This window comes from Celeribacter baekdonensis, from assembly GCF_003047105.1.
Lineage (GTDB): Bacteria > Pseudomonadota > Alphaproteobacteria > Rhodobacterales > Rhodobacteraceae > Celeribacter > Celeribacter baekdonensis_B.
In genome coordinates, this window is record NZ_CP028474.1 from 1 (window position 1) to 55741 (window position 55741).

Annotated in this window: 55 protein-coding genes and 5 pseudogenes (1 of these 60 cut by a window edge); 18 read left to right on the forward strand and 42 right to left on the reverse strand. The window is 61.6% G+C overall.

The features are described 5' to 3' along the window. The 3 genes and pseudogenes from DA792_RS02550 to mobC all read right to left on the reverse strand — a co-directional run. Window positions 1-1220: pseudogene (locus tag DA792_RS02550) on the reverse strand (type IV secretory system conjugative DNA transfer family protein); the annotation flags it as partial. A 51-nt stretch (window positions 1221-1271) separates the two neighbouring features. Then, window positions 1272-3560 (reverse strand): relaxase/mobilization nuclease domain-containing protein, encoded by a 2289-nt coding sequence (locus DA792_RS02555; RefSeq protein WP_254679239.1) that lies wholly within the window; start codon window positions 3558-3560, stop codon window positions 1272-1274. After that, window positions 3547-4134, reverse strand: a complete 588-nt coding sequence (gene mobC / locus DA792_RS02560; protein WP_074646435.1) for a plasmid mobilization relaxosome protein MobC — start codon at window positions 4132-4134, stop codon at window positions 3547-3549. Before mobC ends, DA792_RS02555 begins: the two co-directional genes overlap by 14 nt. Window positions 4135-4686: 552 nt before the next feature. Here mobC and DA792_RS02565 point away from each other — a divergent pair. The 5 genes from DA792_RS02565 to DA792_RS02585 all read left to right on the forward strand — a co-directional run bounded on the left by DA792_RS02565 (window position 4687) and on the right by DA792_RS02585 (window position 8354). Further along, window positions 4687-5406 (forward strand): ParA family protein, encoded by a 720-nt coding sequence (locus DA792_RS02565; protein WP_038073754.1) that lies wholly within the window; start codon window positions 4687-4689, stop codon window positions 5404-5406. 10 nt (window positions 5407-5416) lie between these two features. Beyond that, the gene (locus DA792_RS02570) at window positions 5417-6058 is read left to right on the forward strand and encodes a hypothetical protein (protein WP_074646434.1); all 642 of its coding nucleotides are present in this window, start codon (window positions 5417-5419) and stop codon (window positions 6056-6058) included. Window positions 6059-6220: 162 nt separating this feature from the next. Then, window positions 6221-6460 carry a hypothetical protein gene (locus tag DA792_RS02575; protein WP_074646433.1) on the forward strand — a complete coding sequence of 80 codons (240 nt, stop codon included), beginning with the start codon at window positions 6221-6223 and terminating at the stop codon, window positions 6458-6460. A gap of 120 nt (window positions 6461-6580) precedes the next feature. Continuing rightward, a complete protein-coding gene (locus DA792_RS02580) occupies window positions 6581-7693 on the forward strand; it encodes a Fic family protein (protein WP_074646432.1) in 1113 nt (370 codons plus the stop codon). 205 nt (window positions 7694-7898) lie between these two features. After that, complete coding sequence (locus DA792_RS02585; RefSeq protein WP_009574178.1) at window positions 7899-8354, forward strand: hypothetical protein; 456 nt, start codon at window positions 7899-7901, stop codon at window positions 8352-8354. An 81-nt stretch (window positions 8355-8435) separates the two neighbouring features. Here DA792_RS02585 and DA792_RS02590 read toward each other — a convergent pair whose 3' ends face one another. The 5 genes from DA792_RS02590 to DA792_RS02610 form a co-directional block, all read right to left on the reverse strand. Beyond that, window positions 8436-9122 (reverse strand): helix-turn-helix domain-containing protein, encoded by a 687-nt coding sequence (locus DA792_RS02590; RefSeq protein ID WP_074646431.1) that lies wholly within the window; start codon window positions 9120-9122, stop codon window positions 8436-8438. Between the two features lie 82 nt (window positions 9123-9204). Then, a complete protein-coding gene (locus tag DA792_RS22670; RefSeq protein ID WP_274843028.1) occupies window positions 9205-9564 on the reverse strand; it encodes a DUF6527 family protein in 360 nt (119 codons plus the stop codon). Window positions 9565-9569: 5 nt separating this feature from the next. Further along, window positions 9570-10979: a ThiF family adenylyltransferase gene (locus tag DA792_RS02600; protein WP_074646430.1), complete on the reverse strand. Its 1410-nt coding sequence runs from the start codon at window positions 10977-10979 to the stop codon at window positions 9570-9572. Next, on the reverse strand, window positions 10976-11356 hold the full coding sequence (locus tag DA792_RS02605; RefSeq protein ID WP_074646429.1) for an E2/UBC family protein: 381 nt from the start codon (window positions 11354-11356) through the stop codon (window positions 10976-10978). The genes DA792_RS02600 and DA792_RS02605 overlap by 4 nt, the downstream gene beginning before the upstream one ends. After that, window positions 11353-11892: a multiubiquitin domain-containing protein gene (locus DA792_RS02610; protein WP_051130673.1), complete on the reverse strand. Its 540-nt coding sequence runs from the start codon at window positions 11890-11892 to the stop codon at window positions 11353-11355. Before DA792_RS02610 ends, DA792_RS02605 begins: the two co-directional genes overlap by 4 nt. A gap of 174 nt (window positions 11893-12066) precedes the next feature. Here DA792_RS02610 and DA792_RS02615 point away from each other — a divergent pair, with 174 nt between their 5' ends. The 3 genes from DA792_RS02615 to DA792_RS02625 are packed head-to-tail and all read left to right on the forward strand — an operon-like array spanning window position 12067 to window position 13830. Beyond that, complete coding sequence (locus DA792_RS02615) at window positions 12067-12645, forward strand: hypothetical protein (protein WP_157789848.1); 579 nt, start codon at window positions 12067-12069, stop codon at window positions 12643-12645. After that, entirely contained in the window at window positions 12632-13045 is a 414-nt protein-coding gene (locus DA792_RS02620) for a hypothetical protein (protein WP_107718005.1), read from the forward strand. Before DA792_RS02615 ends, DA792_RS02620 begins: the two co-directional genes overlap by 14 nt. After that, window positions 13042-13830, forward strand: coding sequence for an ImmA/IrrE family metallo-endopeptidase (locus DA792_RS02625; protein ID WP_105236779.1), 789 nt, complete (start codon window positions 13042-13044; stop codon window positions 13828-13830). The genes DA792_RS02620 and DA792_RS02625 overlap by 4 nt, the downstream gene beginning before the upstream one ends. Before the next feature lie 261 nt (window positions 13831-14091). On the opposite strand, the gene DA792_RS02635 is transcribed toward DA792_RS02625, so the two are convergent. The 4 genes from DA792_RS02635 to DA792_RS02650 form a co-directional block, all read right to left on the reverse strand. After that, entirely contained in the window at window positions 14092-14364 is a 273-nt protein-coding gene (locus tag DA792_RS02635; RefSeq protein ID WP_009574187.1) for a WGR domain-containing protein, read from the reverse strand. 84 nt (window positions 14365-14448) lie between these two features. After that, a complete protein-coding gene (locus DA792_RS02640; protein ID WP_105236778.1) occupies window positions 14449-15381 on the reverse strand; it encodes a DUF2493 domain-containing protein in 933 nt (310 codons plus the stop codon). Window positions 15382-15746: 365 nt separating this feature from the next. Further along, a complete protein-coding gene (locus tag DA792_RS02645; RefSeq protein WP_105236777.1) occupies window positions 15747-16778 on the reverse strand; it encodes a DUF7146 domain-containing protein in 1032 nt (343 codons plus the stop codon). Between the two features lie 3 nt (window positions 16779-16781). After that, window positions 16782-21158, reverse strand: coding sequence for a strawberry notch family protein (locus DA792_RS02650; protein WP_074646425.1), 4377 nt, complete (start codon window positions 21156-21158; stop codon window positions 16782-16784). A gap of 176 nt (window positions 21159-21334) precedes the next feature. Here DA792_RS02650 and DA792_RS02655 point away from each other — a divergent pair, with 176 nt between their 5' ends. After that, window positions 21335-21631, forward strand: coding sequence for a hypothetical protein (locus DA792_RS02655; protein WP_074646424.1), 297 nt, complete (start codon window positions 21335-21337; stop codon window positions 21629-21631). 361 nt (window positions 21632-21992) lie between these two features. After that, the gene (locus tag DA792_RS02660) at window positions 21993-22607 is read left to right on the forward strand and encodes an Abi family protein (RefSeq protein WP_245708041.1); all 615 of its coding nucleotides are present in this window, start codon (window positions 21993-21995) and stop codon (window positions 22605-22607) included. A gap of 55 nt (window positions 22608-22662) precedes the next feature. Here DA792_RS02660 and DA792_RS02665 read toward each other — a convergent pair whose 3' ends face one another. The 8 genes from DA792_RS02665 to DA792_RS02700 all read right to left on the reverse strand — a co-directional run bounded on the left by DA792_RS02665 (window position 22663) and on the right by DA792_RS02700 (window position 27365). Further along, on the reverse strand, window positions 22663-23307 hold the full coding sequence (locus DA792_RS02665) for an antitoxin of toxin-antitoxin stability system (protein WP_074646422.1): 645 nt from the start codon (window positions 23305-23307) through the stop codon (window positions 22663-22665). Then, the gene (locus tag DA792_RS02670) at window positions 23300-23719 is read right to left on the reverse strand and encodes a hypothetical protein (protein ID WP_074646421.1); all 420 of its coding nucleotides are present in this window, start codon (window positions 23717-23719) and stop codon (window positions 23300-23302) included. The genes DA792_RS02665 and DA792_RS02670 overlap by 8 nt, the downstream gene beginning before the upstream one ends. Before the next feature lie 75 nt (window positions 23720-23794). Next, entirely contained in the window at window positions 23795-23992 is a 198-nt protein-coding gene (locus DA792_RS02675) for a hypothetical protein (RefSeq protein WP_074646420.1), read from the reverse strand. 1 nt (window position 23993) lies between these two features. Then, a complete protein-coding gene (locus tag DA792_RS02680) occupies window positions 23994-24371 on the reverse strand; it encodes a DUF6915 family protein (RefSeq protein ID WP_074646419.1) in 378 nt (125 codons plus the stop codon). A 10-nt stretch (window positions 24372-24381) separates the two neighbouring features. Further along, entirely contained in the window at window positions 24382-24873 is a 492-nt protein-coding gene (locus DA792_RS02685; RefSeq protein ID WP_074646418.1) for a DUF6878 family protein, read from the reverse strand. Between the two features lie 101 nt (window positions 24874-24974). Continuing rightward, window positions 24975-25493: a DNA repair protein RadC gene (locus tag DA792_RS02690; protein WP_074646417.1), complete on the reverse strand. Its 519-nt coding sequence runs from the start codon at window positions 25491-25493 to the stop codon at window positions 24975-24977. A gap of 108 nt (window positions 25494-25601) precedes the next feature. Further along, window positions 25602-26042 carry a JAB domain-containing protein gene (locus tag DA792_RS02695; protein ID WP_074646416.1) on the reverse strand — a complete coding sequence of 147 codons (441 nt, stop codon included), beginning with the start codon at window positions 26040-26042 and terminating at the stop codon, window positions 25602-25604. A 123-nt stretch (window positions 26043-26165) separates the two neighbouring features. Next, entirely contained in the window at window positions 26166-27365 is a 1200-nt protein-coding gene (locus tag DA792_RS02700; RefSeq protein ID WP_074646415.1) for a DUF932 domain-containing protein, read from the reverse strand. 236 nt (window positions 27366-27601) lie between these two features. On the opposite strand from DA792_RS02700, the gene DA792_RS02705 reads away from it, so the two are divergent. Further along, window positions 27602-28675 carry a hypothetical protein gene (locus tag DA792_RS02705; RefSeq protein ID WP_107718007.1) on the forward strand — a complete coding sequence of 358 codons (1074 nt, stop codon included), beginning with the start codon at window positions 27602-27604 and terminating at the stop codon, window positions 28673-28675. 103 nt (window positions 28676-28778) lie between these two features. On the opposite strand, the gene DA792_RS02710 is transcribed toward DA792_RS02705, so the two are convergent. The 9 genes from DA792_RS02710 to DA792_RS02750 form a co-directional block, all read right to left on the reverse strand. Further along, window positions 28779-29183, reverse strand: coding sequence for a single-stranded DNA-binding protein (locus DA792_RS02710; RefSeq protein WP_074646413.1), 405 nt, complete (start codon window positions 29181-29183; stop codon window positions 28779-28781). Between the two features lie 753 nt (window positions 29184-29936). Continuing rightward, window positions 29937-30989 (reverse strand): hypothetical protein, encoded by a 1053-nt coding sequence (locus DA792_RS02720; RefSeq protein ID WP_074646411.1) that lies wholly within the window; start codon window positions 30987-30989, stop codon window positions 29937-29939. Between the two features lie 254 nt (window positions 30990-31243). After that, complete coding sequence (locus DA792_RS22390; RefSeq protein WP_008335988.1) at window positions 31244-31408, reverse strand: hypothetical protein; 165 nt, start codon at window positions 31406-31408, stop codon at window positions 31244-31246. Window positions 31409-31795: 387 nt separating this feature from the next. Further along, window positions 31796-32269 (reverse strand): hypothetical protein, encoded by a 474-nt coding sequence (locus tag DA792_RS02725; RefSeq protein ID WP_074646410.1) that lies wholly within the window; start codon window positions 32267-32269, stop codon window positions 31796-31798. 99 nt (window positions 32270-32368) lie between these two features. Further along, window positions 32369-34537, reverse strand: coding sequence for a ParB/RepB/Spo0J family partition protein (locus DA792_RS02730; protein WP_074646409.1), 2169 nt, complete (start codon window positions 34535-34537; stop codon window positions 32369-32371). Between the two features lie 180 nt (window positions 34538-34717). After that, window positions 34718-35929: a plasmid replication protein RepC gene (gene repC / locus DA792_RS02735; protein WP_074646408.1), complete on the reverse strand. Its 1212-nt coding sequence runs from the start codon at window positions 35927-35929 to the stop codon at window positions 34718-34720. A gap of 213 nt (window positions 35930-36142) precedes the next feature. Continuing rightward, window positions 36143-37072, reverse strand: coding sequence for a plasmid partitioning protein RepB (repB, locus tag DA792_RS02740; RefSeq protein ID WP_074646407.1), 930 nt, complete (start codon window positions 37070-37072; stop codon window positions 36143-36145). Beyond that, window positions 37056-38249: a plasmid partitioning protein RepA gene (gene repA, locus DA792_RS02745; RefSeq protein WP_074646406.1), complete on the reverse strand. Its 1194-nt coding sequence runs from the start codon at window positions 38247-38249 to the stop codon at window positions 37056-37058. Before repA ends, repB begins: the two co-directional genes overlap by 17 nt. 134 nt (window positions 38250-38383) lie before the next feature. Beyond that, entirely contained in the window at window positions 38384-39265 is an 882-nt protein-coding gene (locus DA792_RS02750; RefSeq protein ID WP_074646405.1) for a recombinase family protein, read from the reverse strand. Between the two features lie 226 nt (window positions 39266-39491). Here DA792_RS02750 and DA792_RS02755 point away from each other — a divergent pair, with 226 nt between their 5' ends. Beyond that, window positions 39492-40559, forward strand: coding sequence for a hypothetical protein (locus DA792_RS02755; protein ID WP_107718009.1), 1068 nt, complete (start codon window positions 39492-39494; stop codon window positions 40557-40559). 173 nt (window positions 40560-40732) lie between these two features. Here the strand turns inward: DA792_RS02755 and DA792_RS02760 are convergent, their stop codons facing one another. Both DA792_RS02760 and DA792_RS02765 read right to left on the reverse strand, forming a co-directional pair. Beyond that, window positions 40733-42052 carry an MFS transporter gene (locus DA792_RS02760; RefSeq protein WP_107718010.1) on the reverse strand — a complete coding sequence of 440 codons (1320 nt, stop codon included), beginning with the start codon at window positions 42050-42052 and terminating at the stop codon, window positions 40733-40735. An 8-nt stretch (window positions 42053-42060) separates the two neighbouring features. Further along, on the reverse strand, window positions 42061-42321 hold the full coding sequence (locus tag DA792_RS02765; protein ID WP_096807345.1) for a metal-sensing transcriptional repressor: 261 nt from the start codon (window positions 42319-42321) through the stop codon (window positions 42061-42063). 84 nt (window positions 42322-42405) lie between these two features. Between DA792_RS02765 and DA792_RS02770 the strand changes: the two genes are divergently transcribed. From DA792_RS02770 to DA792_RS02785, 4 genes and pseudogenes are all read left to right on the forward strand, one after another. Beyond that, on the forward strand, window positions 42406-42762 hold the full coding sequence (locus DA792_RS02770) for a hypothetical protein (RefSeq protein WP_096807349.1): 357 nt from the start codon (window positions 42406-42408) through the stop codon (window positions 42760-42762). A gap of 44 nt (window positions 42763-42806) precedes the next feature. Then, a pseudogene (locus DA792_RS02775) lies at window positions 42807-43548 on the forward strand (HupE/UreJ family protein). A 16-nt stretch (window positions 43549-43564) separates the two neighbouring features. Then, window positions 43565-44188 (forward strand): transmembrane anchor protein, encoded by a 624-nt coding sequence (locus DA792_RS02780; RefSeq protein ID WP_107718012.1) that lies wholly within the window; start codon window positions 43565-43567, stop codon window positions 44186-44188. A gap of 328 nt (window positions 44189-44516) precedes the next feature. After that, on the forward strand, window positions 44517-45182 hold the full coding sequence (locus DA792_RS02785) for a L,D-transpeptidase (RefSeq protein WP_107718014.1): 666 nt from the start codon (window positions 44517-44519) through the stop codon (window positions 45180-45182). 25 nt (window positions 45183-45207) lie between these two features. Here DA792_RS02785 and DA792_RS02790 read toward each other — a convergent pair whose 3' ends face one another. Next, window positions 45208-45492 carry a hypothetical protein gene (locus DA792_RS02790; RefSeq protein WP_107718016.1) on the reverse strand — a complete coding sequence of 95 codons (285 nt, stop codon included), beginning with the start codon at window positions 45490-45492 and terminating at the stop codon, window positions 45208-45210. A gap of 182 nt (window positions 45493-45674) precedes the next feature. Here DA792_RS02790 and DA792_RS02795 point away from each other — a divergent pair, with 182 nt between their 5' ends. Both DA792_RS02795 and DA792_RS02800 read left to right on the forward strand, forming a co-directional pair. Further along, a complete protein-coding gene (locus DA792_RS02795; RefSeq protein ID WP_009573588.1) occupies window positions 45675-48029 on the forward strand; it encodes a heavy metal translocating P-type ATPase in 2355 nt (784 codons plus the stop codon). A 63-nt stretch (window positions 48030-48092) separates the two neighbouring features. Next, window positions 48093-48605: pseudogene (locus tag DA792_RS02800) on the forward strand (L,D-transpeptidase family protein). A gap of 9 nt (window positions 48606-48614) precedes the next feature. On the opposite strand, the gene lnt reads toward DA792_RS02800, so the two are convergent. The 10 genes and pseudogenes from lnt to DA792_RS02850 all read right to left on the reverse strand — a co-directional run. Then, a complete protein-coding gene (lnt, locus tag DA792_RS02805; RefSeq protein WP_009573590.1) occupies window positions 48615-50192 on the reverse strand; it encodes an apolipoprotein N-acyltransferase in 1578 nt (525 codons plus the stop codon). Then, a complete protein-coding gene (gene lspA / locus DA792_RS02810) occupies window positions 50159-50617 on the reverse strand; it encodes a signal peptidase II (RefSeq protein ID WP_009573591.1) in 459 nt (152 codons plus the stop codon). The genes lnt and lspA overlap by 34 nt, the downstream gene beginning before the upstream one ends. A 28-nt stretch (window positions 50618-50645) precedes the next feature. Continuing rightward, complete coding sequence (locus DA792_RS02815; protein WP_009573592.1) at window positions 50646-51428, reverse strand: ZIP family metal transporter; 783 nt, start codon at window positions 51426-51428, stop codon at window positions 50646-50648. 12 nt (window positions 51429-51440) lie between these two features. After that, entirely contained in the window at window positions 51441-51896 is a 456-nt protein-coding gene (locus DA792_RS02820) for a DUF411 domain-containing protein (RefSeq protein WP_009573593.1), read from the reverse strand. Window positions 51897-51899: 3 nt separating this feature from the next. Then, a pseudogene (locus DA792_RS02825) lies at window positions 51900-53272 on the reverse strand (M23 family metallopeptidase). Continuing rightward, window positions 53269-53895 carry an SCO family protein gene (locus DA792_RS02830; protein ID WP_009573595.1) on the reverse strand — a complete coding sequence of 209 codons (627 nt, stop codon included), beginning with the start codon at window positions 53893-53895 and terminating at the stop codon, window positions 53269-53271. The pseudogene DA792_RS02825 and the gene DA792_RS02830 overlap by 4 nt, the downstream one beginning before the upstream one ends. Continuing rightward, a pseudogene (locus DA792_RS02835) lies at window positions 53895-54361 on the reverse strand (copper chaperone PCu(A)C). The gene DA792_RS02830 and the pseudogene DA792_RS02835 overlap by 1 nt, the downstream one beginning before the upstream one ends. Before the next feature lie 23 nt (window positions 54362-54384). After that, window positions 54385-55044: a DsbA family protein gene (locus DA792_RS02840; protein ID WP_107718019.1), complete on the reverse strand. Its 660-nt coding sequence runs from the start codon at window positions 55042-55044 to the stop codon at window positions 54385-54387. Continuing rightward, window positions 55041-55463 (reverse strand): disulfide bond formation protein B, encoded by a 423-nt coding sequence (locus DA792_RS02845; RefSeq protein WP_107718021.1) that lies wholly within the window; start codon window positions 55461-55463, stop codon window positions 55041-55043. The genes DA792_RS02840 and DA792_RS02845 overlap by 4 nt, the downstream gene beginning before the upstream one ends. A gap of 5 nt (window positions 55464-55468) precedes the next feature. After that, a protein-coding gene (locus tag DA792_RS02850) for an SCO family protein (protein ID WP_107718042.1) crosses the window boundary here: on the reverse strand, window positions 55469-55741 show its 3' portion. The gene runs 294 nt beyond the window's last position; only the last 273 of its 567 coding nucleotides appear in the window; the start codon falls outside the window, past its right edge — the gene reads right to left on this strand; it ends in the stop codon at window positions 55469-55471.

Consider the following 55741-nt stretch of genomic DNA (forward strand, 5'->3'; position numbering starts at 1 on the left):
GCGTCTTTATGCTTTCGGCGACGATTGGCATTTTCCCGAGCCGGTCAAACTCGTCGAGCATGATCATCACCGGCCAGGGCTCGTCATCGCCGGGTTCCTGTGCTTGCAGCGAGGCGATCAGGTCCGAGAAGAAGAGGCGGATCAGCGGGGCAAGCGGCGGATCATCTCGGATTCGACCGCAAGATAGATCGCATGTGGGCGGCGGCGGATATCCCGGAAGGAAAAGTCAGAGGTCGCGGTGGCCGCGTCGATCGCGCGGTTGTCCCAGGTGTCGAGACCCGATGTCATGAGAAGCGAGAGGTAGGAGTGAGGGTGTCGTTGTTGGTCGAGGCCATACGCTCGAAGATCAGTTTGGCCGAGGTGTTCTTCACCTCCTGCGAACGCTTCAGATATTCCTTCTGCTTGTCGCCCCCCGAGGCGGTGATGCGGTAGATCTCGCCGATGGTCGGCACGCCGCGCTCGAAAGCCAGAAGACCGGCCGCCACGAACAAGTCGATACCGCCTGCGAGAAGGCCGCTCAGCTTTTCGTTGTCGGTCTGCAGGAAGAGCTTCGCGGTGAGTTTAAGCTCCATCTGCTGCCGGTCGGGTTGGTCATGGCAGCAATGCGCGCCAGCGGATTATAGCGATGTGTTGGTCGGTCCCAGTCGGTCGGCGCGAAGCGGAAAACCTTGTCCCCCATGCTGGCGCGGAAGCGCGAGGTCTCGCGGAAGTTCTCGCCTTTCACGTCGAGCACCACGGCGGAGCCCTTGTAGGTCAGCAGGTTCGGGATCACGAACCCCACGCCCTTGCCCCGGCCCGTGGGCGCCACGATCAGCGCGTGGGGAAGGTTTTTGAGACTAGGAACGGGCGCTTGGATTTCGGGGAGCCGAGCTTGCCCAGAAGGAAGCCGCCGCCGGGCTTGGCAAAGAAACCGTTCCTCTTCATCTCGCTGCGAGTCTGCCAATGCGTCGTCCCGAAGCGGGTCAATGCATCCCCCAGAAGCGTGACGCTCAGCATCAGCGATGCCAGACCGAAGCCGCCAAGTATGAGGTTCACCCAGAGGAAGTCTTTTGGTGCGGACTGAGACAGACCCCGATATTCGCGGGCAAGCAGGGTGACGTCGAAACGCGTGGGAGAAAGCCCATAGCGGAACATGACAAAGCCGGTCGCCACGACATAGCCATGGCGAGACCGACCAGCACGAGGCTCAACACTCCTAGGGCAATCTTGCCTTTATCCATGGGTGATCCCCTTCTCACCATGTGCCGCGGCGTGGCGTGCGCGCTGCGCCTCTATCTGTTCTTCCGCCAATGCATCGAGAACGCGCTCCATGGCCGGCCATGCGCAGTGACCTCGCTGCTCTGGAGATAGGTTCTAGCGAGTTCCAGCTGGCGGAGCGGATCCTCAGTGAACTTATCGAGGACTTCTGCGTTTTCCGGCCCGCAGCGCGTCGATTGCGTCGGGCTTAGCCGTTCGTTGACCTGCCGGACGATGTCATGTCGCTCTGCCTCGGAGAGCGGGCCCTCGACGTCTGCGTTTCGCACAAAGGCCATGACGGTTGGCGCTGTCTCTTCCAGATACCGGCGCTCGGCGTAGTCTTGTCGCGCCTGGTCCTCGATCTCGAAACTGCGCTCGCTGATATAGGCACGCGACGCGCCGAGCGAACGAAGGTGGTTGATTTCGTCCTGGACGGCCTGCCCAAACTCGTCATCCGGCATCTCCGTGCGATAGCGGGCGAGGGTACGGAGCTCTTCGGTAATCGGACCGAGATGATCCGAAGGATCCCGCAAGGCGAGGTCCATGTCGCCAGCATGAAGTGTGCGGTCCTGTTCCGATACCGCATATTGCGGCGGCATTCGACTGTCAGTCATCTGTTCCCAAGCCATCGAGGCCAATTCGGCATGCTGCGGAGATCTCTGCGCATAGGCGTCGAACGCAACGCGGGCCTCCTCCACCTCCACGGCGCCCGCCCGCCGCACCGAGGGGTCGTCGGAGAACGGATGATCGAAATCCGTCCGACGGAACTGCGCCACCAGCGCCCTGAACGCCTGCCGCTCCGATGGGGCAAAGATGTCGGACCCGTCTTGCGCGAGATCACTCCTAGGTGTCGTCAACCGCTCACCAAGCGCTGCCTCAGCGTCATCCACCTCGTCGACCTCGGTTGGCGCGCGCAGGACGCGCACGTCAGTCAGAACATCGCCCAACCGAACATGCACGGCTTCCAGCCGGTCGAGCGCGTCTTCCCGGTCCGCAGATTTCTCCAGATCGAGGTCGCTTGCTTTGGCAATCCCCTGCAGATCCTGTGCCAGCCACTGGCGCTCCAATGCGGCATTGCCTGCCCCCTCCCGCAGGCGCGCGGCCACAGCCTCGGCATCGATGCCCGTGCCTTGCAACGCCTCGGCCAGCTTTGATGCCACCTCTCCATCGTCAATACGCGCGAGGTGTTCTTCACTTAAGTTCGGCCTTGCATAGATGCCGTCCCGGGATGGGGCATCGACCAGGGCGGCGGAGCGATCCCCGAGCGGGTTCAAATGCGCGACCGAGGCCAGAACGTCGGTCAGCTTGCGCTCGATCACCGGCCTCTCGGCCGCTGGCGCCCTGTCGATCGCCGCCTCGATCTGGCGAATGTTCTGAGAAAACTCGGTGATCAGCGTGTCGAACGCTGCTTCGTCTTGGGACATGTAGATGGCTCCGTCAGATTGAATCTGACCGCCACTGGCAAGGATGGTGCTGGCCCTCTCGAGCGCCTCGGACACGTCTTCGAAATTCGAACGGGACGCCTCCGCCGCGAGCCCGCGATAGATCAAAGCGTTGTGCCGGACGGTTTCCAGAGCGGCCGCCAGGTCAGCACCGGTTCTCTGGCGCTCGACTGGGGGACGACCTTCGTCGCGGGCCTTGTAGATTTCATCGATCTCGGCGCGGTAGGTCGTGACGCCGCGATCCAGACGACGCGTTGCCTCGAGCCGGATCCCGTGTCCTCTGGCCGCTTCGACCATCGCCTCGCGAAAGGCGTCGTAGTTGAAGTGATGATCCTTCCCGAGAAAGAACATTTCGCCATCCTTGCTGCGGCGGTTCAGAACGATATGCGCATGTGGATGCGCGCGATCTTGGTGTATTGCAGCAATATAGTCGAATTGCGAGCCCTCACCTTGAAAGAACTTCTCGCAGACGGCCTGGGTGATATCGCGCACCTCTTCACCACTGGTCCCAACCGGGAATGCCATCAGCAGATGCGACGTATGGCCAAGCTTGGGGCTGTAGCGCTCGTTCCACTGGTTCTCGAACCGCCGCGCCACTCGGTTGATCTCGGCTTCCGAGAGCTGCTTCTTCCCGTCATGGGTGCCGCGGCTGTCGAGGATATGGGTCGACTTCGTCGTGAGATATGTGAGCTGCGCCCGTAGCTGCGCCCCGGTGTGGCAGCCCCCTTTCGAGATAGCCTTGAAGATCGCTGGCGAATAGCCGCGCGCGGCCCGGACCATCTGCGCGCCCTTGGAAAGCCCCTGCCAGGATCCCGAAACCCGGCTCCAGCCGCGGTCGAAAAGCGCCGGATCGATGCCACGGACCCGGTCACTCCGCGCCATTCTCATCCCTCTCGGCGAGGCCCGCCAGGGCAGAGCTGATCTCAAGGTCCAGCAGGCTGCGCCGCGCACGCGACATCTCCTGGACCTGGTCGGCCAGATCGAAGACCAGACCCGCAAGGGCGCGGACGTCACGGTGACTTGAGGCCGGGTAGGACAGTCTCTCGCCCCGCACCTTGGCCTCGTTCAGACGTCGCGCGATCTGGTTCACGTTGTTGCCGACCCGGTTGAGCGCGGCGCCGAGGCTGCGCAACTCGTCACACATCTCGTCGTCGGGCAAGAAGACACCTTCGGCCGCCAGCATCAGGCGGCGCATGGCATCAGAGCGGTGCGCAATCCCGCGCCGCGACAGTGCCGCGTCGAACCGGCGCAGGTCGTCGTCCGAGACCCGGATCCCCACAACCCGCGATCGGCTGCCGTTCGCTGTCTGACGCTCATCCCGGTGGTTCACCACGTTGTAGATCGTCTTCAGGCTGACATCGTAGCGCGCGGCCAATGACGCCGCGGAGACGCCGTTCCGGCGCTCCTGGGCGATGGTCGATCGCTCGATCTCTGACAGTCTGCGGCGGCGGGACATTTTGAAGTTAACGTTCCTATTTCTTGCCAACTTCGTACAAGCCCGCCGACTCCCAACGCAAGTGGAGTCGGCCATAAGGGATTGTACTCAATGTAGAAAATCGCCCTGCAGGGGCGATTTCCCGTCCTTTGTCAAATGGATCGCGCGCCGCGCTCATTGCACCACGCGATGCGGTCTCCGCATCGCGCATCGCGTCTTTTGCGCCCCGTCTCTTGCACCCCGCAAGACGGGTTCTGCCGCGCGCTGACCGTCTCGCGTCACCCGCAGAACGCCATACGCGAGACTGCCTCCCGTCGTCTGGAGCGCGCTATCCGTCACCTGCATTCCGTCCGCAGCACATCGCCGAGCGCATCCCGACATTTGGAGGGTGTGCGGTGCCCCGCGACGAATGCTGACGGCGCCACGGCAGACGTCGCACGGTCATCGCATTACGCCACCCGCTGCATGCCAAACGCAGTTCGCATCCCGACTTCTGCTTGACCCCTCCGCCTCATGCGTTTAGCGACGCTTTTGCATTATCGTTGCGATTCACTATTTTTGCGGAGGATCAGAATGCCGAACGAAAATCTTGTGGTGATCGCAGCGATGGCCCGGAAAGGGGGCAGTGGAAAAACGACGCTTTCGCGCGCCTTGATCAGTGCCGCGATCGCCGCCGGACGCAGAGTGATGTTGATCGACACGGACAGCACGAGAGTACTCGGGGCATGGCATGCTCGGGCGGAAGCCGGTGGGCTGAGTTCGCCGCTTCTCTGCTCGGCCACCGTCGAAAGCGTGGCGGGTGTCGAGGGTCAGATCGATCAGGTCTACATGGCAGGCACGGCAGACTTCATCTTCATCGATACCGCGGGGGTCGGTGCCGAATGGTCAGACGGCATCGCGGTGCTTGCGGACCACATTGTGACGCCCGTCATGCTGTCGACATCTGATTTCGATGTCGGAGCGCAGACGGCTGATTGGTTTGAGAAACTGAAATCCCGTGTTGACGACCCCTCCAGCCTTCCGCGCCACCACGTCGTCCTGAACATGGTCGACCCGAAAACGACCCGTGCTGACGCCGCCCTGATTGAAGAAGCGCTCACCCGTTTCCCGGTGATTGAGACCGTCATGATGCGGCGGAACACTTACAAGGAGATGGACCAGAAGGGGCTTCTCCACGCCTTGGCACTGGAAAAGCAATCTGATCCAAACCCTCTGATGCGTCCACATGTACGTCATGTCGTCGAGGCGCTCGAGGAGGCGACGGACATCCTCAACAACATTCTTGCTGCGTGAGGACAGTCGATTGCGCAAGAAGATCCCGACCATCACCAGGCCCGACCCAGCCTACGCCGCCACCCTGCAACAGGGTGACCGCGAGATTCCCGGGACGGAAGATGAGGCACAGGTCACAGCAACAAAGACAGGCACCCCAGCCACTGACGTTGACGCTGATCGGCACGAGTCAGAGCTTATGCCGGGAGGTACCGTGGCGCCGCACCAAGTCACCGCGGAAAGCTCTGACCCGCATACCAGCCTGAGAGCTCCCGTATCGGCGCGCGCATTGAGCCCGACCCGGAAGATCGACATCAGGGTCAACGCACTCGAACGACAGGAAGCAGCGCTGGAGACTTGTGGTGTTGAGCCAGCACATGTGGTGCGTGCCGCCCTGCGCCGTGCAGTCAAAGGCTGGCAACTGTCGCCGGTCTTCGCCCCAGTCGCTGAGGAGCGACGCACTCGAAACACGCAGTGGCAGGCCCGGACATCTCTGGCAGTAGATGCAGCCAGCCTGGGTGTCCTCCTCCGGGACCACGACCCCCTCGACGTCTTGAGTAAATGGGCTCTGATCCGCGGTCAGGTGGAACCACGCATATGGGGCGAGATCGACAGAATCTTGGAAGAAATTGCTGTTCCCGCTGCATCGCCGCATGAGCAGCCCGGACCTTAAGGAACCTATCTGAAAGGACAACTTTCACTTCGCCGGTGGATTTTTGCCCATACGCGGCCATTCGCCTTGAAGTTGCATAATGCCGCCATTAACACCGCCGAACAGATTTTTTTATGACCTCATTGTTAAAGAGTTACGAGGTCCATTTTGGAGGAACGCATTATGAACACGAAGCCCCGCCTGACTGGCGAACCGATCATGCGCATCCTCTGCAAGACATCTGAAAATCTGGTTGGCTACCTGTACCAATGGAACAATGGTGACGTGCAGCCTGCCTGGTTCGACGGCGCCATGGCGGACGTTCGCTATGAACCATTCTTTCAAGCGCCGGAACAAAACCCCGCCGATCCGAAGGCCCCCAGACCGCGTCAGCAAGGTCTGACGCACCTTGAAAAGGCATAGCTCAAGGCCTCGCGTCGTTTTGTGGGTCACCCCATCGCGCAGGTCCTTTGAGCGATAGAGTTGACTTCTATGCCTCAGAAGTGGTCTAGATGTGAGTTATAGAAAGGATGTCTATAACTCATGGCTTGGAACTGGACGCTGCCTGATTGGCCGGATTTCCGGTATGACGCCTCCGCTCTGGAGCCGTTTGAGCAGACGTTCCTGCTGTCGTCCGGAGAAATCCTCGGCGCGGTCCATCATGTCAGCCAGCCGGAACGCGAGCAACTCCGCATCGAACTGCTCAGCGAGGAAGCGATGCAGACGAGCGCCATCGAGGGTGAAATCCTCGATCGGCTCAGTGTGCAATCTTCGCTGCGCCGCCATCTGGGCCTCGATCCGGACAGCTACCCTGCCAAACCGCGCGAACAGGGCGTCGCGGAAATGATGGTCGACGTCTATTCCAGTTTTGCAGAGCTGCTAACCCATGAGACACTGTACCGCTGGCATCGGATGCTCCTGTCCCATGACCGTCGGTTGGAAACCATTGGGGCCTACCGACAACACGCCGAGGCGATGCAAATCGTTTCCGGCCGCCTTGACCGGCCCACGATCCATTTCGAAGCGCCGCCCTCGGAGCGGGTCATGCCTGAGATGGAGCGATACGCGGATTGGTTCAACAAGACCGGTCCGGGGGGAGCAGAGCCGCTTCCAGCACTGACGCGCGCAGGGCTAAGCCACCTCTATTTCGAGAGTATCCACCCATTCGAAGACGGCAACGGCCGCTTGGGTCGCGCCCTCGCTGAAAAGTCGCTGGCGCAGAACATTGGCCAGCCCACCCTCATCTCGCTCGCCTTCACCATCGAGAAGGAGCGCAAGGGATACTACGATCAGCTTGAGCAGCATCAAAAAACGCTCGACGTGACCGATTGGCTCGTCTGGTTCGCAGAAGTTGTCTTGAAGGCCCAACAGGCAACACTCGACCGCGTAGGCTTCTTCATCAGCAAGGCACACTTCTACGATCGTCACAGAGACCACTTGAACGAACGCCAGGCCAAGGCCATCGCTCGAATGTTTCAGGAAGGCCCTGGCGGTTTCAAAGGCGGCCTCAGCGCCGACAACTATCTCAAGATCACCGGAACTTCACGCGCAACCGCAACCCGCGATCTGCAGGATCTGGTCGAGAAAGGTGCGCTCAGCCGGACCGGTGAGCGACGGCATACGAGGTACTGGTTGAACCTAGACCATATGGAGTAGCGCAAGCGACGATGACTTCATATTGGTATTTATTATCAATATGTTACCAAAATACGCATAATTCGTTTTATGTAATTTTTTTGCCCTATTGATATTTGAATCGGGCTAGCTAAGAATCTGAAAAAACCAGCGCGATAAAATAGCTCCAAGTAGCGCTTTATTGAGAATGCTTCCCCGGATTCAGCCTGATTGAGCTGCAACGAGCATGACGATACAGGACGAAGGCCGCCTGAAGGCGGCATGGAACCAGAAGACAATCCCTGTCGCGCTTCGCCGTGACGGCAAGGGCGAACGGGTCAGGGTCCGCCTTCCTTATGCGGACGACAACTATGCCTGGCTCAGGAATGGCCGGCGCATCCGGCCAAGCTGGAACTCGGCACTGGGATGCTGGGAGAGTCCCAAGGCATGGTTCAATGACCTCGTGAACCGCTGTCTTCGCCGCTGGGGCCTGATCTATGTCATCCAACCCTACCGGGAGCAGGAGATCTGCGCTCCGGCCTGCATGAACGCCATCGGCCATGAGTGCCAGTGTTCCTGTATGGGGGCCAACCACGGCCAGGGCGACGATGGCGGCTGGTTCTCGACAAGCGAGGCCTTCGCGGCCCGATGGGGCGACCGTGAACTCGCCTGTCGTCTCATGACGGTCAGCTCTGAAAAGTAGAGGCCCGGCCGATATGGCCAGGCCTGCGACAGACGTGCAGATGATGGTCATGACCAGACAGAGAGGCCCGTCGAGAACAAATCACAGCTTGGGGCGATCCTGTTCTGGAACCTCCCACGGGTCCTCCAGGGTGACGATGCCGTAGCGGACGCCATCGCGGCCGGCCTTCGGAAGAAAGGTGATCATCCCGATATCCAGGATCATCCCCTTGTCGTGCATGTGCTGCTGTCGGAAGTGACCGAAGTGCGTGAGATATCCGAGGCCCTCCAACTCGAGACACAGCGCGGAGATCGCGGCCGAATACTCAAGCCGCTGGCCGGCGCTGCTCATATCCCAGATCCCGTCCAGATCGGTCATCCAGTCCGAAATCGCGGCAGTCAGTTCGAGGGCATTGCCGGCCTCCACCGCGCCGGCGTTGAACAGGAGCCCGTGCCATTCGCGGTTACGGGAATAGAAGTCGTTGGGCTTCCTGATGGGGGACGTGGGCACGAGCACCGTCTTTTTCAGCGCGCGCTCCATTTCTTCCTGCTGGCGCTTCTCCTCCTCGGGGGTGAGCTTGGAGAAGACCGTGATGTCGAACCCGAGGCCGCGCGCGAGGCTTCGCAAGGTCTGCACCTCGGGCACGTGCCGTCCGCTTTCCACCTTCTGGATCGTGCGGACCGTCAACCCGGAGGTGTCCGCAAGGTTCTCCTGGGTTAGAGAGAACATCTTGCGGATATACTTGCACTGGTTGGCGATATACTCGGCGTCTCGTTCCATCGTTTCCATCAGATCACTCCATGTTGCTGACAGGAATAGCATGGCACGCCGGCTCTGGGGGGTCCCCGAACGCAACCCGAACGCTCGACTGCTATCCCGCCCCGGGGCCGCTGTCCTTGCACCAGTCAATCCGCCCCTGCCGGATCCAGAAGTGACACCGGCATTCGTTCGTCTGGCGGACCGACGGCGAGATGGTCGGGCGCCTCAGCCAGTCTGACATGGCCGTCCACCTGGGCCTCCGGTTCTTGCTGAGGGACAGTTTGATGGTCTCGCCGCACCCACCAGGGCAGTGGAAGCAGGCCCATTTGTCGACGCCATCGCGCACGATGGTCATCTCCCCCGGCACGATCTGATCCGGCGTCGGGTGTCTGGGTGTTACCCTGGCAAGCAGGTCACTTCGTGGAATGAGGCGGAAGAGCTCGAGGCTCTTCCGCAGAATGTCGATCATCATCCCGCTCACCCGATGCGATCCAGGAACGGATCGATGTCGCCGAGACCCCAGTATTCCTCGCTGCCGCAGACCGGGCAGTCGGACCGAGGCTGCGCCGCCTGCGAACGCTCTAAACCCTTGTCGAGCTTGCGATAGCGTTGCCATGTCCATCCACCGCCGCCGCGGAAGTCAACGAGACCGGCAAGAAGTTCGTTCACTGCCATGGTGGCGGCCTCGGAGGTGAAGGTCACGACGGCCGGCGCGGGATTACCTCCGCCGCGGACGTAGGCTTCGGTCTTCTGCCGTTCATATTCGACGGGGTCCGATCGCTGGAGGTCCTCCTCGCGAGCCCTGACGCGATCGACTGTGCCGCGGCAGCCGTGGCACGCCGACGTGGGAAACAGCACGCTGACCCGCGCGGCCATCTCGAGGAGGCCGGGCTCACCATCATCACGGGGCATGAGGACCAGCCCGACATCGATGACCGGGATCAGGTAGAAGTGCGCCACGCGGTTCAGGTAGAGGCGCCCGGCGTGATCGTCCGTGCATCCGAAGATGACGTCGCAGGATTTCAGCGCGTCACGGATATGCGGCGCATCCACCCAGCCGTTCATCGACCGGATCTCGACGTCGAGGCCCATCATCGTCACCTCGCGCGCCATGACGTCGACCTTGGGCACCGCGTTTTCAGCATCCTTTCGGGTCGCGCCATACAGGCGGTTCAGGTTGGAATGCTCGACCACGTCATCGTCGATGACCAAGATGCGCCCCACGCCGAGGCGAGCGAGGAGATGGACCACCGGGCTGCCGGTGCCGCCGCAGCCGACCACGGCAACGGAGAGCTGTTTGAGGAGTCCGTTGACCTCCGGCCCGAAGGCCAGTGCCTGCCGGGCCAAGGCTTCCGACGGGGTCGGCACGTCGGTCGACTGGATCTCGAGCCGAGTGCCGATGACGGTCACGCGGCGACAGGGCAAGGGTGTCATGTCGTCTTCCCAGACCCGTGCCCGGTAGAGGCCGTCACCGACTTGCACGACGCTCACCAAGCGTGTCCCCTCGCCGTTACGGTTCCGAGCCATGGTGAAGAGGTCGCGCTCGTTGCGATCGTCCTGGTCCGAGAAACCGTCGAAGCCTCCCGGGTGACTATGAACGATCGCCGGCACCAGGCCTTCCTCCTTGGCCCGGCGACAGAGCTGGGCGAAGGAGTTGGTATTCCAGGTGACGTGCTTGTCGCTGGCATCGACGCGGTCCTCCTGCGGGATCGCGATGACCTCGTAGGAGGTGTAACGGGTCCGCGGCTCGAGGTCCCAGGGGTCCTGCGCGATCTCGCTTTTGCCGAGCAGCATGTAGGCGGCGCCCTCGTGCCCACGGGGGTGCGCGAGCAGCGCCTGCAGCTTGTCGCGGTGACGGGCGTGGAGGGTGATGTCGCTGCGCTTCATGCCGCCACCTCCAGGGCCTCTTCGACCCGCTTCAGCATGGTCCAGATGCCGTCGGTGCCGGGACGCCACTGGTTGTTATGGCGAGACCAGCGCTGCCAGTTCTGGCCATCAAAGGCCTGGCGTGCCTGCGTGCAGCGGGGCTCACGCTGGCCGACAAGGAGCTTCAGATGCGGCACGGCGTAGAACATGTCGGGGGCGACCTCGGGATACGAGGGCGGCAGCAGGATCAGGATATCCACCTGGGCGACCTGATACTTGCCTTCCGGCAGCGTGATCCCGGTGAGGATCACGCCCTTCTTTCCGCCTTCGATGACCTCGCGAACGGTGATGCCGCGACCCTCGAGGTAGCGGCGATCCTGACGGGGGAGGAGGCTCATGCCGCACCCCCTTCCGTGGTCTGGGGCACGCCGGTGAAGAAGTGCTCCAGGCCAGCATCCGCGAGGCAGATCAGATCGGTGTCGCCGACCAGGATGTCATCCTTGCCGGGGATCACCTGCCAGACGGCGAACTTCGCGGGATCGACCCCGGCCAGCTTCTTGAGCACGCGCCCGCTGATGACCTTGTGGCCCCACTCGAGGCGTTTGCCATCGATGTCGAAGCGGAAGGATTCCGCGCTCGGGAAGACCAGGAAGCGCTCGACCTGGCCAGGGCGCAGATCCGTGGTTTCCTCGAGGCGCAGTTCTTCAAGTTCACCGTTGCGCAGCACCTGGAACACGAGGTGTTCCTCGGCCTTACGGAAGTCGGCCCCCTCGATGATCTGGCGGCCGGTGGGCGTCGGATCGTCGATGACGGCGTCGGTGAACTTCAGGTCGTGGTCGCCGACTTTGACCTTGTAGGGTCCGTGGTCGCGGGGCTTGCGGCCGGCCTTCAGGGCGGCCTGGAGATCTTCGATTTCCATCTGTTCGGTAGTCATGGCAGCAAATCCTTTTCTTGTCTGCTCGACGCCCGCAGCAGGCGCCATCAATGGTGTATGCGCGGCACAAGAGGGTTCGCGTTCTTAGCCTTGATATTTTTTTGAATTTTCTTGACTGCGATAGGTCGCTGCGTGCGCATATGTATATTAAGAGCAGCGAAGATGGCGATTGGCATGGCGAAAGACACACCCCAAGAGTTCAATACCCTCAAGGAATTCACTGACGAACTGGACCTTCTCTTCCGCGATGATGTCGCACTCAGAAAGCTCCTTCAGAAGGCGCGCAACTGGTGCATTCGGAACAACCGAGTCGGCGACGAGGAGGAGGTCCTTCAAGAGGCCGTCATGAGGGTGATGAAAAGTGAGATCACCGGGACACGCCAATGGCCCAAAGGTGTTGCGCTTATGGACTTTCTCTCCGGCGTGATGCGGAGCATTGCATCGGAGCGGCCTAAGATCGGGTTTCGCAAGAACGCCGACAAAGACATGGAGGCCGCGAAGGACATTGCCTCGTCGTGCAACCAAGAAGGGCAGCTCTTCGAGAAAGAATTTATGGCCCGCTTCATGGCGCTCTTCGAGGGTGATGACGATTCACAGCTATACCTCCTGGCTCTGGAGGAAGGGCAATCGAAGTCCGAGATCATGACGGGCCTCGACTGGAATGAAAGGGAATACAACACGGTGGTGCAGCGGGTCAAAAGGACACGCAACGCCCACCCGGAAATGAAAGAGATGCTCAATGGCGAAGGATAAGAAAACCTTTCAAGATCGCCTGGCGGAGGAAATCGACGAAGCTATCACGAACGCTTCAGACGAGGATATTCGAAAAGAGGCTGAAGAGGCCGGGGAGGACATTGCTGCTTTCGGTGATCGCATGAGAGTTTGGCTGGAGACCGCGAAAGACGAGGTCGCCGAAATGGCAATGAAGGAAGCCAAGGCCGCAGCTGAGCAAGGTCGTGCAACGCGCGACCAGAATGTCGTCTCCATGGCTCAACGCAGGCCTGCGAACAGGCCTGGCAACTTCATGCCCGATACGGTGGCCGCTCGTCATGGAAAGAAGCTGTCGGAGAGAGACAGAAAAGGGATCGAGAAGGACTTGGAAGACCTGTTCGACGATGACGCTTGGCCTGACAAAAACGGCGATGAAGAATGACTCATTCTCCGCGTCGTGCTGAGGAGATCCTCCAGGCTTTGCGCCTGAAGCGACCGGAAGACATCAACCTTGAAGCCATTGCCTGGCTTCAAGGTGCCAAGGTTGACTACCGGGAAATGGACGGATGTGAGGCTTGCATCCATGGTCGAGCTGACGTCGGCCGCGCGATAATCGCCGTGAATGACGCGCATGGAAATCTACGGCGCCAGAGGTTCTCCCTCGCACACGAACTGGGGCACTGGGAATGGCACAGGGGAGAACATCTGTTTTGTGCAAAAGAGGATATCGGGGGTAGCAAGGGGCGGGAACGAGGAATGTCCCGAGAGAAGGGCGCCAACCGGTTCGCCTCAGAGCTGTTGATGCCGGAGTTCATGCTCAAGAGCGCACTGAATGACTTCAGGAAATTCGATATGCGCACCGTCCGTCTTCTTTCGGACGCCTTTTCTGTCAGCAAGACGGCCATGGCGTATCGCTTGGTGGATCTGGATTTCGAGCCGAGCCTCCTGGCCTCTTACAGCCGCGGCGGCCTCAACTGGTTCAAGAGATCGAAGAGCGTCGGGGAGCGATGGTTCCTGCGTCGAACACTTGACCCGCAGAGCAACGCTCACGATATCCTGCACAAGGGAGCCCGGGACGACATCTCGCTGTCTCTTATGGACGCGGACACCTGGTTCGATACAGAGGGCGCCGATCGGTATGAGCTTGCTGAGCAGTCGTTCCGTGTGGGTGACGACGAGGTCATGACCTTGCTGGTCCTGAAGAGCGAATACATGATGGCGCGATAAAAATTCACAACCTCAATAGCTTCTTCACCCAGCAAGTGCTCAAGCTGACTTAAATTTACCCACGCTGTATTGACGAGATGCCTCAGACTGTCTCTCAAGCATGCGTTCGTACACCTGCCGCTCCTGCTCTAGATCACGTGCTTGGTCGGCTTGCGCTTCACGTTCACAGCCTTTCGCATATCGCTTCAAAGCAATACATCTCTTGGGAAATGACAGTGCAGCGTTTGAGTTCAAGGTCAGTGGCTGCATCGGGCCGCTTCTTTAAATTTCGCCCAATAATTTGTAGCCCCGCCGCTGCTTCGTCGCCGACAGCTTCATCAGAGCGTTGACCGCCCTGCCCTCGTCATCATGCTGTTCGATTAGCATCTGCCCTCTATACCCGATACGGCCCCATTCCCGCACAAGGCATGCGCCGCCAAACAGGTCCGGCTGAACGCTCATTCGATAGAAGCGCCGCATGTTGAGAGACGGGTCGATCCGCTTGAGATCGACCGTTGTCGGGAACACTTCCATTTGCTGCGATATGTCGAACATGTTGTTGGCGCCTCTCTCCGGACCACAATATCAAGCGCTCTTCGACGTTTCCACAATGTTCTGTGCCGGATTGAAGTCGGGGGCTCACGCCCCCTTCTCGAACTTCATGACCGGGATGCCGAGCTTCTTGGCCTTGTCGGCGAGGTTTTCCTGGATACCGGTGCCGGGGAAGACAAGGACCCCGACCGGGAGCACATCCAGCATCGCATCGTTTCGTTTGAAGGGCGCGGCCTTGGCGTGCTTGGTCCAGTCAGGCTTGAAGGCGACCTGCGTCACGCCCCGAGACTCTGCCCATTTGGCGGCGATGAGTTCTGCGCCTTTGGGGCTTCCACCGTGCAGGAGGACCATGTCTGGATACTTGGTCCGGACCTGGTCGAGCTTACCCCAGATCAGGCGGTGATCATTGAAGTCGGTCCCGCCGGTGAGGGCGACCTTGGGACCAGCGGGAAGCATTACCTCGGTCTCGGCGCGGCGCTTGGCGGCCAGGAAGTCGCGGCTGTCGATGAGCGATGCGGTCATGTGCTGGCGGTTCACCATCGAGCCGGTGCGGGGGCGCCAGGTCGATCCCGTGTGATGGACGAACTCGGTGGCGGCGTGATCGCGCATCATGTCCATGCAGTTGCGCCGTTCAACGAGAGTCAGGCCTTCGGCCGTCAGGCGCTCGAGTTCGACGGACTTCACTTCGGAGCCGTCCTGCTCGCGCTGGAGGCGGCGCTGCGCCTGCTCGTTCTCATCGAGCGTCCGCTCGATCCGGGCCGTGGCGCGGTGGAAGAGGTTGACCTGGCCCCAGAGCACCTCTTCGAGGTCGGGTTCCATACGGGTGTCTTCCAGGGTCGCGACGAGGGCGTCGAAGATGTCGGCGACGGCGACGGCGAGGCGCTGCCCATCGGGCATCGGGCGCGGATCGGGCTCGTCAAAGGGGCGATAGCCATAGAGCTGAAGCTCGTCGAGCGCATGGGCGGTCTGGGATGCGCTATGGGCGGGTTCATACGCGTCGTCGTGGGTCTGGATCGTCATCGGTTTCTTGCCTCCGGGCCTGTCTCGTCCGCGCGTCATCCCGCGCGGCCTTCATGGGCAGACCCGAGCCGTCGGAGCGGTTGCCCCTTCACCCCGGCTTCACCGGGGCCGGAACAGCGTGGAGGAGGTCGGCAGGGAAGCTATTTGTCTCGCGATGCAAAGGCGGCTTTGCCGCCGGCGGAAATAGGTTCCCTGCCGACCTTGCAGGGGCAAACGCTTTGACGGCCTGCCCATCTCTTGAAGGCCGCGCAGGGCTGACGGGTGGATGCGCAAGGACCGGGATGGGGTGAGGACGACGATCCAGTGCCACGACTGGGATGCTGCCTCCTGCCCCGCACTCCCAGCCCCCCCCTGCGCGATGCAGCTCAGCCCAATAGGCGATGCCGATCCTCTGGCCCGATCTGACCTGCCAGATGCTGGCGCAGCGCGTCCTTGCCGTTCGCCCGAAGATCATCGTTGAAATCCCCGAGCCGCGGTTCCAGCACCCGCACGCGCACCCCGACCTCGGAGGCTCTGGCGCTCAACTTCTCTGCCGCGCGATGCCCGGCCGGATCGCGATCGATCGCGATGTAGAGGCGCTTCAGCCCCGCTGGCAGCAGGACCGCCCCGAGGTGACCCGAAGAGAGTGCCGCCCAGACGGGCAGACCTGGGAACGCCTCGGACAGGGACAGCATGGTCTCGATGCCTTCGCCGATGACGAGGATGTCATCCTGCGGGGTCAGCCTGACAGCATTGCCGAGGAGGTGACCCATAGCCCGACGCTCTGGCTTCACTGCCGCCTTCCCCTGCCCGTCAGCGGCCAACCAGGTGCGATGCACGCCCTGAACGGCCCCTGCCCCATCGGTGACCGCCGCGATTATCGCAGGTCTGGGGATACTCCGGGTCTGCCCCTCTTCCCGATGCCAGCACTTCGGGTGGAAGCGTAAGGCGCCGTTCGCCCCGAATTGGGTGATGCCTCGGGAACGGAGGTAGGTCTCAGCAAGCGTGCCTGTGATCGGGTTCGAGGCCGCGAACAAACGCGCCGCCGCCGCAGGAGTGCCACCGGGCGCCTTAGCCTTCCTCGGCTCTTGCCTATCCGGGACGACCGGCTGCGGACGGCCAAGATGCGCTCGGGCCTCGGCGAGAAGGTCGGGGAAGCGCGTGATCCCCGTCCGGGCGCGGATGATGTCCAGGAGATCGCCATGCTCGCCTGTGGCCCCATCCATAAACTTGCCCGCTGCCCCTCGTCCCGACGCAGGGCCCGTCAACCGCACGAAGAGCGACCGGCCGGGGTTGTTCTGCAGATCGCCGACGATCCAGTAGGATCCTTCCCGCCGTCCGGCGGGAAGGTAGGCACGACAGACGCCTTCGGCATTTTCTGCCAGATCGCGCACGAGGTCTTCGGTCTCGGAATACATGGGTCAACAACCTCCGCGATCATGTAGCCTTGCAACAGGACAACGTGCAAGCAGACGATCCAGTATCGCGATGCCATCGGCGTCGGTCGGGCAAAACAGCCGAAGCTTCCAACTGATAATCTCCGAGAAGAAGCCATCGGCCTTGAGCCGATCCTTGGCTGCCTCCGAGAAGCCCGACAGTTCGATCCGGTTCGCGCCCATGACGCGCGAGCGGTACAATTCCATCCCTTCGGACAGGCACACCACGGTCTTGCCCTCCAGAACGAGGGCATGGATCTGAGCGGCCGAGAGCTTGGGCGCATCGGTGGCCAGCGTGGTCGCGACCCAGGCAGGCGAGACGCGGCGGCCGATGATGCGCTGCCCGTCATCGGTCTGCAGGCGATAGACCCGGGTTTCATCCTGGGGAAGCTGCTTCCAGATCGGCAGCAGCAGACCTGCCACGATGTGCAGCGTGGAGCCCGAAAACTCCGGCACCTCGGCCAGTTCCGCAGTCCACGCCGCAGTGAAGGCCGCGCGGTCGGCCTCGAGCCAGTGGGTGTCCTCCATGACCTTGGCCGGGACCGTGCTGGCATCAAGCGGGCGGATCAGGCGCAGGCGCGGCTCGATGGTCCCATCGTCCAGCATGTGACTAGTGGCGGGAACCTGCACGGCAGCCCGGCCCGAGCGGCTGTTGATGAGACACCGCGCCTTCGGGTCATCCAGCCAGTCGAACGCATCCGCGAGCGAGGTCGGCGTGTTGCGGCGTTTCTCCGCGATGGTGAGAAGCTGGGTTTCTGCGCCGGAGCCGGGATGGGCGTAGATGACACGTGCGTCGGTCACTCGAAAGCTCTCGGCACGGAGTGTCTCGAGCCCGAGATCGTAGACCCCGGCGGCGATAGCACCCGCAATTCGCTGATCGAGCAGCTCCTCGAAGGCCGCGAACAGCACGGCCTGCATGTCGATCGTCAGCGCCAGCAGGCGATTGAGGAAAGTCGTGATCGGCGGCAAGTCGTCTTTTAGCCCGTTGTCGTCGGTCAGGCTGAGACCTGTCGCGTCCTCAAACGCCCCGAGCGAGCAGCCAACGACATCGCCACGATAGATGCGGCGGTAGAGTTGGCGCAAAGCATCACGGGCGTAAGGCGACTCGAGGTTGTCCTCGGGTCGGAACAACCCTTGCCCGCCAGTCTGGCGCTGGCCGCGGGTGATCGCGCCAAGCGTGTCGAGACGACGCGCGATGGTCGAGAGGAACCGCTTTTCCGCCTTCACATCGGTGGCGACCGGCCGGAACAGCGGCGGCTGCGCCTGATTGGTGCGGTTGGTGCGCCCGAGGCCCTGGATCGCCGCATCTGCCTTCCAGCCGGGTTCCAGGAGGTAGTGGACCCGCAAGCGCTGGTTCTTCGCCCCGAGATCGGCGTGGTAGCTGCGCCCGGTGCCCCCGGCATCCGAGAAGATCAGGATAGGCTTTTCGTCATCCATGAAGGCGGCGGTTTCCGCGAGGTTGGCCGAGACCGCCCGATTTTCCACGACGAGGCGCGCAGCACTTCCTTCGCCCTTGCGCACGATACGGCGCGACCGGCCCGTGACCTCGGCGACGAGGTCGGTGCCGAAGCGCTGGACGATCTGGTCGAGTGCGCCCGGCACGGGCGGAAGCGAAGCCAGTTTCTCGATCAGCGCATCGCGCCGTCGGACGGCCTCGCGGCATTCGACCGGTTGGCCGTCTCGCGTGACGGGGCGCGACGAAAGATTACCTTCGCTGTCGGTGAAAGGCTCGTAGAGCTGCACCGGGAAGGAATGGGCAAGGTAGTCCAGGACGTATTCCCTGGGGGTGATGTCACAACGGATATCGTTCCATTCGTCAGTCGGGATATCCGTCAGGCGGCGTTCCATCAGTGCCTCGCCCGTCGAGACGATCTGGATGACCGCCGCATGACCCGCAGCCAGATCGGCATCGATGGATGCAATCAGCGTGGGGGTCTTCATCGAGGTGAGCAAATGGCCGAAGAAGCGCTGTTTGGCGCTCTCGAAGGCTGACCGCGCGGCGGATTTCGCCTGACGGTTCAACGTGCCGCTCTCGCCAGAAATGTTCGCCGCATCTAACGCCGCGATCAGGTTGTTGTGAATGATGGCGAAGGCCCCGGCATAGGCATCGTAAATGCCGCGCTGCTCGGGGCTGAGCGCATGTTCGAGCATCTCGTATTCGACACCGTCATAGGACAGCGACCGCGCCGTGTAGAGACCGAGCGCCCGGAGGTCGCGGGCAAGAACCTCCATCGCCGCGACACCGCCAGCCTCAATGGCTTCCACAAATTCCGACCGGGTCTGAAAGGGGAAATCCTCCCCGCCCCAGAGCCCGAGACGCTGCGCGTAGGCGAGGTTGTGGACCGTCGTCGCGCCCGTGGCCGAGACATAGACCACGCGGGCATTCGGAAGTTTGTGCTGCAGGCGCAGACCCGCCCTGCCCTGCTGCGATGCCATGGTATCGCCCCGCTCGCCTTTGCCCCCGGCGGCATTCGCCATAGCATGGCTTTCGTCGAAGAGGATCACCCCGTCGAAATCCGCCCCGAGCCAGTCGACGATCTGGTCGACGCGGGATTTCTTGGCCGCCCGCTCTTCGGAGCGCAGCGTCGCATAGGTGGTGAAGAGGATGCCCTCGGTCAGAGGGATGTCGCGCCCTTGTGCGAAACGCGACAGCGGCGTCACCAGAAGCCGCTCCTGGCCAAGCGCCGACCAGTCGCGCTGCGCATCCTCCAGAAGCTTGTCGCTCTTCGAGATCCAGAGCGCCTTGCGGCGGCCTTGGCACCAGTTGTCGAGCAGGATCCCAGCCGACTGGCGGCCCTTGCCCGCTCCGGTGCCATCGCCGAGGAAGAAGCCGCGGCGGAAGCGGACGGCGTCAGCGGCATCGTCCGGTGCAGCGGAGACCACGTCACCGGTCTCATCGACGGTCCAAGACCCAGTGAGATGCGCGCCATGCGCCTCCCCCGCGTAGATGACGGTCTCGAGCTGCGCGTCTGACAGCAGGCCGTCACGCAGGATGGCCGGGGGCAGCTTGGGGCGGTACGTGGGTTTCGGCGGTGCGACAGAGGCCATGGCCGCCGATTGCACAAGCTTGGTCGGGTGCGATGCGGCGTCTGGGATGTCGATAGCCTGCAAACGGAATGTCTCGTAGATCGCGTCGGACAGCCGTGCGGCATCTTCGTCCCCGGCGACGTCGCGAAGCGCGTAGTTTAGGTCTTCGACCTCGATCGGTATGTCTGATTTCGCCGGTTGAGCTGCGGAGGTCGCGCGGGATCGGCTGACGGGTTTGCGGGGGGTCGGGGCAGGACTTCCCGGGAAGAGGGAAGTGTGGCCCAGACTCACGGTAGCTGCCGGATCAAGCTCCAGGCGCGGCGGGACCTCGGCAGTGACCCGAGACATCAGATGTGCCACGTCCGGGGACGTGGGCTGGCGCAGGTCTGCGGTGGTGCCGCCCGGCTCACCGCCGCGGCATTTGTCAAAGACAGAAATCCGCGTCTCGAAGCTGGTGCCGTGCTTGGCGAAAGCTGCGCCCGACACCGCGCCGGAGAACACCAGATGCGCGGTCTCGGTCAGACGGCCGAAGGTCTCGGCCCAGGCAGGCGCATCCGGCGCGAAACCAGCTCCGGTAATGGCGACGAGCCGTCCGCCGGGGGCCAGACGCGCGAGGGCCGAGCGCAGATGCCGGGCCGTCGCCTCGGTCGACCGACCATCGACATTGGCTTGGGCCGAGAAGGGCGGGTTCATCAGGATGACGCTCGGGCGGGTCTCTTCGCCGAGATGATCATCGATCTGCGCGGCATCGAACCGGGTGACGGGGCGACCCGGGAAAAGCAGCCGAAGAAGGTCGGCGCGGGTGTCCGCCAACTCGTTCAGAGCCAGAGTGCCGCCGGCGATCTCGGCGAGGATCGCCAGAAGCCCGGTCCCGGCCGACGGCTCGAGGACGAGATCTCGGGGCGTGAGCTGTGCTGCCGCCACAGCCGTGAGCCCCATAGGCAGCGGCGTCGAGAATTGCTGAAAGCGCTCCATCTCTTCCGACCGCCGGGTGTGCGTGGGTAAGAGGCCTGCCACCTTGGCGAGGATCGGCAAGAGCGCCGCAGGCGAGCCGGCACGCGCAAGCAGCGCCCGACCGAACTTTTGCAGAAAGAGGATCTGCGCCACCTCACCCGCCTCATAGGCGAGCTTCCAGTCCCAGGCACCGGTCGCATCGGAACCGCCAAAGGCATGTTCCATCTCGCGGCGCAGGTGCAGCGCGTCGATCTGAAGTCCTTGCGCCAGATCGGGCTGCAGCGCTTCGGCAACAGCAACGATCGCAGGGGCAGGATTTGCTGCCAACGGAACAACGGGCGCAGGCAAGGACGCCTGCGCAACAGGGGCAAGATGGGTCATCGGGAAACTCCGGAATGAAGGACAGGATCAGGCCCGGACACCCTATCTCGGGCAGCCTCGGACCTGATCTTTCCCGGCCCCTCTCTCCCTCTCGCACCAAGGTGTTCCCGACGCTTGGCTTGATTTTGTTCTTGTTATGTTCTATTTTAGAACCAAGCCAGAAAGGGGGTTCCACAATGGAAAGCACCAAGCACGCCCTGCCCGTAACGCCCAAGCAGATTGCCTATGCGCGGTCGCTCGCCCTGCGCAACCGAACGCTCCTGCCCTGGGAGGTTCAGCAAGACCGGCGATCTTTGAGCGCTTGGATCGAGGCTCAGGCCCAGATGAAACCGGTATCGGACATGGACCGGCTGCCCACGTCCAAGCAGGTGGCCTTCGCTGAGAAACTCGCCCGGATCAAAAGGCGCGCCGTTCCGGACGAATGCTTCCGCGACAAGGGGCTCATGTCGAAGTGGATCGACGGGAACAAGTGACAGGAACGGGGCGCTCGTCCCCCGACGAACGGGGTCACAGGCCTGCGGTATCTTCACACGTCATAACTCTGAGCTTGGAAAAGCCATTCCTGGTGAAGGTCGACTAGAAGCAGAATAGTGGGATGACCAAGCGCCACCGCACCATATTGGGCTGAGAGTTTGCCTCGCCAAATCTTCTTGGATTTCCGTAAGTAGATGTATAAAAAGCGAAAACCCGCGAGGACCTGTAACGGCTGTCGCGGGCTTCTAAGGGTTTGAAGGCCTGACTTTGCCTTCGATTGCTCTCATATATGGGTATCTTCGCACGACTGTCAAGCGCAGTGTGAAAGTCGTGCGAACAGTCGATCGGAGCATTAAGTACTTGGTAACAAATATAATTTCTCAAGAACGCCTCACGAAGTACCTCATTGCTGCTGGTCACGATCCAGATCACGCTCTCGCCCTCTATGGCTGGAACATTCAGCTCAGTGAGGCTTTCTTCCCTGTACTGAGCGCAGCCGAGGTCAGTCTAAGGAACATAATCGTCGCTCGCCTCATCGCGCTCTATGGTCCGCAATGGTGGGATGACCCTGCCTTTCTCTTGCAGATCAAGAGCGGCGGCAAGCGCATAGTAAAAACAGCACGCGACAAGCTCGTCACAACGGGCGCGGTTACCTCAGGGCGAATGACCGCAGAGCTCAATTTTGGATTCTGGGTGAAAATGCTGCTGCCAAGGCACGAACCCGTCTTCTGGGCAAATCTGCATGGAGACTTCCCTCACCTGCCGGGGCCTGTTTCCTATGCACAACTATACAAGCGCTGTGACGATGTCCGTGAATTTCGCAACCGCGTCTTTCATCATGAACCAATTCATCATCGAAATATCACCGCTGAGTATAGTCAGATCATGGAACTGATTAAATGGTTGAGCCCAGATAAGGCCATCTGGATCAAACAATATTCCCGGGTCATGACGGTCGTGCGGCAGAAGCCGTGAGCATTGCCGACTGACAACACCTAGCCCCCGCTTGTCTGCGTGGAACGAGATCAGCTCACCCAAACCGCCGCCCTCCTTCCGTGAACGTATACTCGTTGACGATGATCCCCTCCTCGATGGCCTCATCCGAAGTGAGGTGGTCGTATTCGGCCTCAAGCCGGCGGTAGAGCCAGCGGGCCAGATCACGCAGCGCCTCGGTCACGACTTCTTCCGCGTCCTCAGTCGGCGGCTGCCAGGTCGCGCTGTCCCGCGTGACGTCGATTGACATGGTACATTCATGGTAATAGCGGCCACGGTGGCTGGCCTCCGCGGCGAGCTGGTAGAAATTCCGCCGCTGGATGGCCTGCAGCCGGTCGGCGATGCCATGCAACGTCGTGTCCGTGGGTACGTAGTCCCGGATGCGCGCGGCCGCGCCCTTGGCGTGGGACCAGTAGCCCTCGAAGCAGGCCCCGTCGCCCTGGCTCCAGAAGCCGGAGAACCAGATGCAAGGCTTGGCCCGCGTCCCGCCACCCATCAGGCGGATGGGTGTGGTTTTCAGGCGGATGCCGAGGATCTCGCAGACCCGCTCAAAATCCTCATAGACCGCGTCCCACCAATCGTCATGGGGGCCAAGCTCGCGATACCAGCTGCGCGCCTTCTCCTTGGCGGCATCCGAGAGTTCGGGGAACTGGTAGACGGTGGTGCAGATCACCTCAGGCATCGATGCCCTCCCCGTTCAATGCTGCGGCCAGCCATTCTTGCGTGCTGGACCAGCCGATGGATTTGCGCGTGCTGAGATCGATGGCATGCGCGCCGCCACCAAAGGCGTCGAGTCGTGGCCGAGAGCAGGTCAGGGCATGCTGGAACCCCCAAAGCCCGGTGAGATCGAGGTCGTCCGCAAGGCGGAGCACGAAGCGGATGACGGCTTCGACATCGCCGTCGTCGTCATCATGGATCCAGAGGGTGCTGCCCTCGGGCGCGTCCTGATGCACGAGGGTGAAACCCGCCACCTCCGGATCGTCGGCGTCCTGATCCGCTGCGCGCAGTTTCTGGAACAGCGCGAGTGCACGAGCAGCCTTGTCGGGGGTGCCGACGTCGAGCAGGCATGAGAAATGGGTGAAGTAATCCGCCATGGGGACCTCCTGAATGAGGAAAACCCGGCCGGGCGGCCGGGCGTTGTGTTGGAATGAAGGGGTGGTTGGGGGCGATCAGCCGGTAGGACTGTCGCCTGCCGCCTGTCGCGCGGCATGCGCGCAGAGCATCTGCCTATAGAAGCGCTTGCGCGCCGTCCGGAAGGTGCGAAGGGCGCGCGTGTCGGGATGCAGCGCCCTGACCGCCGCCCGCAGGACGGCGTAGGGCGAAGCCGTTTCGGACAGGCCGAGGCGCTGATAGGCTGGATCGCTCATCTCAGGTGACCTCGACCACGGGCGAGGCGAGATGCGGATCAACCAGGGCCTCGATCCGCTCGGCCCGGCCCATCCAGGGTTCGGGCCGGATCGCCTTTACCCAGTCGGCGAAGCTCGGGATGAAGCCGAGGTCTTCCTTCACATGCTGTTCCCCGACCCAGCGGGTCGGGATGATGCGCCCGGTCGAGAGCGTGAGAGTCTGCCCGAAAATCGTCTCGGCCATGAAGATCCCCTCCGCATGGTGGCGCAGCGCCCGGTGCCGAAAGTCGGCTGTGATCTCCTTGCTCTGGTCGAACCAGGAATGCACGGCGATGAAGTCGTCGACCGTGCCGCCCCATTTCTTCACCGAGGAGAGGGCGTGGTGATAGGGATGTGCCATACCCGCCCCCTCAGAAATCATGGGTGGTGAGTTCGGACGAGGTGAACCGTTCGTTGAACTCGAGATGGATGCAGCGGGCAGCGGCGTCGAAGCAGAACTCGCCCCAGGCGCCGTCATTGTTCTCCCAACCGCCATGGGTGTCGGAGAGGAAGTCGTAGGCGAGTTGTTCGACAACATCCTCGAGCGACAGGCTGCGCATCTCGACCTCGGGGTCGTCCCAGGTCAGCGCGGCGTATTCGATTTCGGTGGCGGGGAAATCGACGGCGGTATCACCGGACCATGCGCCGATGCTTTCGATCTGGCCGCTGTCGCCGGCACCATCGAACGTCACGGTGACATGGGTGATGCCGGCTGCCATGAGGCCGTCGAAGAGGCGGTCCTTGTTGCCAGGGCGCAGTGCTTCGATGCGAGCCGTGCGTTCGGCATGCGCCGCGATGATCTGCGCCATGTCGACGGTCGGGGGCACCATAGGCGGCGTGAGGGAGGGTTCGGTCAGGGTCATCGGGTGTCTCCGGTCAAGGGAAGGGATCGGAGCTGTCCCGGGCGTTCTCTCTCACCCGGAACAACTCCAATTCCTCCCTGCCCTCCTCTGTCTCTCGGGCCTCACGCCGCGACCTGCAGCGCCCGGGCGGCGAAACCGCGCCAGAGCGGATCGACCAGCCGCGCATCCAGAAGATCGGCGCGGTGGCGCAGCCGCTGCGCCAGATCGGGCTCACCCCAGGTGGCCGCTCGGCCCGCCTGTGCGCGCAGCTGGCTCGCCTCGGTCACCACGCCCCGCGCCTCGGCCGCGCTCGTCACCGGGTGGCACCAGGCGACCGCGTAATCACTGGCGGCCCCGGCCAGCACAAGGCGGGCGTCGCGGTCGAGGATTGCCAGAAGCTGGGGTGCGGCACCCGGGTCGATCCCCTCGGCATGATCGATCGCGCCCTGCATGGCCTCGGCCAGCGAAGCGAAACGGGCGAGGACCAGCGGGGCGGCCCGGCCCGACATGAGGTCAGCCGGTGCGCGGCGCGACAGTGTCAGGGCGAAGGGATGATCGGGATCGGTGTCGCCCAAGGGAAAATGTGGCGGGATGCCCCGCGCGAAGGCGGTCGGGTGGATGGGCAAGTACAGGTCGAACATGGGAGTATCTCCGACGGCGCGGGAAGCCTCTCTCCCCGCCTCATCCGTCAAAAACCAAACCGCCGCCCTCTTCCTCGAAGGGGCGGCGGTGATGGGTCCGATGGGCCCTCAGAGTTTGCCGAGGGCCCGCAAGCTCAGCTCCGTCCCGGCGCCGACGATGATGTGGTCGTGCAACGTCAGGCCCAGGTACTTGCAGCCATTCTGGATCTCCTTCGTCATGCTGAGATCGGACTCGGACGGCGTTGGATCGCCCGATGGGTGGTTGTGGATCAGGATCAGGGCGCTGGCGTTCAGCATCAGCGCCCGCTTGATCACCTCGCGCGGATAGACCGGGACGTGATCGACCGTTCCGGTCGACAGGAGCTCATCGGCAAGGATGCGGTTCTTGCGGTCGAGATAGAGCACGTGAAATCGCTCGATCGGGCCGCGGACGGTAAGCGCGCAATAGTCCAAAAGCCCCTGCCAGCTGTCGATGACGGGGTTTTGGCTAAGATAACGGCCGAGGATGTCTCGGGCCTCGAGGATGACGGTTTTTTCCTGGGGGGTCATGGAGGTCTCGCGAGTTGCCCACCTCGAAGCCCCTGCCCTCTCGAGGCGGGGCCAGTGGCGTGCATGTGGAAGAGGAAAACGCGACCGCCGCGGATGCAGGCGGTCGCTGTGCCGGGCTTCGCGTCAGCCGACCCGGTCGAGGAGCTTCTTGGCGCGCCCTTCCATGTCGAGGCGCGCATCCTGCTGGGTCTTGTCGCGCGCAAGCCGCGTGATGCCCTGCACGAAGTCGAAGATGCTCTCGGGCGGGCGGCCTTCCTCCATCAGCACCTTCTCGATGATCTTGCCCGACTCCGCTTTCGAGAAGCCCCGCTTGCGCAGGAAATCCGCGCGGTCTTCGTCGCTGCGCGCCACGACCTGCTGCCGTGCTGCCTTGATGCCATTCACGAAGCCCTGCGGCGAGGAGTTGGCAAACCGCGTCAGCGCCGGGGCCGCCTCATGGGCAAAGCGCGAAGCGGCGTATTTCGAGTGGCGGATCTTGATCTCCTGGAAGTCCTCGACGCCCCAGAGGTTGCGGTTCTGGCACACCGCCCGCAGGTAGAAGCTCGCCATGCCGAGGGTCTTCGCGCCCACCTCGGAATTCCAGCAATAGAAGCCCCGGAAATAGAGATCGGGGGAGCCGTCGGGCAACTTGCCCGCCTCGATCGGATTGCGGTCGTCGACCAGAAACAGGAAGACATCGCGGTCCGAAGCGTAGAGCGTGGTCGTATCGCGGCTGATTTCGACATCGGGGTTGTAGACCCCGGTCGACCAGTCGAGCACACCCGGCACCTTCCAGCGCGTATCGCCCGTGCCATTGCCCGCGATGCGCTGCACCGCCTCGACAAGCTCGAAGTCATGGATGCGGCCGTAGTCGGGACCGGTCACGGCGCGCAGTTCGGTCTGGCCGTCTTCCGTCTCGAGAGTCTTCACCTGCTCGGCGCGGTGGTTGGTCAGGCCGTATTGCAGGTTGATCCCCGCCAGCGGCGCGGGCAACTGCCGCAGGTAGGAGGCCGGAGCGCCGACAATGCTGGCAAGCTGGCCAAACGCCCAATGGGTAGGCACGACCGGCTCATGCGCCTTCGGCAGGACCAGGTGCAATCGCTCGGCGCTGTCGCGCGCGGCCTCGACGCGGATGTCCGCTGTCTGCACCACGCGGCTGCGGCTGCGCTCGGAGCGACCCTTCACGCTCGCCCAGAGATCGTCGAGCGACAGATACCGCTCGTCATCGGGCCGGTTGAACCATTCGGACGACACCCGCCCGTTCCGCTCACCCCGGCTCACATCCACCTTCCAGCCACCAGCCCGCGTCGGCTGTACCGGATCCAGAACTTCAACAACGCCCATCGGCATTCCTCCGCGACAGGCGCCGGGAGCCACTCTCCCAGCCTTTAACCTGTCGCGAAAGCAACCAGCCTTTCTCTCACTCTTCAAAAGAGGCACGAGCGGCGGCAATGCGGGACGAAGCGGGCGCTCGCTGCGATTGCGCAATCGCCGAATTTCCTACCCAGATTCGGTTGTACCAGCGCAGTATGTGTCCATCTCTAGATGTGCGTGGGAATCTCAGACTTAGGGGGTGAAAGGTGAGCAAGTTGCAGGATGAAGAGGGCAAGACCGCCGAACTGCCACAAGGCACTACGATTCCGAGCGATCTTCAGTTTTCCGCCAGAATGTTTCCAGACGAGGACTACGCCAAGGAGGCGATGTACAAGTTGCATTCCGTTCTCAGCGTCATCAGCCAATCCATCGACCTAACCAACCTGGATGGCGTGACGGTCGCCTTCGACTACGACGAAGCACTGGCTGATCTTGATCGTGGATATGAGACAACCTACACACTCACCGCCACCAAAGGTGTCGCCATCGGTGTTGCAATGGCGCCCACGGTAATTCGCGACGGTGTGATCAAAACGCATCTAGTACTTAACGCGAACTACGCGCTCAGCATCCTAGAAGGACCTGGGGAGGAAACCGAATACTTTTGGCAATCACTTCACCTAATTGCACACGAATGCGCGCATGTGGAGGTGACAGCAGCATTTGACAAGTCGTTCCCCGGGTTTCTTCTTCAGAAAACACACAGCAATATCCTAGATAACATGCGCTGGCAGGTTATTCTGGCAACGTGGGATGAGTATGCTGTATGCCGCATCGCAGGCTCCATTGGAGATGATCCCGTAGAGGGTTACCTCGAAACCTTGGTCAAGGTGTTGGGCGATACCAGGGGCCAATGCTATGAGCTGATTAAGGCATATCGGACCCACGGGGATGTTGGGCAGATTGTAGGGGAAGTATATGGGAAGCTCGGCGATCTGCTGAAGTATTCATCTTACTTTGTGGGTGCTGCAGCGGCGCAGGAAACCCCGGAAACGCATCCGCCTGCTCTCACCGATGAGGCTGAGTTTGGGTGGTTTTCTCCGTTCTACGAACGCTTGATTGAAATGCAGGAGGCGCTTTGGAACGAGTTTGGGAGATGGAAGAATTTGGATGCCTTCGAGGCAATCGGCGATATCTTAGAGGACATGGCTGAGAGCATTGGTGTCGAAGCGTCGCGCGAGTCCGACGACCTGATTAAATTCAATATTCCATACCGATCGGAAAGCATGCCCGACATTGCCATGACGAACCCGTTAATGCGTGCACTGCTCGGCAGATAGCTGCATTGCATCATCGGCCAAAGTGGGCTCGAAGCTACATTGTAGCAGTGCAGCGAACCCGGCGGGTTTCCCCGCCGGGCCTGAGGGGGGGAGACCCCGTTCCTCAGAACGGGATCTCATCGTCGCGGTCGACCAGTTCGGGGTTTTCGTTCTCGGCCGACTTCGGGCGGCTCAGGAAGTCGACCTTCTCGGCAATGATCTCGCAGCCGTAGCGGTCGTTCCCCATGCTGTCGATCCACTTGGTGTAGTGGATGCGGCCGTGGACGAGGACCTTCATGCCCTTTTCGCAATGCTCAGAGACCGTCTTGCCGAGACCGTTGAAGCAGGTGATGCGGTGCCATTCGGTGTCCATGACCCGGTAGCCGTTCTCGTCGCGCATCACACGGCCTTCCGAGAGGCGGGGGCGCGAGGTGGCGAGGCTGAAGTTGGTGATCTTGGTGCCGCTCTGGGTGGTGCGGACTTCGGGGGTCTGACCGATGTTGCCGGCGAGGATGACGATGTTCTGCATGATAAGCTCCTGTGTGTCCTGTCTTCGGGACCGTCCCTTCGACAAGACCCTGAAAAAGCCCGTCGGGTGACGCGTGCACGGTGGACAGCATGGACACCGGAAACCCCCAAAGGACCGGGGTGGAGCGGGCAGGACGCCTAAGGCGGCCAACACGGCCCGGACTGACGCGGGGTTGCGCGCAGGAGACCGAACGGGATTAGGGGATTGTCAGTCGAAGGGATGGCCCAGGAGACAGAGAGATACGGGGAGCCCATGCCAGACCATGTCCCCTTGCCAATCGGACTGTTTGACCCAAAGCCCAGCACCCCACCAGCGGCCAAAGTGGCTATCACCAGCTCTCGCCCCACTGCCCTTCCCTGCAGGGGAATGCAGGGCCTTGCCGAGACAGGCTATCGATACCGGAATATTCAGGACACGAACCGCACCAACGGCTGATTTCGATCTCGGGACATTGTCGCCCAACGCTCTGCAGAAAATGCGGAAGAAAGCCGCCAGGTCAATCCCCACGGTCTCGGATTGGCAGATGGCGAAAGGTTGCACCAAGGCGGAAGTTATCGCCACGGGATGGACCACTTCCTGGCCGAACTGATCGGGGAGAATGGAAACCGCTTGTGCGCCGGTATCGCAGGGTTTCCGGCATTCTGAGCTTTTGGCGCCGACCTGGTCCGGTCACGGCCGAAAACTACGGCTGTTCGTCAATGTGGCGACGATAGATTGACGGCGGACGACATGGCTGCATGGAAAACTCCGGGTTCAGTCTGGGTCGGACGGATCAACTGCGTCCAACTCGAAAATCGTTGCCTCGGGTCTTGGTCCCATCACACGCGTTGGCAGATTAGGCGCAGGCAATTGCCCTCTGTGGTGCCCCTTCACCAACACAACCTTACCGCTGCGATAGCGCCGCTCATGTTCGCTCACCCAATGGCGAACAGGGCCGCTTCGCCCGTCCTGGACCTGACGCTCGAACTCAAGGCGAGCCTGCCGCTCCTCCATGTGAGCCGCGGCCTGCGGACCAATGCGGATTGTAAGATGGGATTTCTGCGCGCCTAGAATCCAGGACTTCCCGAATTTTCGAGCGGTCTTGGCATCCTTGGCTGTGAACGTCTCGTTTTCCGTGGGAATGATGCCACCCAAGTCCGGGGAAGCCAGCATCGCAAAGAGCGCGTAGGGGATGAAAAGATCGTAGCCTGTTTCAACTTGGTGCACCGTGCGCCGACCGTTGATCATTTCCATCGTATCACCGCTCCGCACACGGAATTCGACCATGGAACGGCTCAACTCGATTTCGACGTTGTCGTAGTTCAACTCGCCTGTCGGAGTTCGCTTCACGAGCAAAGCGCAGATTGGATCGACGACCCTCGAATTGTCGCGGCGATGGAACATCGTGATGCGCAAGTGGCCATTGTTTCGATCATCGATGAGATAGCCGCGTAGACCAGTGCCTATGGGTTTGTCGTCATGTCTCGTTACATGTGAAGCCCGTTCAAAGCGCGCGACACCCAGCTCTCGATCGTCAAATTCGACCCAAACAACGTCGGCGGGGAGCTTTACCTCACCCAGAATGGCCATTGCGGGAAGACCGGTTTCCGAAGCCTGCTTGGCGACTGCGTCATGAAGCGTATCGGCATAGGCTGCAGCCATATGGTCGAGCAGGTATACTTTTGCCTGCTGTAGGGCATCGAGCGCATACTCGCGAAAAAGCCTCAGATCCTCGGACGGCGTAAAGTGCCAAACCAGGTCGTCAGCAGGAGCCGATTTACCCGCAAGCGATGAACCGTATAAGGAAATCAATGATTTGTAGAGCATGCGACGTGACCCGAACCAAATACAACGCAGTGTCCGACGAACCCTGACGATGTTCAAGCTGCATTCATTGCACTGCAATTGACCGCTGATGTCTGTGCAAAGCCAGATTGGCTAACGCTCGAGCTTGTTTTCTTAATGCAAAGGCATGCCGACCATCGTCGGCTCATTCTGCCGGTCGGCCGGAACGGTGGACAGGCGAAAGGCCCGGATCGGAGCCTTGCTCCGAACCCGAGCCGTCTTCGATCCCGTGGGCGTTACGCCCAGGGGTCGATCTCACCCACCACCTGTACCTCGTCTCCGTCGATTTCATCGGCGGGGACGGCGCCAAAGGTTCCATCACCTGCCTGGAAGACGACGATCGAAACCATGAGCGTGGCGGCGAGGGAGGCGGCGAAGGCATGTGCATCTTTGCGGGACATCTGTTTGGCTCCTGTCTTGGAGGCGGAGGACCATCCCCCGCGCGACAGGACCCCGCTGGCCCGAAAACTGGCTGACATCACCGGGTGCGTTCGGCTCGTCCGAATCCACCCGGCGGCACGGGCTCGCCCGTAGTCCGACCCCTCGCGGGTTGATCTCGAAGACTGGATTCGGGGCAAGGAAGGGAATGGCGAGCGGGGGATGGTGCGACCGCTGACTGGAGCCGGGTGTCCCGCTGATGCTATCGCTGCCAGCCTCCCGGCAGACATTTGGTAGAAGACCTCCTTCCGTGTTGGATTGGATCCTATGGTGCTCCGCGATTTCGCGGGACAGGGTCGTGATGGGTGAGAGGCCCGCGCTTTGGCGGGCCCCGTGGGTTCTACGTAGGCTCAGGCGGCAAGCTCCGCGCCCCCTGCCCTAGCAGCGCCTTCTTCGCCGACAATCTCCAGCCGCGCATTGCGATAGCCTTCTTTGGCGATCCAGAGCTCGGCAGCCGTGACAGACTCGGCCAGGTGGAGCAGCTCCGTGCAACCGCCGAAATCCAAAAGGACGCGAACCTGCCCGGGCTGTGGTTCCTCAGCGACCTCGAAGGTCAAGGCGCTGTCAGCCGAATGCGTTCGCATGATCGTCACGAGAATGACTCCGTCCGAAGAGAAGTTCCCCTCGTGCAGCGTGAACGACGCCGGCGCCGCCCGGGTCGGATAGGGTCGCGGCGGCTCCTTCTTGACGAGACGGCCAACGCCGTTCGAGCGTTCCCAGGCCGCGAGCTTCTTCGTGAAACGCGCAGGTGGTTTCGGACTGTTGTCGGTGTAGCGAATGAGCGCCCCTAGCGGCGCGGTGTCGAGAATGGTCGATGCAGACATGATTCCTCATCCTGAATGCGTGATTTTGCATTCATCATATTGATATTGTTGTATTTTATGTGATCTAGGACGGGTTTCCCCGCCCTCGGATGGCGCAGATCACTCCGCAGCTATCATCGATGCCTCATTGCTCGGCAGGTCAGCGGTGAGGAAGGCGGGAAGGTCGACATCTTCGGCTTGCTCAGCGTCGGAAACGAGCTCAGGCGCCCCCTGCCCTTCCGCGCCATCGAGTGCTGCCAGATCGTGACGGCGCAGAACCTCCGGCAACCAGCCGCTGCCTTTCAGCAGACGCTCGGCTTCACTCGCCATCTCGCCCTTCTTCAGGTGATCGAGGAGTTGCGCCGTCCCCTCCCCTTTCGCCTCACGCACGGCCTCGAGGATCCGGGCCTTGGGCACGCGGTTCAGGTAGGTATCGGCCGTCGGCTGCCAACCCGCCTCGACCATGTCGAGTTCGACCGCCTGGGCGACCAAGTCAGACTGGGTCATCCGCCTGGTCAACCCGCTGGCGGAGATACCGGCACCATAGGGGTTCACCTTCTCATGGAGCGCGTTGACCCCGAAGCTGAGGCAATGCGCGAGCAACGACAGCCGGCTCCCTTGATCAAGGGAGGTCAGGTAGTCCCAGAGAGCGGCATCGTCGCCGAGCGGCAAGTCGGCCTCCCACTCGGCGTGGCGATCGTCGACCAGCTTGGCCACCACGCTGTCCTTCAGATCGCTCGCCTGCGCCGACATGTAGACGTGACGGACCGAAGCCTCGAGGCAGCTGCCGGCCGAACTGGACGTCTGGAAGGTGTCACCCACGAGCTTCAGGAGCAGCAGCGTCAGCGCGACGTCGGGGGAGCGCCCGACAGCTTCCCGCAGTGCCACTGTCCGGTGCGCCGTCAACTCCATGACCAGCCGCTCAGGCAAGGGCTTCAACGCACCATCGTCCTCGTCGTCGGGCACGTTGACGCCAAGCGCTTGACCAGCAGAGGTGATCACCGTGCTGTGGCCGATACCGTCCACATTGCTCCCCGTTGAAAGCTCCACGCCCGGCCCGTCTGCTGCCTGTTCACCGCTGTGGACGTCGACGTCTGTTTTTGGCTCATCCTCGGGCCGCACAAAGCCCCGATAAACGGCAAGCTCGCCATAACGGTCAAGCGTCACGAACGCCCCTGCCCTCGCGATCTCCCCCGCGTCGAAGATCAGCGGCCGGGTCTCGAGCTTCTCCATCGCGACTTCCAACTCGCCAAGACGCGCGTCGATCTCTTCGGGGAATTCATCCTGGCCCTCGTATTCCTCTTCGAGCGCTCGGTATTCGGCAAGCAGCCTGGCATGGGCCGCGCCTTCGTCATCCGTCATCGGCGCCGGGTCTCCGTTGAGACGCCGCAAGCCGTGGCTGTAGCCATAGGGCAGGTCGAGCGAGACCTCGATCCATTTCCAACCTTCGGTCGCTATGACTTCGGCTTCAGCCTGAAGCTTCTCGCTGACCAGACGATCGAGCAGGGCAGGGTCTTCCAGCCAGCCCCCGTCATCGCCCTGGAAGAGGTCATGCAACATGGTGCCGCCAGCAGCCTCATAGGCATCGACGCCGACAAAGACGGCACGACGATCGGAGGCCCGCACCGAGGTTTCCGTCAGTATGCGCCGGATCTGATAGGGCTCCTTGTTCCAGGACGACTTGATCGCCTCCCAGACCTGAATCTGACGCTCGTGATCCGGATTGACCGTGAAGGCCATCAACTGCTCCAGCGTCATTTCATCCTCGGCATAAAGCTCAAGCAGGGCAGGGGCCACGGCGGCGAGTTTCAGGCGCTGTTTGACCACCTGCGGCGTGACGAAGAAAGCGGCCGCGATCTCTTCATCGCCCTGACCCTTCTCCCGAAGCGCCACGAAGGCGCGGAACTGATCGAGCGGATGCAAGGCAGCGCGCTGCATGTTCTCAGCGAGCGAGTCGTCTTCGGCGAGGATGGTGGAATTGGCATCCCGAACAATGCAGGGAATGGGCGTCGTCTTGGCCAAGCGTTTCTGCTTTACGAGGAGAGACAGGGCCTGAAAGCGGCGACCGCCCGCGGGAATTTCGAACTTACCGGTCTCGGACCCATCATCCGCCAGAACGGGCCGAACGCTCAGGCTCTGCAGCAACCCGCGGCGGGCGATGTCTTCGGCCAGTTCCTCGACCGAGATGCCAGCCTTGATGCGCCGGACGTTGGACTGGCTCAGCACGAGCTTGTCGAAGGGAATGTCCCGGGACGGGGACAGGGTGACTTTCTGGGCAGATTTCGCCATCAAATCTTCTCCACGACGGGCGCCGGAAGCCACTCTTCCGATCTCACTTCCCGTCACCCCTCAAACCAACAAACCTTTCCCTCTCCTGTTCTGGCGCTCCCGAGACCGGACCTTAACAGCTGTTAAGTCGTCAATCCCGAGGTGGCGGAACAGTACGCAGTCTCTCAACCTTAACAGCTGTTAAGCTGCAGATCGTCGCCCAATCAATGCCATGACCATCGGCCCACAGGAAAACTCACCGGCCACAGCTTTGGCAGTCAGAGCTCGCAAGTATCCACCAGGCGATCTGATGTCCTCAAAGCGTTCCAGCATGGCAGAAACGACGATCGACGCTTGCTCCGGACCCATGAACCGCTGCGCTTCTTCCCATGCAGATGCACTGATCCCCATGGCTGGTCGCACATGGCATGCCGCATCGAAAAGCTGGTGCCAATGCCGGATTTCGCCTTGGTAGAAGGTCTTGAGCGAGGGACATGCCGCGATCACCAGGTGCAGCGGGATCTTTGGCAAGTGTCTTGTGTCCTGTTCATCGACGTCAGCCACGGGCTCATTCCTGTCCACATCTGGCACGTCGGCCGCCGCCCCGCTTTTTTCTAAAGCAGGTTCAAGATCTATAGATTCTTTATTTGAATTATGATGGTGACGCTCAGATCGAGCATCATTGGTGTTCATTTCTTCTGTTTCAGAGCCATCAATGATGTTGCGTGCCTGATCGAGGAGAGCTTCAAGATCTGCTCGATAGGCCGCGAGGTCCTCAATTGAAAGCTTGCGGCGAAGCGCGCGCGCTGTGAGGATAGCTTTGTCACGAAGCTGGTCCCAGATGCCTAGGCCTGGCTGCATCTCGTCTCCGAACTCTGCGAGGGCCGCGAGATCACGCCGCATGAGGCTTACAACCTCTCTCAGACGCCTGACGCGCTCCTCAGCCTCACGTACGGCCTCTGCGGCCCGTGCTATCTCCTCGGACTGGCAGTAGAGCGGGGAAAGATCGAAGCCAAAGGCGACGCGCTCTTCGCCGTGCTTGCGGACGTAGCGCTTTCCATTGGGGCTATCACGCCGCTGGAGCAAACCAGCCTCGACAAGACGCGCGAGGTGACGACGCATAGTGGAGCAGGGCATACCATTCAGGCGCTCACAGATCGCCTTGTTCGAGGGGAAGACTACCATCTCGGCGTTCCCGCCAAGTGCATCGTCTGGAAAGAAGCTGAGGAGCCCCTGCAAAACAGTCAAATCACGTTCTGACACGCCAAAGGCCGCTTGCGCCTTGGAGAGCTCGCGCAGGAGTTCCCACTTGTTGACGGGTCTGCCCGGAACAGATGCATCGGGTCGCTCGATCACGCGCAGATGGGCGTGCGAGATCGGCCGCATAAACGGCGAAATCGGTGTGTACTCCATGAAAACGTTCACGAAGGCAAAATTTCTACGGCCCGCGAATCGCTTTGCGCTTGCGGGGTAGGGGCCAGAACGCTACATTCAGAAGTGCGAAAACTGAGATTTTGTAGCGGGCTGGTCCCGGTGCGAAACCTTACAAAGGTCTCGTGAAGCTAGCTTCTCGGGGCCTTTTTCTTTTTGCCTGTATCGTGCCTCCTTCTTGTTGGTTGCTCTTCCTCAGTCTCCTGAACGCTTCCAGCGCTCATGAAGCTCGGTAATCAGCTTTGGGGCATTACCCTCCAACCAGCTGATAAAATCAGGTTCATCCGTAGTCAGATCGAGTTTAAGCTGCTTGCCTTGGCGGCCGGTCTTGACCGTCGCAGCTCCGACACCGGGGATCGCCACAGTAGGCACGCCCTTTCCAGACGGGTTTGCTTTCTTCTCTGGGCTCTTCGCAGCTGCCAGAACTGCGAGAAACGCGCGCTCAGAAACCTCATCGACCGAGCCGGAACTTTCGGACTTGGCTGCATGAGCTACGGCTTGCAGTTGGTCTCGATCACCGTCGTAGGCACCCAAAGCCTTTTTGAGCTCTTCCCATCTCGGGCGACCAATCCCGGGAGCCGCACCAATTGCCTGGATGAGTTCCTCGCCGACCGTCCGAACGACACTCAAGAGCTGTGAAACCCCAGCTTCGTGGAGGTTAAGGACTTCGGCGACACCTCGATTGGTGCGCTCAGCCCCTTCCAAATGGTCACCGTCCAGAAGCGCCGTCGCCACAAGCGCACGTTCAATAAAGCTCAGATCACGACGCTCTTGGTTCTCGAGAAGCTGATCTCGAAGCGCTTGATCACCCTCAACTTCAGTGACGATGGCTCGAACTTTGATACCGAGTTCGCGACATGCTTCTAGGCGCCTGCGGCCATAGATCAGGTTGTAGCGATCGCCTTCAAGTGGGCGGACCAATACAGGCACACGCTGACCGTTCTTGGAGATAGAGTTCTTCAGGCCCTCAACTTCAATCTGAAGCCTGTCATCCAATCGTCCTTCGGTAACAATCTGCGCCGGATCGATCTCAAATACACCGCCACGCAGTCGGCGCCCTTCAAGAGCGTCAGGAGCGTTGCGAAGGGTCTGCAGCGGCAGGCCGAGTTTAGGCTTTCTTGCCATTCCGCCCCCATGTGTTCTGGATGATTTCAGCGATCTCATCGTTGACTGCGTTCATGGATTCGATCGCACGATCAAACGTCTGACGCGTGAAGTCCTTCTTGTCAGCTTCATAGAGCGTTTGCTTGGTCAAGCCGGCATCAGAAATTGCGGTCGATTCAACCATGTGATTGGTCAGGACGGACCTCCCAAACAGCCCGCGAATGAAAGCGATGACTTCGGTTTGTGGCGCGTCGCCGACTTTGTATCGCGTTGGCAAAAAGCGCAGCCAATCGAAGCGCAGATTTGCGCCTGCATCCCTGATCACTCCCAGGAGATCCGCAGTCATTCGCAGGAATTGGGACATCGACATGAGGTCAAGCATCTGCGGGTGAACCGTCACGAGAACACCCGAGGACGCGGAAAGTGCTGACATCGTCAAGAAACCAAGCTGCGGCGGGCAGTCGATCACAACAACGTCGTAGTTCGCTTCAACACTATCGAGTGCGTCATGAACTCTCGCGAAGAACGCTTTCGCTCCGCCTCGCTGGATAGCAGCAGGCGTCTCGTGCTCGAACTCCATGAGTTCAAGGTTGCCCGGGATAAGATCAAGGCCGCGGATGTAGGTCTTGCGGATCACTTCGGCGATCGGAACCGGATCGTCATAGCGAACGGCATCATAGAGGGTTCCGCCCTCCATAAGGTCGAGTTCTGGCTGGATTCCGTGAAGAGCCGAAAGAGATGCTTGGGGGTCGAGATCGATCGCAAGAACCCTGTACCCCTTGAGCGCCAAGCGCTGAGCGAGGTGAGCAGACGTCGTCGTTTTGCCGGACCCGCCCTTGAAGTTCACCACTGAAATAACTTGAAGGTCGTCACCGTCGCGACGCCCAGGCACGTAAGTTCCAGACTTTTTTGCGTTTCCTTCAAGCGTCTGCCGGATTTCCCAGATATCGTCGAGCGTATAGCGACGATGACTTCCAGCCGTCGTCTCAACGTCAACGATCTTTCCTTCTCGATGAAGCTTCCGAAGATAGGTATGGTCGACGCCAAGGAGCTCAGCAGCTTCACCGCTGGTCAAAGTGCGCATCACCTTCTTTGCATCCGGAGGGAAGTGTGCGGCGCGCTGAGCATGCAGGTTCGACGCGAGAAGTTCCGCGTAGTGCCCGATGGCGATGTCTAGATCCTGCTCTACTTCGCTCATGTCTGCCCCGATCCGTGGGCGCGTTTTTTATGTGACCGCGCGTTATTTTTCGAGACTATTGCCCGACCAACCAGATTCGTGCAAGCACTTTCTAGATTTAGTGGCAATCGGTTAGGCCAACACAAGTGTGATCCTCAGAGGAGCCCCAGCTTTTCAGCACGCTCCAGCAGCATTCTGACTGAGGAAGGCTGCCAGCTGGTGCGACCGCGAGGGGTGCGCTCACGCATGGATTCCAGTCGGTCGCAGATTGCCTGCAAGGTGATCTCCGGGTCAGCACCTTTGATTGCGGCGACAATCGCAGGCAGGCGATCGTCGGTTTCGCGACGTCCAGCGCGTCCAAGCACTTCAGCAGGCAGGAATCCGTCCACCACGTATGCCTTCACGGCGCGGAGCAGGCGGCTTTGCGTCCAGCGCCGATCATGGGGCAGGGGGCCATTGATGATCCGCAGGACGTCTTCCCAAGCCATATCGGGGCGCAAACGGCGCACATGGGGCACCCAATCCTGCGCAGTTTCGTTCAAGCGCTCCATGTAGCCGTCCTGTCGCGCCAGCCGCACCTTGCGCAGCGCTTCAGGGTCCTTGGCGCGAAGACCTGGGTTGCCGCCTACGCGGCCCTTTGAGCGTGCCGAGGCAAGTCCGGCTTTGGTACGCTCGCGGATCAGAGCGCGTTCGAACTCAGCCGCAGCGCCCAGAACCTGCAACGTGAACTTGCCCTGGGGCGACGCAGTGTCGATCGGGTCCTGGAGCGAGCGGAAGAACGCCCCCTTGCCTTCCAGTCTTTCGATCACTTCAAGTAGGTGCGACAAAGACCGCGCAAGCCGGTCGATCCGCACGACGACCAGCGTGTCGCCCTTGCCAATCCGCTCCAGCACACGTGCAAGCACGGGCCGCGCGCGGTTGCCGCCCGAGGCGTGCTCTTCAAAAATCTCGGCGCATCCCGCAGACTGCAGTGCCTCAGACTGGGGCAGGGGGGTCTGATCCTCGGTGGAGACGCGCGCATAGCCAATCAGCGGCATGAAACTGGGCCGTTTGCAATTTTATGTACCACCAATAAACGACCGTTTGTAAACGAATGCAATGGCGCTCTCTGTGACCCTGCTCAACGAAAAGCCGTTGGTTTCCATACACTGAGCGCGATCACAGAGCCCTCGCCGACCATCGCCTGCGCGTGCTATATAAGGTGCGTGAGTGCACTCTGACAAAACCCTTGGGTAAGATGCAAAACTTAGATATTTTGCATATATGAAGCCTCAAGCGCCTGTCTTACATGATGAATATGATGCTCTCATCCTCGACGGTGAGGAGGTGGAAGAGGCGTCTGAGGACGATCTGTGGTTTCTGCCCGGTCCGATGGAAGAGGAACCGGATTATTTGCCGCCCGGACCACGGGCCGAACCGTGTGAAACCGAAGTCCTCGACGATTGGCGGAAAGCAGAGGCGGGCCAAGCCGCGCGTCTCGCCCGCGCCGCAGGTCGGCTCGGCGCGCTTGATGATAGGCTGCGGCGCGGGCCAGAGGGTTGGCGCCACAGGCTGGCCCTGATCGAGGCTGCCGATCTGAGTTGGTTCGCGGGCGACCGCATTGGACCGGATAGGCTGGCGCTCTGGATCTCCATGCGCCTGTTAGGGGTACAGGACGACACCGCCGCGCTCGCGCGTGTCGGTTGGGCGGTGCGGCGGCTAACCGGTGGGCCGGGACCGGAGGTAGACCTTTCCGCCTTCCTTGACCGCCGCGACCCCGAGAACCTCGCCGATGCGGCCGAACCGTTTGCGGATCGCGCAGGCGGTTGGCTGGATCTGACGGCGCAAGCCTCCGAGTTGCACCCGATCACCCGTGCTTGCTTGGGCTTTCACCTCTGGAGCCTCGCGGGACTCGGGCAGCAAGGCGATCGAATGGAGGCGGCAGTCACAGCTGCGCGGATCGCGGCCAGCGAGGGCAAGGGAGCAGTCTTTGCGCCTCTGGCAATGGGCGGGGCAGGGGGGCTACGAGCCGGTGGTCTACCGGTCGACCGTCTCGCGCGTTGGCTCGACGGCATCGAGACGGCATGCCTGACAGCGATGCGGCACCTTGACGATATCGAAGCTTGGGCTGCGCGGGCGGAGGCCGAGATGACGCCGCTTTCAGGCAAGACACCCCCTTCCTTGCGCGCTGTGCTGACCGAATGGCCGCTCGTTTCGGCCCCGATGGCCGAGGCCCTGACAGGCGCCAGCCGTGCCGCCGTCCAGCGCAACCTTGCCTGGATGGAAATGCGAGGCCTGATATGCGAGGTGACAGGGCAAGGGCGATTCCGGATGTGGCGGCTTGCAACTTAGGTTTAGCTCGTCGTCCGGAGGACAAAAATTTACGTTTAGGTCAAAACAGCCGTACGCTACGCTTGTAGAGATTCACGCATCGAGCCCATGAAGACCAATCTTACGTGGTTGATGGCTGTCCATAAGGGAGAAAGTAAACTTGCCTGCGTCCTGTCTTGGCCTTGATCCACAACTTAGAAATGCGTGGCCCAGCTGGGATGGCTCTCGTCGATGATCAAGGCGTGGCTGTGCCTGCGATGCCCTTGCAGATGGGGGTGATCAAGCGGCAGATTGTCGTGGGTATGCTCTACCTCGACAGGATCGTTTGCGGGCCAGAGCTTCAATGCAACAAGCATTCCAATGCCAGCGAGGAGGGCCAGTCCGGCCAGCGCGGGAATGACGCCATAGACCGTCAGCATCCAACCCGACAATGGATAGGTCACCAGCCAGCAGGCGTGCGACAGCGCGAATTGCGCTGCGAAGAGTGCCGGGCGGTCTCCGGCATGGGCGGAACGGCGCAGCAAGCGGCCCGAAGGGGTGAGGACGGCGGAATACCCAAGTCCCACCAGCAACCAGGCTGCCAGAAGGATCGACCAGCCGAGCCCGGCTACGAGGACCGTCATTCCCAGCCCCAGAAGTGTCGCCACCATCAGCAGCGCGCCACCGAACATCACAGGCCGGTCCGGCAGTGCATCCAGAACACGCGGCAAAGCCAGAGCGGCCGTCATGGAGCCCGCACCGAAGGCGAACATCGTCCAGGCCAGTGCACTCTCGGACAGGCCGAGCTCTCCGCGCACCAGAACGACGGTATTGACCAGCACCATCGCCCCCGCCGCTGCTGCCGCAAGATTCAGCGCCAGGAGCCCGCGAAGGCGGGGCGTGGCAAGATAGATGCGGATGCCGCGCGTGGTGCGGTGATAGACGCCGCGGGGCTCGGATGGACGGGGGCTCGGCAGCAGCACCGAGACGACCAGGAGGGCCGAGGCGGTAAAACCTGCGACCGTTCCGAGGAAAAGCGAACTGTAGGACATCACCGCGAGCAGAAGTGCGGCCAAGGTCGGACTGACGATGTTCTCCAGATCGTAGGCCAGCCGTGACAGCGACAACGCGCGGGTATAGCGCGCCTCTTCGGGCAGAACGTCCGGGATCGTCGCCTGAAAGGTCGGCGTGAAGGCGGCGGAGGCCGATTGCAGCAGGAAGATCAGCACATAGACCTGCCAGACCTCGGTCACGAAGGGCAATGCCAGCGCGACACCCGCCCGCACCAGATCAAGCGTCACCAGCAGCGCGCGGCGCGGCACCCGGTCCGCGAAGGCCCCGGCGATGGGGGCGATGCCCACATAGGCCACCATCTTGATGGTGAAGACCGTGCCCAGCACCAGCGCGGCCCCGTCGCCTGCAAGATCGAAGGCCAGCAGACCGAGCGCGACCGTTGCGAGTCCGGTTCCCAGAAGCGCCACGATCTGCGCCAGAAACAGATGACGGTAGGTGCGGTCGGAAAGGATATCGAGCATGGCGAGCCTCAGAGATAGCGGGCAATCGTCCGCAGTTCGGCACGATCCGTTTCGGACCCCTCGACGTCCAGGCAATGATCCATATGGTCATGGATCAGCGCCCGCTTGGCGTTCGTGATAGCCTTTTCGACCGCCTGCATCTGTTGGGCGATTTCGAGGCAGGGCTTGCCTGCCTCGATCATCTCGATCACGGCGCGCAGGTGGCCGTCAGCACGTTTCAGCCGGGCGACGAGGGCGGGATGACTTGCATGAACCGGGGAATCTGTCATATGAAAGGCTTATCTTCCCCTGGCGTATAGAACAAGATGGTGCCGCGACGCAGCACGCGAGCGACGAGCGGGCAGGCAGAGTTGATGACAAGTTTACGGACAATCGGAAAGGCGGCTTTCGCGACCCTTCTCTGCGCGGCCATTCTTGTCTGGTCGGTGATGCCTACAACCTCGCACGCTCCCGCGATCATCGATGTGCTTCAGGAGCACGCGGAGATGATCGCCGAGCACGGGCATTCGCACGGTTTGGAAGAAGACCTGGCTTGGGCCATGCACGGGCACAGCCACGACAGTATCGATCACGACCACAGCCAGGCGGTTGTGCCTCGCCCCGATCTGTCGCCGCAGCCGCTCGATATCTACAGGACGGCATGGTGGCTGAGTTCAGCCACAGCGAATACGCTACGGATCGACCAGATCGAACGACCTCCGCGCGTCTGATCGACCGCGCGCTATCGGCGCGTTTCATTCGATCATCAACACATATGCGGAGTTCAATCCATGACTACAGTCCATCGGGCTGGACCGATCCCGGCATACGCCGGATCGTGATCCTGTCCTTCATTACGCTGTCAGCGCTTATCTCAGTGCGGGCCACGCGCTTGCCCATAACGTCACCGAAGGTGACGCGGGCTACATCCAGGAAATCTGGGGGTAAACATCATTCCCTTCATGTATCTCGGTGCCAAACACATGGTGACGGGTTACGACCACATCCTGTTCCTGCTTGGCGTCGTCTTCTTCCTCTACAGGATGAAGGACGTGGGCATCTATGTGAGCCTCTTCGCCCTCGGGCATTCGACCACGATGCTGGCGGGCGTCTGGTTCGGATGGGGCATAAATGCCTAAATCATCGACGCCATAATCGGCCTGTCGGTCGTCTACAAGGCGCTCGGCAATCTCGACGCCTACCAGCGCTGGTTCGGGTTCCAACCCAACACCAAGGCCGCGACGCTGATCTTCGGCTTCTTCCACGGCACTGGCCTGGCCACCAAGATCCTCGACTACGAGATCGCCTCGGACGGACTTCTGGCCAACCTGCTGGCGTTCAACGTGGGCGTCGAGATCGGTCAGCTTCTGGCGCTCGCCATGATCCTCATCGTCACGGGCTACTGGCGGAAGTCCCCGAACTTCTTCCGCCAAGCCTACACCGCCAACGTCGTCATGATGTCCATGGGCTTCATCCTGATGGGCTTGCAAATCACCGGCTATTTCGTAGCCACCTGAGAAATTGGAGACCAAAATGTTCAACGCAGAAAAACCGAGCCTCGAAGAACTGCGAAGCTCCGCGCAGCTGATCCGTTCCACCGCCATCGCGGCCGCCAGCGCCGTCGCGATCCTCGTGACCGTCGTGTTGCCCGCTGAATACAACATCGACCCGACCGGGATCGGTGGAGTCCTTGGACTGGCGGAAATGGGCGAGATCAAGACCCAGCTCGCGGAAGAGGCCGAGGCCGACAGGCTGATGGAGCTTGAGGCAGAGGAACAGTCGAGCCTGATGAACGATATTTTCGGGCTCTTCGTCGGCGCGGCACACGCGCAAGAAGTCGAAGTCTGGCGCGATGAGATAACCTTTACTCTAGCACCTGGTGACAGTGCCGAATGGAAGCTGGTGATGGAAGAAGGCCAGACGGTCGAATACCGGATTTTTGTCGAAGGCGGTCGCGTGAACTTCGATATGCATGGCCATGGCGGCGGTCAGTCGGTGACCTATGATAAGAGCCGCGGCTCCACTGGCGACGCAGGCGAGATCGTCGCCGCGTTCGACGGCGAACACGGCTGGTTCTGGCGCAACCGCGACAGCGAGCCCGCCACCGTGACCGTTCAGGTTCGCGGTGAATATGCCGAATTCAAAGACGCCAGTTGAACTCAGGGGCTACCACTGCCGAATCGTGTGGAGTTGGTGGCCCCTACTCATTTAGGCGGGCGGCCAGTTCTGCGCAAATCACAGCGATGAAGGTTTTGAGTTCTCGAAACAGAAGCGCGTTGTTGCGCAGACCAGATCTGGCCCAACGAGAGTAGCTTGTCAGTTGATACAAAGTGCAACCGTAGCAGGCGCTCTAAGCCTGAAAGGACCGCCGACTTGTTCACATAAATATTCCCTTGAACCTCTAGCTACTAGAAGTCTTATCTACTGAAAGTGAACACATGCCGTTCTTGCCATCAATCGCCGGCGGGAACCGAAAGGGTACGAAATGCTGACAAGACGACACTTCATCCAGACAACAACGGCGCTATTTTCGGTGACCGTTCCCGGCGTGGCTTTTGCCGACAGTTGGCCAACCGAGGCGCAGAAGGCTGCGTGGGACGCACAGGTGACGCCTCAGGATTATGTTGCCGAGACTTCCAACCCATGGGGATTGCACCCGCGGTTCCTACCGCAACGTGTAGTCGCGAACGACGGTCTCGTGCCGGGAGATATCCATGTCGATGCGGTCGCGCGATATCTCTACCACATTGAAGAGGGTGGGACCGCGATGCGCTACGGCGTGGCGATCGCGCGGGGGAACCTCTACGAGCCGGGTGTCTATACCATCAAGCGCAAGGTCAGGTGGCCGCACTGGCAACCGACACAGAGCATGATCAATCGCGACCCCGAACTTTATGCTGATATTGCCGATGGCATGGAACCCGGACCGGAAAACGCGCTTGGATCAAGGGCGCTGTATCTCTACGTCGGGGATCGCGATACCCTTCTGCGCATCCATGGCACTCCGAGCCCACGGAGTATCGGTGGCCGCGCAAGTTCGGGCTGCGTACGGATGGTCATGGCCCATATCAATGACCTTTACCCGAACGTCGAGACCGGCTCTACGGCCTATCTTTACTCGGCAGAGGACAGCGTCACTGCCCGCAGCTAAGCCAAGCAGCGGTCGGCAAACGTAGTTAAGTTTCGCGAGGGGTGCAGATACGATTGCCGTTCGCCGTTCGCAGCGGCAGCAGGGTCGTTTCAACGGGGCCGCTGTGTTCGTACCAGTAGCACCCGTCTTCCGGTACCAAGCGCGCGGTTGCAACATCCTGATCCGGGGCAGCCAATGCAATCACAGCTTCGGGAACGTTGCCCCGCTGGTCTGCCGCGTCGCCCGGCCCAGTCGGCTGGACTGCGCACCCGGCCGTAAGCGACAACGCCACTGCGACCATAATTTTTTGCTTCAGCATCATAACCCGCATCAAGCTTCCTTTCGTGACTGTTTTTCTTTGCAGCGGCTGTTCATGCTTAAAGGCGTGATAGAGCCGGTCACTGCATCCTCTAGCAATAAAGCAAACTGAAATACCACCGTATTTTGCTCTTGAAGCTCTAGCTACTGTAGGGGTTATGTCATGGTAAAGCACCCGAATCCAGAGGTCCATTCATGCCGTCCGACACCCATCGTCACGACCACGATCACGCCGAAGATGCCCAGACAAGCGGCGGCAGCTGCTGCGGGGGCGCCGGAACGTGCGGCGACATCGTTCCGACGACGCCCGCGCCATCGGGCGGGCGCAGTTTTCAGGTATCCGGCCTCGATTGTGCCGAGGAGGTAGCAATCCTGAACAAGGTGGTCGGTCCGAAGATCGGTGGAGCCGAGCATCTCGCGTTCGACGTGATCAATGGACGGATGACTATTCTCGACAGCGCCAGCAGTGTATCGGACGGCGAAATTGCAGAACTGGTGGCAAGCACCGGCATGACCGCCAAGCCCTGGGATGCCGAGAACGCGTCGGTCGACCAGGCGGCCCATCTTGCAAGACAGCGGCTGTTTACGGCGCTCAGTGGAGGCTTCTGGGCCGCGGGATTTCTGTGGCACATCATCGAGACCGGCATGGGCGGGGCGCTCGGCCTCTTCGCGGGTCACGGCGAAGCGCCGATGCCACTGGTCGAGGCAGGGCTGTTCGCGGTTGCGATCCTGTTCGGTGTCTGGCTCGTGGCACCCAAGGCATGGTCGTCCGCTCAGCGGCTGTCGCCCGACATGAACCTGCTCATGGTGGTCGCCGTGGCCGGTGCCATCGGGCTTGGCGAATTTTTCGAGGCGGCGACAGTCGCGTTCTTCTTCTCGCTCTCGCTCTACCTCGAAAGCTGGAGCGTCGGGCGTGCGAGGAATGCGGTTTCAGCTCTGCTCGACCTGGCGCCGCCGACGGCAAGAGTTCTTAATGATGACGGCTCAGAAGCGGACGTTCCGGCTTCTGCGGTTGCTATCAACGCACGTTTCGTCGTGCGCGGCGGAGACCGCATCCCATTGGATGGTGAGGTTGTCGATGGGGCAGGGGCCGTCGATCAGGCGCCAATCACCGGAGAGAGTGCGCTGGTCCCAAAGGAACGGGGCGACGAAGTCTATGCCGGTACGATCAACGGCGAAGGCACACTGACGGTGCGCGCCACGAAGGCCGCCTCGGATACCGTGTTGGCCAAGATCATCCGCATGGTCGGTGACGCCCATGCCCGCCGCGCGCCGGTGGAGCAGTGGGTGGCGAAGTTCGCCTGCATCTACACGCCTATCGTCATGGCGCTCGCCATCGCAATTGCCCTGCTGCCGCCGCTCATTTTCGGTGGAGCCTGGGATTATTGGTTCTACAATGCACTCGTGCTGCTGGTGATCGCCTGCCCATGCGCTCTGGTCATCTCGACTCCTGTCTCCATCGTCGCGGCGCTCACCGCTTCGGCGCGGGCGGGCGTACTCATCAAGGGTGGTGCCTATGTCGAGGCACCGGGTCGGACCACCGCGCTGGCCATGGACAAGACCGGCACAATCACAATGGGCGAGCCCGAAGTGGCGGCGGTGCATCCGCTGGGCGGGGCTTCGGCGCAAGATCTGATGACCCTCGCCGCTGGGCTGGAGGCACGTTCCTCGCATCCCTTGGCGCGCGCCATTCTTGCGCGGGCAGAAGCCGACGGCATCAAGGTATCCGCCGCGGAAGATACCCGAACCGTTCCGGGCAGGGGACTTGAAGGACGCACAGACGGCCGGTCGATCTGGCTGGGGTCGGACCGGTTTGCCGCGGAGAAGGGTTTCGGCGACGCCATTCCGAAGGATTTGCGCGACCGCATCGAAGGGGCTGGCAGCACCCTTGTTGCCGTGGGCGACGACACCGGTGTCACCGGCATCTTGGAATTGCGCGACCGTATCCGCCCGGATGCCAAAGGCATCGTGGCGCAGCTCCACGCGCAGGGTGTGAAGACCATCGTCATGCTGACCGGTGATAACGAGCGGACAGCGCACGCTGTTGCAGCCGAGGTCGGCATCGACGAGGTCCGTGCCGAGCTTCTGCCCGAAGACAAGGTGACTGCCATCGAAGAACTGGTCGAAACGCATGACATGGTGGCCATGATCGGCGACGGGGTCAACGACGCCCCGGCCATGGCGCGCGCGCATTACGCCATCGCAATGGGTGCCGTTGGTTCGGACGCGGCAATCGAGACGGCGGATATAGCCCTGATGACCGACGATCTCGGCAAGGTGCCTTGGCTGATCGGTCATTCGCGCCGGACAATGTCGATCATTCATCAGAACATCGGTATTTCCTTGGCGACCAAGGGCGTTTTCGTTGTCGCTACCGCGTTCGGACTGGCATCGATGTGGGGCGCGATTGCAGCCGACGTAGGAGTGTCATTGCTGGTGGTGGCCAATGCCCTGCGCCTGCTGAACAGCCAAGAGGCCAAGGCGCCGCCGTCCGGCGGTGAGCAGGTTGGCCCACAGATGGCAAAGGCCGCGCTTGCCCACGGACATTGATCACGCAGCATTTGCAAGGTAACGTGATGTCCATATCAGACCTCACCAAAGAGGCATCGAGCAGTGAAGACCATCCGATTTCCCCGCCGCGCCGTCCTGTTGGGCGGGTTGGTAGCGTTTCTGTCCGGGTGTGCCAGCAAGTTCCGCAGCTATGACGGACCCGAAGTCACCCGTGTTCGGCTTTAAAAGGGACAGCGCTTGCTTGTTCTCGACGGAGCCGATCGCGTCTTGCAAACCTATCCGGTCGGGCTGGGTTTCGCTCCTGAGGGTCACAAACAATTCGAAGGGGATGGCCGGACTCCGGAAGGAGTTTACACAATCGACAGGCGAAACCCCAACAGCACCTACCATCTTTCGATTGGCATCTCTTATCCGAACGAGGCCGACATCGCCTTTGCCGAAGCGCAGGGCCTTTCCCCCGGCGGCGACATCTTCATCCATGGTGGCCCACGCCCCGGCATCGACCCGACAAATGTCCGCGACTGGACAGCTGGCTGCATCGCGGTCACGGATCGGGAGATCGAGGACATCTATGCAATGGTGAAGGACGGGACACCTATCCACATCTTTGCATGACGGTCTTTCTCATGCGGCGGTAGTGAGCCGTCGCATTGGCGCCATTGCCCAGCTCCACGAAGCCAAGATGAGCGCCAACAGCATCCAGTCCCCGAAGCTCGCGTAGAGTGTCGGCGGTCGCGCGGAGGGCAGGCTAGCGTCGATGATGCCCGTTTCGCCGGTATCGAGCCGCGCAACGATCTCTCCGCTCGCGTCGATGACCGCAGAGATGCCCGTATTCGCGGCTCGGATGACTGGAAGGCCTTCCTCTACGGCGCGCATACGTGCGGAAGCCAGATGCTGCTCGGGTCCGATGCTGGTGCCAAACCAGGCATCGTTTGTCGCGTTGAAAATCCAGTCCGGCCGGAACAGGTCGTCGACCACATGCCCTGGGAAGATGATCTCATAGCAGATCGCCACGGCGACCAGCGGCACACCCGGAAGCGCAAGCGTTCTCGGGCCCGGTCCGGGCGTAAAATCGCCCAGACCCGCCGTGAGCCGCTCGATGGGCAACCAGCCGCGGAATGGCACATATTCGCCGAAGGGCACGAGATGGTGTTTCGCGTATCCGGTCAGGATCTCGCCGGTCTCGTCAAATGCCTGGACCGTGTTGAAATATCGGGTGCCATCCTCGCTCGGTACACGGTCCGGCACACCGGTAAGCAGCACTCTGCCGTCTGGTAGCGCTGCGGCAATGCGGGCCCGTGCCTCCGTATCCTCATCGAGGAAACCCGGAAAGGCGGTTTCCGGCCAGAGAAGAACGTCGAAATCGCCGCGCCGGGTTGAAAGCTCAAGATAACGCGCGAAGGTTGCCTCGCGGTTCTCGGGCGCCCATTTCTCCTCTTGGGGAACGTTGCCCTGGACGATGCGCAGCTCCACACCGGGTGGCTGTTCTGTATCCGACTGGAGGCGAAGTGTGCCGACGGCCCACATCGTCGCGATGCCGGCCAGCGCCATGAGCGAGATGGTCAGTCGTTGCCGCCCGGACGCCATGACAGCCGCGACGGGAAGTGCCGCGACGAACACGGTGAGAAAGCTTAGTCCATAGCTTCCGACCCAGGCGGCGGGCTGGCGCAACGCGGCGTAATCGACCAGAGCGTAGCTGGCGAGGATCCACGGAAAACCTGTCAGAACGTGACCTCGCAACCACTCGGCCACGGTCCAGAAGGTCGCGAACAGGAGGCAGGCCAGGAGATTGCCCAGGGCTCCGCGCCGCGCGATTTCGGCGAAGAGCACAGCGGCAATGGCTGGGAAAATCGCGAGACCTGCGGACAATCCCGCGACGGCCGGGATCGCCATCGCCCCAAACCGCTCGGCCTCGACGTAGAAACTCTCCGCGATCCATGAAATCCCGAAACCGAACTGGCCGAGTCCGAACGCCCAGCCGACGAGAAAAGCACGCCCGAAGGAGAGACCGCGAAGACCGACAAACAACGCGGAATAGGCAACGGGAACGAGTAGGAGAATCGAGAAAGGCGGGAAAGTCAGAACGGTCAGCGCCCCGGCGACGAAACCAAGCGTCACCCGCGAAAGAAAACGGTGGCGCAGAGCGATGCGGTTCAGAATTTCCGGCTTCACGACTTGATCGAACGCCGCGCGCTGATCCATGGCGCGGCGAGCAAGAGCCCCACGCCACTGACGACAAATACATCGGCCAAGTTGAAGGCAGGCCAATGTGTTGTGCCAATGTAGAAATCGAGAAAGTCTGTTACAGCCCGATACCGCACACGATCGATGACATTGCCCAGGGCTCCGCCAATGATCGCGCCATAGGCAAGTGTTTCGACCGCATTTTCGGCGCGAAACAGCATAACCCCTAGCCAAACACAGATGGCAAGAGCGAGAGCGATGAGGCTCCACCACGGCGCGCCGCCCAACATCCCGAAAGTCACGCCGTCATTACGATAAAAGACGAGGTTGAATCCCGGAAACACAGGAATCCCGGCGCTTAAAGTGACGGCATTCGCAACGACAATGGCTTTGGTGATCTGATCGATCGCGAACGCAGCAAGTGCTGCGAAGACGCCGATCATCGGAGATACCTTGTTTAGTGACATTGCCTCATCCCAACCAGACATCAAGGAACAGCATTAGAACGAGCCCGACTGCGAGACCGAGCGTCGCCCTGTTCTGATGGCCGCTGCGATGGGTTTCGGGGATGATTTCGTGGCTGATAACGTAGAGCATTGCGCCCGCGGCAAAGGCCAGACCCCATGGAAGCAGCGGTTCCGACAGTGTGATGATCCCGGCCCCGAGCAGGCCGCCAATCGGCTCGACCATGCCCGTCAGCGCCGCGATGCCCCAGGCGCGCAGCTTCGGATATCCCTCGCCCAGCAGAGATACAGCGACGGCCAATCCTTCGGGCGCATTCTGAAGCCCGATTCCGACAGCAAGAGGCAGACCGCCCTCCATACCTCCGGATCCGAAGCCGACCCCAACCGCAAGGCCTTCGGGGAAGTTGTGGATCGTGATTGCGATGATGAACAGCCAGACCCGCCGCAAAGACGCCGCTTCGGGCCCTTCGCGTCCTGTCTTGAAGTGCTCGTGCGGCAGCTTTTCGTTCATCAGGGCGACAGCCCCCATTCCCAGAAGGATCGAGACGCACACGATGGCCGCAGGCATCGCGCCGTTCTCGAACATTGGCTCTGCCGCATTCAATGCCGGGATGATCAGCGAAAAGAACGAGGCTGACAGCATGACACCGGCGGCGAAGCCGAGCGACAGATCGCGCGTGGCCCGGGACGGGATGCGCCCAAACAGCACGGGAACTGCTCCGACTGCCGTGAGCGAACCGGCGGCGAGACTTCCGAGAAAGCCAAGCATTATCGGAGACAGATTTTCCATGGGCGGGCCAGATTATCCTTCGGCGTAGCTCGAAAAGACTTCCGTCGACCCGTCCTTGCGGATGAGGAAGACATCATAGGCCTCGCGGTCGTCTTCTGGCCCCATGCCGGGCGAGCCATAGGGCATCCCCGGAACAGCGAGGCCGACGGCGTCCGGGCGCTCCTCGAGAAGGCGGCGGATGTCAGCGGCCGGTACATGGCCCTCGATCACGTAGCCGTCAATGAGCGCGGTGTGGCAGGAGACCATGCGCTGCGGCACGCCGTTGTCTAGCTTGAAGCGCACGAGAAGCCCGCCGAACATGTCCTGGCCGGTCGGCACAAACCCGTTCTCTTCGAGATGGTTCATCCAAGACAGGCAACAGCCGCAACCGTTCGTCTTGCGGACCTCGATCGCCGTTGCCTCTGCGAGAACCTGGGCCGCTGGTAACAGGGCGAGGGTGATTGCCAGAGCTTGGGTCATGCGTTTCATGGGTCAGAGCCTTTCGGTTGTCGTTTCGGCAATCTCGCTGCCGAGGTTTTCATTCAGAAGCGCGCGCGCCTCGGCCAGACGCGAGAGCGCGGCGGTATCATCCGCTTCGCTCTCGGCTGCTTCGGCGAGCCGGTCGTCAGTGAGGGGGTCAGTCGGGCGCCCATCCACGAGGACTTCGTAGTGCAGGTTCGGACCTGTCGCCGTGCCAGTCGCGCCGACGCGGCCGATCACATCTCCCGCCGCAACGCGTTGGCCTTGTGCCAGGTCTTCCGGCACGGCGCTCAGATGCGCGTAGCGCGTCATGGTGTCGGAGCCGTGCGAGATTTCGACCACACGGCCATAGCCACCGCGCCAGCCAATGAAACTAACCCGCCCCGGTGCCGTCGATTGAACCGGTGTCCCACGTGCCGCTGCAAAATCGACGCCGGTGTGCATCCGGACGTTGCCAAAGACCGGATGCGTGCGGCGCCCGAACACCGAGCTGAGGCGCGCACCCTCGACCGGCTGTGCGAAGACGCGCAGCACCTCGCCATCGACGTAGATCGTCGCCTGACCGCTGCCGTCGTCAGGCCATACGATCTCGTAGAGCGAACCGCCGATGTCCAGTGCGGCGAAGGCGAGTTCGGGCTGTCCGATCCTGTCCTCGCCGACCCGCGCCTCACGCCAGAGAAGCCTTAGTGTTTCGCCGCCGGCCATCTCGCGGCGGAAATCCACGGTCCCACCCAGCATCTGCGCAAGGTCCACGGAAAAACGGGCGGGTATGCCGGCTTCGTCGAGTGCCGCGAAGATCGAGCTGTCGATCACGGCTTCGCCGGCAAGGGTTACGATCTCCGGATCCGGAGCCACGACCTGTGTGGACAACTGCTCGCCGAAAACCACCTCGATCCGAACCCCGTCCTCGACGGCGACTGAGACGGTGCGGGGGCTGCCGTCCATGGTCGAAGCAACAGTGACCGAGTGCCCCGGCCGCAGCCGTCGCAGATCGTATTCCGCGCCAAGCGCGAGGGCAACTTCGGCTCTGTCAGGTGCCGCAAGACCGGCCTCTGACAGCAAGAAATCGAGCGTTTCGCCCGGAGCAATGTCGCGCGACCACGTCGACAGGGGTGGCTCGATCGCTTGCACCGGCCTGTCGGCAAACGCGGCCTGCAGAAGGGGCAGCGGGCTGAGGTCGGGTGCATCGTCTGCCCATGCCGCCGCGGGCAGCGTCACGGGGATGTCAACGTTCTGGGGGCTTCAGGACCTTGGGGCATCCAGCTACCTGCCTGGGCAAGTTCCGGCGGCACGGGTTCTTTCGACATGGAATCAGAGATGGCGATAGCCGCTCCCGAAACCGTCCCCGCAATTGCGACACAAGCCGCCAAAGTTCTGAGCCTCATGTCGCCCCCTCCATTTCTTCTTCCAGCGCGCGGCGGATCTTCGGCACCGCGAATTCTTTGGGCTCGTGATAGTCGATCATGGTGACGAATCGCCCAGAGGCTGCGAACAGGAAGACGCTCGCGGTGTGGTTCATCGTGTAATCGCCGCTCTCCGCCGGTACTCGCTCGTAGGTGGCGCGGAAGCCGTCCGCGACGCGCGCTATCTGCTCTTCCGGTCCCGTCCAGCCGCGGATCGCCGGATGGAAGTAGCCGACATATTCGGCCATCGTTTCTACAGTGTCGCGCTCGGGATCGACCGTGATGAAAACCACGTTCATCTCGTCGGCCTCGTCTCCCAGATCGTCGAGCCATCCCGAAATGTCAGAAAGCGTGGTCGGGCAGACATCGGGACAGTAGGTGAAGCCGAAGAACGCCATCGTCGGGCGACCGATCAGGGTTTCCGGCCCGACCGCGTTGCCCTCATGATCCGTCAGACGGAAGTCCATCTCGGTAAGGGTCACAGGCCGCTGCCCGACAGGTGCGGGTGCACCGGGTCCGTCGACCCGCCACCAACCGACGAAGAGCATCAGGGCGACCGCCCCGACACCAGCCGCGCCGTACCCCAGGATCGCCCGTCGCTGCATCAGTCCTCTGGCCCCCGCGCGGCGATGCCGAGGATCGGAACCTCGACCGTCACTTCGCCTCCGTCGTCGAAAAGCAGTGTCAGCGGAAAAGTGTCCCCTTCCGTCATTGGTTCTTGCAGCCGCATCAGCATTGCGTGCAGGCCCCCGGTTCGAGCGCGATGCTCTCGCCCGGGGCGATCGCGATCTCCCCCGCCGGGCTCATGGAACTCACACCTTCGGCATTTGTCTTCGTCTCGTGAATTTCGGGCATCATCGCGAGCGGTGTTGTAAGGCCGATCAGCGTCACCGGCTCGTCGCCAGTGTTGCGGATCGTCATGTAAGCGGCCCCGGGACGGTTCATCCCGATGGAGGCGCGGGACCACGCGTTCTCGACGACAACATCCTCGGGTCCGGCCAGCGCGGGCACTGAGAGCCCTCCTAGGGTCAAAAGCGCGGCCAGTGTGCCAGTCAAAATATACTTTTTCATCGTTCTGATCCTGCCCTTTCCATTCAGCTTTGCGCGGCAGCGACTTCGGCGGCCACCAGACGACGCAACTCTGCCTCCCCGAATGGATCGAGCGGCTTGCCGTTCACAAAGAATGTGGGCGTCTGGCGAATTCCCACGGCCTCGACGTCAGCACGATCTTGGTTAAGGATCGCCACGACACCGGGTGCCAGCATTTGCGTGCGGGCGGCCTCGGCATCGAGCCCGGCCGTGGCGGCGATCTGAAGGATCAGGCCGGGCTCCGGGGCACCGTGCGACGCCCATCTCGGCTGTTCCCGCAGAACGGCCTCGAGCACCGGCATGTAAACGTCCTGCATGCGCGCCGCCTCGAGCACGCGGATGGCTTCCTCGGATGCCGCGCCGTGGAAGGGCGTGTAGCGGATCACGACGCGGACAGCTTCCCCATGCTCGGCCATGATGTCCTTCACGATGGGATGAAAGGCGCGACAGGCCTCGCAGGCCGGATCGAAGAATTCGACGATCGTGACGGGCGCATCCGCAGGCCCGAGGATGGGCGAGTAGGGGCGGATCATCGCCTCCGCAAGTTCCGGAGCAACGGGCTCCGCTTCGGCCACTGGGCCGGGGCGGATTGCAAACCAGGTGGCTCCGCCGAAACCGGCGGCGCCGAGGGCAAGAACGGACAGGATCAGGCCGCGTCGATTCATGTTCGTGTGTCCTTCAATGAAAGGGCCGACAGCGCCCCGATCAGCGCGAAGGCTGCGAGCGCCATCAGCGGGATAGGGACGCCGAAGACCAGTTGGTTGTCATCGGTGCAAGAGGGGCCGGTGGCCGTGCAGGGCTGGACGCGTTCGGCAACAAGACCGACGTACAGCCCCATGTGCCACAGGGCGATTGCGCCGCCGCCAAGCGCCAATGCGATGCCGTAGCGCCCCACGCGGCCGTCCCGCCACCAAAGGCCGAGCCCGAGGACAATGGCCAAGGGGAACATGAAGGCGCGCTGGAACCAGCACAGCACACAGGGCGTCTGCCCCAGCACCTCGCCGATGAAAAGCACGGCAAGCGAGGCGACGAGCGCGATGATCCACGCCAGCCCGAGGGCTGTTTCTCCGGACATACGGATCATGTCGGTCAGATCCTCTCTTCCAGATCGGCGAGGATCTCTTCGGCGGAGGTGCCGTAGGGCCACGAGTCGGCGAAGCCCGCGTCGGGATCGAAGAGGAACAGATGCGACGTGTGGCCCATCGTGTAACCATCCGGCGCCGCAGCCTCTTCGACGCGTTCGAAGAAGATCGGAAAGGTCTCGGATGTGGCGGCGATCTGTTCCGGCGTGCCGGTCAGCCCGATGATGCCCGCATCGAACAGCGGGACGTATTCGGCGAGTGCTGCGGGCGTGTCTCGTTC

Coding starts and splice junctions, on each gene's coding strand:
- DA792_RS02555 (WP_254679239.1), bottom strand. CDS start 3,560: ATGGCGCGGAGTGACCGGGTCCGTGGCATCGATCCGGCGCTTTTCGAC.
- mobC (WP_074646435.1), bottom strand. CDS start 4,134: ATGTCCCGCCGCCGCAGACTGTCAGAGATCGAGCGATCGACCATCGCC.
- DA792_RS02565 (WP_038073754.1), top strand. CDS start 4,687: ATGCCGAACGAAAATCTTGTGGTGATCGCAGCGATGGCCCGGAAAGGG.
- DA792_RS02575 (WP_074646433.1), top strand. CDS start 6,221: ATGAACACGAAGCCCCGCCTGACTGGCGAACCGATCATGCGCATCCTC.
- DA792_RS02580 (WP_074646432.1), top strand. CDS start 6,581: ATGGCTTGGAACTGGACGCTGCCTGATTGGCCGGATTTCCGGTATGAC.
- DA792_RS02585 (WP_009574178.1), top strand. CDS start 7,899: ATGACGATACAGGACGAAGGCCGCCTGAAGGCGGCATGGAACCAGAAG.
- DA792_RS02590 (WP_074646431.1), bottom strand. CDS start 9,122: ATGGAAACGATGGAACGAGACGCCGAGTATATCGCCAACCAGTGCAAG.
- DA792_RS22670 (WP_274843028.1), bottom strand. CDS start 9,564: ATGATGATCGACATTCTGCGGAAGAGCCTCGAGCTCTTCCGCCTCATT.
- DA792_RS02600 (WP_074646430.1), bottom strand. CDS start 10,979: ATGAAGCGCAGCGACATCACCCTCCACGCCCGTCACCGCGACAAGCTG.
- DA792_RS02605 (WP_074646429.1), bottom strand. CDS start 11,356: ATGAGCCTCCTCCCCCGTCAGGATCGCCGCTACCTCGAGGGTCGCGGC.
- DA792_RS02610 (WP_051130673.1), bottom strand. CDS start 11,892: ATGACTACCGAACAGATGGAAATCGAAGATCTCCAGGCCGCCCTGAAG.
- DA792_RS02615 (WP_157789848.1), top strand. CDS start 12,067: ATGGCGAAAGACACACCCCAAGAGTTCAATACCCTCAAGGAATTCACT.
- DA792_RS02620 (WP_107718005.1), top strand. CDS start 12,632: ATGGCGAAGGATAAGAAAACCTTTCAAGATCGCCTGGCGGAGGAAATC.
- DA792_RS02625 (WP_105236779.1), top strand. CDS start 13,042: ATGACTCATTCTCCGCGTCGTGCTGAGGAGATCCTCCAGGCTTTGCGC.
- DA792_RS02635 (WP_009574187.1), bottom strand. CDS start 14,364: ATGTTCGACATATCGCAGCAAATGGAAGTGTTCCCGACAACGGTCGAT.
- DA792_RS02640 (WP_105236778.1), bottom strand. CDS start 15,381: ATGACGATCCAGACCCACGACGACGCGTATGAACCCGCCCATAGCGCA.
- DA792_RS02645 (WP_105236777.1), bottom strand. CDS start 16,778: ATGTATTCCGAGACCGAAGACCTCGTGCGCGATCTGGCAGAAAATGCC.
- DA792_RS02650 (WP_074646425.1), bottom strand. CDS start 21,158: ATGACCCATCTTGCCCCTGTTGCGCAGGCGTCCTTGCCTGCGCCCGTT.
- DA792_RS02655 (WP_074646424.1), top strand. CDS start 21,335: ATGGAAAGCACCAAGCACGCCCTGCCCGTAACGCCCAAGCAGATTGCC.
- DA792_RS02665 (WP_074646422.1), bottom strand. CDS start 23,307: ATGCCTGAGGTGATCTGCACCACCGTCTACCAGTTCCCCGAACTCTCG.
- DA792_RS02670 (WP_074646421.1), bottom strand. CDS start 23,719: ATGGCGGATTACTTCACCCATTTCTCATGCCTGCTCGACGTCGGCACC.
- DA792_RS02675 (WP_074646420.1), bottom strand. CDS start 23,992: ATGAGCGATCCAGCCTATCAGCGCCTCGGCCTGTCCGAAACGGCTTCG.
- DA792_RS02680 (WP_074646419.1), bottom strand. CDS start 24,371: ATGGCACATCCCTATCACCACGCCCTCTCCTCGGTGAAGAAATGGGGC.
- DA792_RS02685 (WP_074646418.1), bottom strand. CDS start 24,873: ATGACCCTGACCGAACCCTCCCTCACGCCGCCTATGGTGCCCCCGACC.
- DA792_RS02690 (WP_074646417.1), bottom strand. CDS start 25,493: ATGTTCGACCTGTACTTGCCCATCCACCCGACCGCCTTCGCGCGGGGC.
- DA792_RS02695 (WP_074646416.1), bottom strand. CDS start 26,042: ATGACCCCCCAGGAAAAAACCGTCATCCTCGAGGCCCGAGACATCCTC.
- DA792_RS02700 (WP_074646415.1), bottom strand. CDS start 27,365: ATGGGCGTTGTTGAAGTTCTGGATCCGGTACAGCCGACGCGGGCTGGT.
- DA792_RS02710 (WP_074646413.1), bottom strand. CDS start 29,183: ATGCAGAACATCGTCATCCTCGCCGGCAACATCGGTCAGACCCCCGAA.
- DA792_RS02720 (WP_074646411.1), bottom strand. CDS start 30,989: ATGCTCTACAAATCATTGATTTCCTTATACGGTTCATCGCTTGCGGGT.
- DA792_RS22390 (WP_008335988.1), bottom strand. CDS start 31,408: ATGTCCCGCAAAGATGCACATGCCTTCGCCGCCTCCCTCGCCGCCACG.
- DA792_RS02725 (WP_074646410.1), bottom strand. CDS start 32,269: ATGTCTGCATCGACCATTCTCGACACCGCGCCGCTAGGGGCGCTCATT.
- DA792_RS02730 (WP_074646409.1), bottom strand. CDS start 34,537: ATGGCGAAATCTGCCCAGAAAGTCACCCTGTCCCCGTCCCGGGACATT.
- repC (WP_074646408.1), bottom strand. CDS start 35,929: ATGGAGTACACACCGATTTCGCCGTTTATGCGGCCGATCTCGCACGCC.
- repB (WP_074646407.1), bottom strand. CDS start 37,072: ATGGCAAGAAAGCCTAAACTCGGCCTGCCGCTGCAGACCCTTCGCAAC.
- repA (WP_074646406.1), bottom strand. CDS start 38,249: ATGAGCGAAGTAGAGCAGGATCTAGACATCGCCATCGGGCACTACGCG.
- DA792_RS02750 (WP_074646405.1), bottom strand. CDS start 39,265: ATGCCGCTGATTGGCTATGCGCGCGTCTCCACCGAGGATCAGACCCCC.
- DA792_RS02755 (WP_107718009.1), top strand. CDS start 39,492: ATGAAGCCTCAAGCGCCTGTCTTACATGATGAATATGATGCTCTCATC.
- DA792_RS02760 (WP_107718010.1), bottom strand. CDS start 42,052: ATGCTCGATATCCTTTCCGACCGCACCTACCGTCATCTGTTTCTGGCG.
- DA792_RS02765 (WP_096807345.1), bottom strand. CDS start 42,321: ATGACAGATTCCCCGGTTCATGCAAGTCATCCCGCCCTCGTCGCCCGG.
- DA792_RS02770 (WP_096807349.1), top strand. CDS start 42,406: ATGACAAGTTTACGGACAATCGGAAAGGCGGCTTTCGCGACCCTTCTC.
- DA792_RS02780 (WP_107718012.1), top strand. CDS start 43,565: ATGTTCAACGCAGAAAAACCGAGCCTCGAAGAACTGCGAAGCTCCGCG.
- DA792_RS02785 (WP_107718014.1), top strand. CDS start 44,517: ATGCTGACAAGACGACACTTCATCCAGACAACAACGGCGCTATTTTCG.
- DA792_RS02790 (WP_107718016.1), bottom strand. CDS start 45,492: ATGCGGGTTATGATGCTGAAGCAAAAAATTATGGTCGCAGTGGCGTTG.
- DA792_RS02795 (WP_009573588.1), top strand. CDS start 45,675: ATGCCGTCCGACACCCATCGTCACGACCACGATCACGCCGAAGATGCC.
- lnt (WP_009573590.1), bottom strand. CDS start 50,192: ATGGATCAGCGCGCGGCGTTCGATCAAGTCGTGAAGCCGGAAATTCTG.
- lspA (WP_009573591.1), bottom strand. CDS start 50,617: ATGATCGGCGTCTTCGCAGCACTTGCTGCGTTCGCGATCGATCAGATC.
- DA792_RS02815 (WP_009573592.1), bottom strand. CDS start 51,428: ATGGAAAATCTGTCTCCGATAATGCTTGGCTTTCTCGGAAGTCTCGCC.
- DA792_RS02820 (WP_009573593.1), bottom strand. CDS start 51,896: ATGAAACGCATGACCCAAGCTCTGGCAATCACCCTCGCCCTGTTACCA.
- DA792_RS02830 (WP_009573595.1), bottom strand. CDS start 53,895: ATGCAGCGACGGGCGATCCTGGGGTACGGCGCGGCTGGTGTCGGGGCG.
- DA792_RS02840 (WP_107718019.1), bottom strand. CDS start 55,044: ATGAATCGACGCGGCCTGATCCTGTCCGTTCTTGCCCTCGGCGCCGCC.
- DA792_RS02845 (WP_107718021.1), bottom strand. CDS start 55,463: ATGATCCGTATGTCCGGAGAAACAGCCCTCGGGCTGGCGTGGATCATC.